Source organism: Leisingera sp. ANG-M7 (genome assembly GCF_000813965.1).
GTDB lineage: Bacteria > Pseudomonadota > Alphaproteobacteria > Rhodobacterales > Rhodobacteraceae > Leisingera.
The window spans coordinates 1-56893 of the sequence record NZ_JWLI01000002.1 but is presented as its reverse complement, the minus strand read 5'-3'; the positions used below and the strand labels follow the sequence as shown (position 1 = coordinate 56893).

The 56893-nt window shown below is 62.9% G+C and carries 50 protein-coding genes (1 of these 50 cut by a window edge); 29 read left to right on the top strand and 21 right to left on the bottom strand.

Annotated elements, in window-relative coordinates; genetic code table 11:
• From RA26_RS03880 to nqrF, 7 genes are all read left to right on the top strand, one after another.
• On the top strand, positions 1-721 hold the 3' portion of the coding sequence (locus tag RA26_RS03880) for a mandelate racemase/muconate lactonizing enzyme family protein (protein WP_039180212.1). The gene continues 404 nt to the left of window position 1, outside the view; 721 of the gene's 1125 nt are visible here — the last part of the coding sequence; the start codon falls outside the window, past its left edge; the stop codon is at positions 719-721.
• Between the two features lie 356 nt (positions 722-1077).
• Positions 1078-2421: a Na(+)-translocating NADH-quinone reductase subunit A gene (locus RA26_RS03875; RefSeq protein WP_039180209.1), complete on the top strand. Its 1344-nt coding sequence runs from the start codon at positions 1078-1080 to the stop codon at positions 2419-2421.
• 5 nt (positions 2422-2426) lie between these two features.
• A complete protein-coding gene (locus RA26_RS03870) occupies positions 2427-3635 on the top strand; it encodes an NADH:ubiquinone reductase (Na(+)-transporting) subunit B (protein WP_039180206.1) in 1209 nt (402 codons plus the stop codon).
• Positions 3628-4431: a Na(+)-translocating NADH-quinone reductase subunit C gene (locus RA26_RS03865; RefSeq protein ID WP_019296948.1), complete on the top strand. Its 804-nt coding sequence runs from the start codon at positions 3628-3630 to the stop codon at positions 4429-4431. The genes RA26_RS03870 and RA26_RS03865 overlap by 8 nt, the downstream gene beginning before the upstream one ends.
• The gene (locus RA26_RS03860; protein ID WP_039180203.1) at positions 4431-5084 is read left to right on the top strand and encodes an NADH:ubiquinone reductase (Na(+)-transporting) subunit D; all 654 of its coding nucleotides are present in this window, start codon (positions 4431-4433) and stop codon (positions 5082-5084) included. Before RA26_RS03865 ends, RA26_RS03860 begins: the two co-directional genes overlap by 1 nt.
• Entirely contained in the window at positions 5084-5692 is a 609-nt protein-coding gene (nqrE, locus tag RA26_RS03855) for an NADH:ubiquinone reductase (Na(+)-transporting) subunit E (RefSeq protein WP_019296950.1), read from the top strand. The genes RA26_RS03860 and nqrE overlap by 1 nt, the downstream gene beginning before the upstream one ends.
• A 16-nt stretch (positions 5693-5708) precedes the next feature.
• Entirely contained in the window at positions 5709-6932 is a 1224-nt protein-coding gene (nqrF, locus tag RA26_RS03850) for an NADH:ubiquinone reductase (Na(+)-transporting) subunit F (protein WP_039180200.1), read from the top strand.
• Between the two features lie 136 nt (positions 6933-7068).
• Here the strand turns inward: nqrF and RA26_RS03845 are convergent, their stop codons facing one another.
• A complete protein-coding gene (locus RA26_RS03845) occupies positions 7069-7650 on the bottom strand; it encodes a YceI family protein (protein WP_039180196.1) in 582 nt (193 codons plus the stop codon).
• A gap of 151 nt (positions 7651-7801) precedes the next feature.
• Here RA26_RS03845 and RA26_RS03840 point away from each other — a divergent pair, with 151 nt between their 5' ends.
• Positions 7802-8245 carry a MarR family winged helix-turn-helix transcriptional regulator gene (locus tag RA26_RS03840; protein WP_039180193.1) on the top strand — a complete coding sequence of 148 codons (444 nt, stop codon included), beginning with the start codon at positions 7802-7804 and terminating at the stop codon, positions 8243-8245.
• A gap of 297 nt (positions 8246-8542) precedes the next feature.
• The gene (locus RA26_RS03835; RefSeq protein ID WP_193747582.1) at positions 8543-9055 is read left to right on the top strand and encodes an invasion associated locus B family protein; all 513 of its coding nucleotides are present in this window, start codon (positions 8543-8545) and stop codon (positions 9053-9055) included.
• 262 nt (positions 9056-9317) lie between these two features.
• On the opposite strand, the gene RA26_RS03830 is transcribed toward RA26_RS03835, so the two are convergent.
• Entirely contained in the window at positions 9318-9842 is a 525-nt protein-coding gene (locus RA26_RS03830; protein ID WP_039180188.1) for a CBS domain-containing protein, read from the bottom strand.
• A gap of 112 nt (positions 9843-9954) precedes the next feature.
• Between RA26_RS03830 and RA26_RS03825 the strand changes: the two genes are divergently transcribed.
• The 3 genes from RA26_RS03825 to nqrM all read left to right on the top strand — a co-directional run bounded on the left by RA26_RS03825 (position 9955) and on the right by nqrM (position 11549).
• Positions 9955-10143: a hypothetical protein gene (locus RA26_RS03825; protein WP_019296965.1), complete on the top strand. Its 189-nt coding sequence runs from the start codon at positions 9955-9957 to the stop codon at positions 10141-10143.
• Positions 10144-10222: 79 nt separating this feature from the next.
• Positions 10223-11269 (top strand): FAD:protein FMN transferase, encoded by a 1047-nt coding sequence (locus RA26_RS03820; RefSeq protein WP_039180185.1) that lies wholly within the window; start codon positions 10223-10225, stop codon positions 11267-11269.
• Between the two features lie 34 nt (positions 11270-11303).
• Positions 11304-11549 (top strand): (Na+)-NQR maturation NqrM, encoded by a 246-nt coding sequence (nqrM, locus tag RA26_RS03815; protein ID WP_039174020.1) that lies wholly within the window; start codon positions 11304-11306, stop codon positions 11547-11549.
• A 25-nt stretch (positions 11550-11574) separates the two neighbouring features.
• Here the strand turns inward: nqrM and RA26_RS03810 are convergent, their stop codons facing one another.
• Positions 11575-12984, bottom strand: a complete 1410-nt coding sequence (locus RA26_RS03810) for an efflux transporter outer membrane subunit (protein ID WP_039180181.1) — start codon at positions 12982-12984, stop codon at positions 11575-11577.
• A gap of 309 nt (positions 12985-13293) precedes the next feature.
• On the opposite strand from RA26_RS03810, the gene RA26_RS03805 reads away from it, so the two are divergent.
• From RA26_RS03805 to RA26_RS03785, 5 genes are all read left to right on the top strand, one after another.
• Positions 13294-14715 carry an aldehyde dehydrogenase family protein gene (locus RA26_RS03805; protein WP_039180178.1) on the top strand — a complete coding sequence of 474 codons (1422 nt, stop codon included), beginning with the start codon at positions 13294-13296 and terminating at the stop codon, positions 14713-14715.
• Positions 14716-14971: 256 nt separating this feature from the next.
• Positions 14972-17074 (top strand): hydantoinase/oxoprolinase family protein, encoded by a 2103-nt coding sequence (locus RA26_RS03800; RefSeq protein ID WP_039180175.1) that lies wholly within the window; start codon positions 14972-14974, stop codon positions 17072-17074.
• Positions 17071-18732 (top strand): hydantoinase B/oxoprolinase family protein, encoded by a 1662-nt coding sequence (locus RA26_RS03795; RefSeq protein ID WP_039180173.1) that lies wholly within the window; start codon positions 17071-17073, stop codon positions 18730-18732. The genes RA26_RS03800 and RA26_RS03795 overlap by 4 nt, the downstream gene beginning before the upstream one ends.
• Entirely contained in the window at positions 18729-19796 is a 1068-nt protein-coding gene (locus tag RA26_RS03790; RefSeq protein ID WP_039180170.1) for a pyridoxal phosphate-dependent aminotransferase, read from the top strand. Before RA26_RS03795 ends, RA26_RS03790 begins: the two co-directional genes overlap by 4 nt.
• Positions 19793-20533 carry a maleate cis-trans isomerase family protein gene (locus RA26_RS03785; RefSeq protein ID WP_039180167.1) on the top strand — a complete coding sequence of 247 codons (741 nt, stop codon included), beginning with the start codon at positions 19793-19795 and terminating at the stop codon, positions 20531-20533. The genes RA26_RS03790 and RA26_RS03785 overlap by 4 nt, the downstream gene beginning before the upstream one ends.
• A gap of 71 nt (positions 20534-20604) precedes the next feature.
• Here the strand turns inward: RA26_RS03785 and RA26_RS03780 are convergent, their stop codons facing one another.
• Together RA26_RS03780 and RA26_RS03775 are read right to left on the bottom strand one after the other, a co-directional pair.
• The gene (locus RA26_RS03780) at positions 20605-22143 is read right to left on the bottom strand and encodes a trimethylamine methyltransferase family protein (protein WP_039180165.1); all 1539 of its coding nucleotides are present in this window, start codon (positions 22141-22143) and stop codon (positions 20605-20607) included.
• A gap of 29 nt (positions 22144-22172) precedes the next feature.
• The gene (locus tag RA26_RS03775; protein WP_039180162.1) at positions 22173-23525 is read right to left on the bottom strand and encodes an MmgE/PrpD family protein; all 1353 of its coding nucleotides are present in this window, start codon (positions 23523-23525) and stop codon (positions 22173-22175) included.
• 210 nt (positions 23526-23735) lie between these two features.
• Between RA26_RS03775 and RA26_RS03770 the strand changes: the two genes are divergently transcribed.
• From RA26_RS03770 to RA26_RS03760, 3 genes are all read left to right on the top strand, one after another.
• Complete coding sequence (locus RA26_RS03770; RefSeq protein WP_039180161.1) at positions 23736-24623, top strand: LysR substrate-binding domain-containing protein; 888 nt, start codon at positions 23736-23738, stop codon at positions 24621-24623.
• A gap of 83 nt (positions 24624-24706) precedes the next feature.
• Positions 24707-24931 carry an AbrB/MazE/SpoVT family DNA-binding domain-containing protein gene (locus RA26_RS03765; RefSeq protein WP_039180158.1) on the top strand — a complete coding sequence of 75 codons (225 nt, stop codon included), beginning with the start codon at positions 24707-24709 and terminating at the stop codon, positions 24929-24931.
• Complete coding sequence (locus tag RA26_RS03760) at positions 24928-25314, top strand: type II toxin-antitoxin system death-on-curing family toxin (RefSeq protein WP_039180155.1); 387 nt, start codon at positions 24928-24930, stop codon at positions 25312-25314. Before RA26_RS03765 ends, RA26_RS03760 begins: the two co-directional genes overlap by 4 nt.
• Positions 25315-25372: 58 nt before the next feature.
• Here the strand turns inward: RA26_RS03760 and RA26_RS03755 are convergent, their stop codons facing one another.
• From RA26_RS03755 to RA26_RS03730, 6 genes are all read right to left on the bottom strand, one after another.
• Positions 25373-27790, bottom strand: coding sequence for a GcvT family protein (locus RA26_RS03755; protein ID WP_039180153.1), 2418 nt, complete (start codon positions 27788-27790; stop codon positions 25373-25375).
• A 155-nt stretch (positions 27791-27945) separates the two neighbouring features.
• Entirely contained in the window at positions 27946-29199 is a 1254-nt protein-coding gene (locus RA26_RS03750; protein WP_039180150.1) for an aminotransferase class V-fold PLP-dependent enzyme, read from the bottom strand.
• Between the two features lie 119 nt (positions 29200-29318).
• Positions 29319-30047 (bottom strand): aspartate/glutamate racemase family protein, encoded by a 729-nt coding sequence (locus RA26_RS03745; RefSeq protein WP_039180147.1) that lies wholly within the window; start codon positions 30045-30047, stop codon positions 29319-29321.
• Entirely contained in the window at positions 30044-31309 is a 1266-nt protein-coding gene (locus RA26_RS03740; RefSeq protein ID WP_039180145.1) for an NAD(P)/FAD-dependent oxidoreductase, read from the bottom strand. The genes RA26_RS03745 and RA26_RS03740 overlap by 4 nt, the downstream gene beginning before the upstream one ends.
• Positions 31306-33531: a TRAP transporter permease gene (locus tag RA26_RS03735; RefSeq protein ID WP_039180142.1), complete on the bottom strand. Its 2226-nt coding sequence runs from the start codon at positions 33529-33531 to the stop codon at positions 31306-31308. Before RA26_RS03735 ends, RA26_RS03740 begins: the two co-directional genes overlap by 4 nt.
• A 118-nt stretch (positions 33532-33649) precedes the next feature.
• On the bottom strand, positions 33650-34660 hold the full coding sequence (locus RA26_RS03730) for a TAXI family TRAP transporter solute-binding subunit (protein WP_039180139.1): 1011 nt from the start codon (positions 34658-34660) through the stop codon (positions 33650-33652).
• A gap of 153 nt (positions 34661-34813) precedes the next feature.
• On the opposite strand from RA26_RS03730, the gene RA26_RS03725 reads away from it, so the two are divergent.
• The 3 genes from RA26_RS03725 (at position 34814) to RA26_RS03715 (ending at position 38838) form a co-directional block, all read left to right on the top strand.
• On the top strand, positions 34814-35737 hold the full coding sequence (locus tag RA26_RS03725) for a LysR family transcriptional regulator (RefSeq protein ID WP_039180136.1): 924 nt from the start codon (positions 34814-34816) through the stop codon (positions 35735-35737).
• Between the two features lie 177 nt (positions 35738-35914).
• Positions 35915-37606, top strand: coding sequence for a thiamine pyrophosphate-binding protein (locus RA26_RS03720; RefSeq protein ID WP_039180135.1), 1692 nt, complete (start codon positions 35915-35917; stop codon positions 37604-37606).
• Between the two features lie 116 nt (positions 37607-37722).
• On the top strand, positions 37723-38838 hold the full coding sequence (locus tag RA26_RS03715) for a cystathionine gamma-lyase (RefSeq protein ID WP_039180132.1): 1116 nt from the start codon (positions 37723-37725) through the stop codon (positions 38836-38838).
• Positions 38839-38880: 42 nt separating this feature from the next.
• Here RA26_RS03715 and RA26_RS03710 read toward each other — a convergent pair whose 3' ends face one another.
• Positions 38881-39768, bottom strand: coding sequence for a LysR substrate-binding domain-containing protein (locus RA26_RS03710; RefSeq protein ID WP_039180130.1), 888 nt, complete (start codon positions 39766-39768; stop codon positions 38881-38883).
• Between the two features lie 105 nt (positions 39769-39873).
• Between RA26_RS03710 and RA26_RS03705 the strand changes: the two genes are divergently transcribed.
• Positions 39874-41532, top strand: a complete 1659-nt coding sequence (locus RA26_RS03705; RefSeq protein ID WP_039180127.1) for a GMC family oxidoreductase — start codon at positions 39874-39876, stop codon at positions 41530-41532.
• Between the two features lie 13 nt (positions 41533-41545).
• Positions 41546-42754: a mandelate racemase/muconate lactonizing enzyme family protein gene (locus RA26_RS03700; protein WP_039180425.1), complete on the top strand. Its 1209-nt coding sequence runs from the start codon at positions 41546-41548 to the stop codon at positions 42752-42754.
• A 15-nt stretch (positions 42755-42769) separates the two neighbouring features.
• Here the strand turns inward: RA26_RS03700 and RA26_RS03695 are convergent, their stop codons facing one another.
• From RA26_RS03695 to RA26_RS03665, 7 genes are all read right to left on the bottom strand, one after another.
• Entirely contained in the window at positions 42770-44341 is a 1572-nt protein-coding gene (locus tag RA26_RS03695) for a trimethylamine methyltransferase family protein (protein ID WP_039180124.1), read from the bottom strand.
• Between the two features lie 70 nt (positions 44342-44411).
• Entirely contained in the window at positions 44412-45611 is a 1200-nt protein-coding gene (locus RA26_RS03690) for an aromatic ring-hydroxylating oxygenase subunit alpha (protein WP_039180121.1), read from the bottom strand.
• A complete protein-coding gene (locus tag RA26_RS03685) occupies positions 45611-47686 on the bottom strand; it encodes an oxidoreductase (RefSeq protein ID WP_082015750.1) in 2076 nt (691 codons plus the stop codon). The genes RA26_RS03690 and RA26_RS03685 overlap by 1 nt, the downstream gene beginning before the upstream one ends.
• 75 nt (positions 47687-47761) lie before the next feature.
• The gene (locus RA26_RS03680) at positions 47762-48820 is read right to left on the bottom strand and encodes an ABC transporter substrate-binding protein (protein ID WP_039180117.1); all 1059 of its coding nucleotides are present in this window, start codon (positions 48818-48820) and stop codon (positions 47762-47764) included.
• 19 nt (positions 48821-48839) lie between these two features.
• On the bottom strand, positions 48840-49940 hold the full coding sequence (locus RA26_RS03675; RefSeq protein ID WP_082015754.1) for an ABC transporter ATP-binding protein: 1101 nt from the start codon (positions 49938-49940) through the stop codon (positions 48840-48842).
• Positions 49941-49954: 14 nt separating this feature from the next.
• On the bottom strand, positions 49955-50770 hold the full coding sequence (locus RA26_RS03670) for an ABC transporter permease (protein ID WP_082015753.1): 816 nt from the start codon (positions 50768-50770) through the stop codon (positions 49955-49957).
• Positions 50771-50802: 32 nt separating this feature from the next.
• A complete protein-coding gene (locus RA26_RS03665) occupies positions 50803-51666 on the bottom strand; it encodes an ABC transporter permease (RefSeq protein ID WP_039180115.1) in 864 nt (287 codons plus the stop codon).
• 240 nt (positions 51667-51906) lie between these two features.
• Here RA26_RS03665 and RA26_RS03660 point away from each other — a divergent pair, with 240 nt between their 5' ends.
• On the top strand, positions 51907-52593 hold the full coding sequence (locus RA26_RS03660; protein ID WP_039180112.1) for a TetR family transcriptional regulator C-terminal domain-containing protein: 687 nt from the start codon (positions 51907-51909) through the stop codon (positions 52591-52593).
• Here RA26_RS03660 and RA26_RS03655 read toward each other — a convergent pair.
• Positions 52582-53667, bottom strand: coding sequence for an extracellular solute-binding protein (locus RA26_RS03655; RefSeq protein ID WP_039180109.1), 1086 nt, complete (start codon positions 53665-53667; stop codon positions 52582-52584). The two genes, RA26_RS03660 and RA26_RS03655, sit on opposite strands and share 12 nt — an antisense overlap.
• A gap of 25 nt (positions 53668-53692) precedes the next feature.
• Entirely contained in the window at positions 53693-54664 is a 972-nt protein-coding gene (gene speB, locus RA26_RS03650; protein ID WP_039180107.1) for an agmatinase, read from the bottom strand.
• 98 nt (positions 54665-54762) lie between these two features.
• Here speB and RA26_RS03645 point away from each other — a divergent pair, with 98 nt between their 5' ends.
• The 3 genes from RA26_RS03645 to RA26_RS03635 all read left to right on the top strand — a co-directional run.
• Positions 54763-55560, top strand: a complete 798-nt coding sequence (locus tag RA26_RS03645; RefSeq protein WP_039180106.1) for a helix-turn-helix transcriptional regulator — start codon at positions 54763-54765, stop codon at positions 55558-55560.
• 189 nt (positions 55561-55749) lie between these two features.
• Entirely contained in the window at positions 55750-56523 is a 774-nt protein-coding gene (locus tag RA26_RS03640; RefSeq protein WP_039180102.1) for an inositol monophosphatase family protein, read from the top strand.
• Between the two features lie 4 nt (positions 56524-56527).
• Positions 56528-56893 (top strand): Na/Pi symporter (locus tag RA26_RS03635; RefSeq protein WP_039180099.1); only part of this gene is annotated, 366 nt, incomplete at its 3' end.

The following is a 56893-nucleotide window of genomic DNA, read 5'->3' as shown; positions in this document are numbered from 1 at the left end:
AATCTCCTCGATCTACGCAGGCAGTCCCGAGGACATGCGCGCCCGCGTCGCGCAGCACCGCGCGATGGGCTATCTGGGTCATTCGGTGAAGATCGGTGCGCTGGACGGCGAGGGCGGCCCGGCCCTGGATGCCGAGCGCATCCGCGCGTCCTTGGCCGACCGCCAGCCGGGAGAGTTCTTTCTGGTTGATGCCAACGGCGGGCTGACGCCGGAAACCGCGCTGCGGATGCTGCGGATGCTGCCCGAGGGGCTGGATTTTGTGCTGGAGGCACCATGCAAGACCTGGCGCGAGACCATGTCGCTGCGCAAGCGCTGTACAGTACCGATCATCCTGGATGAGCTGGTCCAGCAGGATGAGGACATCGCCCTGATGCTGGCAGAGGACGTGGCGGACGGCATCGGCCTCAAGATCTCCAAGGCGGGCGGGCTGACCCATGGGCGGCGGCACCGGGACATGTGCCTGGCGTCGGGTGCCACGGTCAGCGTGCAGGATACTGTTGGATCCGTCGTGGCGTTCTCTGCCATCGCCCATCTGGGCGCCACGGTGCCGGAGAGGTCCCTGCGTTGCATTCTGGACTGCCGCGATATGGTGACGCTGAAAACGGCAGAGTTCGACGCACCGGTGCAGGACGGCGGCGTGCTGGTTCCGGATGCACCGGGGCTGGGGATCACTGTCGACCGGGACCTGATGGGCGCGCCGCTGGCCGTTTGGGAAGCCTGAATACGCAGTATTTGGTAGAATCAGTTTCAACCGCGTGTTGAGACTGAAAGGCAGACTGGCCCGCCGTGGCAGCGCCCGCGGGAATGGGTTGCCGTTTCCGCCTGTCCGCTTTGACGGTTTCTCAAGACCCGTGAGCGCCAACAGTTTGATAAAAGCGCGCAGTACACAGGAAATCGGGAAACAGGCAGGGGCACAGCCTTGCCATTCGGTGCCGAATTTGATTCGAGTGCGCCGGAAATCAGGACAGGCTGTGCGGATGTGCGGAAAACGGCGTTTTGTGCGTTTTCTTTGCCGCCGCTGCCGGAACGGGGTAAGAACCGCCACGGGATTCGGCCTTGGAGGGACGTAGCGCAAATATGAAGACATTTAACTTGAGAAAGGGGCTGGATCTGCCGGTGACAGGCGCACCGGAGCAAGTGATCCACGACGGCCCCTCCATCACCTCGGTGGCCGTGCTTGGCCCCGACTACATGGGCCTGAAACCCCGCATGCTGGTGCAGGAAGGCGAGGAGGTCCGCCGCGGCACCCCGCTGTTCTGCCACAAGGATGCCGAGGCCGCGATGATGGTGGCCCCGATGACCGGCAAGGTCGTGGCGATCAACCGCGGCGCGCGCCGGGTCTTGGAAAGCGTGGTGATTGCGATTTCCGATGCCGAGGATACCGGCATTGATTTCTCGGCCACCGGCAATGCTGACACTGCCGAGGGCCTGACCGAGAAGCTGTGCGCCGCCGGTCTCTGGACCGCCTTCCGCACCCGTCCCTATTCCAAGATGCCGCAGCCGGGGTCCAAGCCCGCCGCGATCTTTGTCACCGCGATGGACAGCGAACCGCTGGCTGGCGACGCCGCCGTGATCATCAATGATGCGGCTGAGGCGTTTGAGGCCGGCCTGAAGGCCGTGACCCTGCTGACCGACGGCACCACCTATCTGTGCCAGAAGACGGGCGACAGCATTCCGGGTGCAAACCTCGCCGGGGTTGAGGTTGCGGGTTTCTCCGGCCCGCATCCCTCGGGCCTTGCAGGCACCCACATCCACTTCCTGCATCCCGTCCGCGCGAACGATCAGGTCTGGACCGTATCCTATCAGGACGTGATTGCCATCGGCCGCTTGCTGCTGACCGGCCACCTGGACCCCTCCACCGTGGTTGCCATCTCCGGTCCCGCTGCGCGCAGCCCCCGTCTGGTCCGCACCGTTGCGGGCGCCTCCACCGATGAGCTGACCCGCGGCGAGATTGCCTCGGACGGTCCGGTGCGGGTGATCTCCGGGTCGATCCTGTCGGGCCGCCAGGCAGCTGGCCCGCTGGCCTTCCTCGGCCGTTTTGCCCGCCAGGTTGCCATTATCGAAGAAGACCGCAAGCAGATCCCGCTGGGCTGGATCCGTCCGATGGGCGGCAAATACGCGGTTCAGCCGGTGCTGGGCTCTGCCCTCAGCCGCAAGCTGTTTGCCCTCACCAGCAATTTGAACGGCGGCCGCCGGGCGATGGTGCCCACCGGCACTTTTGAACAGCTGATGCCGCAGGACTACCTGCCGACGCAATTGCTGCGCGCGCTGCTGGTGATGGACACCGACACCGCACAGGCGCTGGGTGCGCTGGAGCTGGACGAAGAGGACATGGGCCTCGTCGGCTTTGCCTGCCCGGCCAAGTACGAATACGGGCTGGCGCTGCGCGACTGCCTGACCAAGATTGAAAAGGAGGGCTGAGCCGGATGGGATTGCGCAGCTTCTTTGACAGGATCGAGCCCCATTTCGAGAAGGGGGGCAAGTACGAAAAGCTCTTCCCCGTCTACGAGATGGTGGAGTCCTTCCTTTATACCCCGAAAACCGTCACCTCGGTGGCGCCGCATGCCCGCTCATACGTCGATATGAAGCGGATCATGACCTATGTGGTGATCGCCACCATCCCCTGCATCCTGTGGGGCATGTGGAACACCGGCTATCAGGCCAACTCGGCGATTGCCGCGCTGGGGGCTGATGCGGCCACCGGCTGGCGGATCGCCATCCTGCAGATGTTCGGCATCTCGCTGGATGCGGTGAGCCCGATGGCCAACATCGCGCACGGGTTCCTGTATTTCCTGCCGATCTACATCGTGACACTGGTTGCAGGCGGCATCTTCGAAGTCATCTTTGCCACCGTGCGCGGCCATGAGGTGAACGAGGGCTTCCTTGTGACCTCGATGCTTTACACTCTGATCATGCCGGCCTCCGCGCCGCTGTGGCAGGTGGCGCTTGGCATCATCTTCGGCGTGGTGATCGGCAAGGAAGTCTTTGGCGGCACTGGCAAGAACTTCCTGAACCCGGCGCTGGTGGGCCGTGCGTTCCTGTACTTTGCCTATCCGGCGAACATGTCGGGCGACGCTGTCTGGACCCCGGTTGACGGCTTCTCCGGCGCGACCGCGCTGGGTGTGACCGCTGCTGACGGCGTGCAGGCGCTGGCCGCCAAGGGTATCGAATGGTCGGATGCGTTCTTTGGCACCATCCAAGGCAGCTTTGGTGAAACATCGACGCTGGCCTGCGCAATCGGGCTTTGCTTCCTGCTGTTCACCAAGATCGCCAACTGGCGCCTGATCGTGGGCTGCCTTGCGGGCATGATCGCCTTCTCGATGCTGCTGAACCTCATTGGCTCCGACAGCAACCCGATGTTTGCGATGCCGTGGTACTGGCACCTGGTGCTGGGCGGTTATGCATTCGGTCTGGTGTTCATGGTGACCGAACCCGTGTCCGCATCCCATACCAACGCGGGCCGCTACATCTACGGTGCCCTCATCGGCGTGATGGTGGTGCTGATCCGGGTGCTGAACCCGGCCTTCCCCGAAGGCATGATGCTGGCGATCCTGTTCGGCAACGTTTTTGCACCGCTGATCGACTACTTCGTCGTGCAGGCCAACATCAAACGGAGGGCGCGCCGCCATGGCTGATACCCAAAGCAAGGGCCTGATTGGCCGCTTCCTGGCCGCATCGCCGGATTCCGTCGGCAAGACCTTGTTCATCGCTGTTGCCGTCTGCCTGGTGGCCTCGATGATCGTGTCCACCGCCGCGGTGTCTCTGCGCCCGGTGCAGGAAGTGAACCGCAAACGCGACAAGCAGCTGAACGTTCTGCAGGTGGCCGGCCTTTATGAGCCGGGCATCAAAGTGGCTGAGGCCTTCGCCGCCTTTGAACCGCAGGTGCTGGATCTGGAAACCGGTGAATTCACCGACCAATTCGACGCTGCCAATTTCGACGATCTGGCTGCCGCGCAGGATCCTGAGCTGAGCCGCGCGCTGGACAATGATCCGGCGGGCATTGGCCGACAGTCGCGCTACAAGACCGTGTACCTGCTGCGCGAGGAAAACGGCGATCTGGACAAGGTGATCCTGCCGGTTCACGGCTACGGCCTGTGGTCGACCCTCTATGGCTTCATCGCAGTTGAGGAAAACGGCAACGACATTTTCGGCCTGCAGTTCTATCAGCACGGCGAAACCCCGGGCCTCGGCGCCGAGGTGGACAACCCGCGCTGGAAGTCCCTGTGGAGCGGCAAGAAGCTGCATGACGAAAGCGGTGAACTGCAGATCAGCGTTGCCAAGGCGCAAGGCCCGGCCGGGCCGGAGCATCACATTGATGCACTGGCCGGTGCGACGCTGACCTCTGTCGGCGTGGACAACCTGGTGAAATTCTGGATGGGCGAAGAGGGCTACGCACCCTTCCTGGCCGCCCTTAAAGCGGGAGAGCTCTGATGGCGCAGACCAAGAAAGACATGCTGGTCGACCCATTGGTCGACAACAACCCGATCACGCTGCAGGTTCTGGGCATCTGCTCGGCGCTGGCGGTGACCTCCTCTCTGCAGGTGGCCTTTGTGATGACCCTGGCGGTGACCTTCGTGACCGCGTTCTCTTCGATGTTCATCTCGATCCTCAGAAACCAGATCCCCAGCTCGATCCGGATTATCGTGCAGATGGTGATCATCGCCTCGCTGGTGATCCTGGTGGATCAGGTGCTCAAGGCCTACGCCTTTGAGATCTCCAAGACCCTGTCAGTCTTCGTCGGCCTGATCATCACCAACTGTATCGTGATGGGCCGCGCCGAGGCGTTCGCCATGAGCAACCCTCCGGTGGCCTCCTTCATCGACGGTCTGGGCAACGGCATGGGCTATGGCCTGATCCTGATGCTGGTGGGTATCATCCGCGAGCTGTTCGGCTCCGGCTCCCTGTTCGGCATCACCATCCTGGAGACCGTGAACAACGGCGGCTGGTATGTGCCAAACGGCATGCTGCTGCTGCCGCCGTCGGCGTTCTTCGTGATCGGCCTTCTGATCTGGGCGTTCCGCACCTGGAAGCCGAACCAGGTCGAAGAGCGTGAATATAAAATCCAGAACGTGGAGGCGCACTGATGGAAGGGCTGATTTCACTCGCCGTTAAGGCCATCTTTGTCGAGAACCTCGCGCTCTCCTTCTTCCTGGGCATGTGCACCTTTATCGCGGTGTCCAAGAAAATCTCCACCGCGCTGGGTCTGGGGATTTCGGTGATGCTGGTGCAGGCCATCACCGTGCCGACCAACAACCTGCTGCTGACCTACCTCTTGAAGCCGGGCGCGCTGGCCTGGGCGGGTTTCCCGGATGTGGATCTGACCTTCCTCGGCCTGATCTCCTATATCGGGGTGATCGCGGCGATGGTGCAAATTCTGGAGATGATCCTCGATAAGTATTTCCCGCCGCTCTACAACGCGCTGGGGGTCTTCCTGCCGCTGATCACGGTGAACTGTGCGATCCTCGGTGGTTCGCTGTTCATGGTGGAACGCGACTACAATTTCGCGGAAGCAACCACTTACGGCCTCTCCTCCGGCTTTGGCTGGGCGCTGGCGATCACCGCGATGGCGGGCGTGCGCGAGAAGCTGAAGTATTCCGACGTGCCGGACGGCCTGCAGGGCCTGGGCATCACCTTTATCACCGCGGGTCTGATGGCGATGGCCTTCATGTCCTTCAGCGGCGTCAAACTGTAAGGGAGCGTCTGAAGTTATGGAAACTTTCTCGCTCGGCGTTGTCCTGTTCACGTTGATCGTGCTGGCGCTGGTGGCCATCATCCTGGCTGCCCGTTCCCGCCTGGTCGCGTCCGGCAACGTCAACATCACCATCAACGGTGAGAAAACCATCTCGGTGCCTGCGGGCGGCAAACTGCTGCAAACGCTGGCGGCCGAGAAACTCTTCGTCCCCTCCGCCTGCGGCGGCGGCGGCACCTGCGCCCAGTGCCGGGTGCGTGTGCATTCCGGCGGCGGCTCCATCCTGCCGACCGAGGAAAGCCACATCACCAAGCGCGAGGCGTCTTGCGGCGACCGCCTGTCCTGTCAGGTTGCGGTCAAGCAGGACATGGAGGTCGAGGTTCCCGAAGAGGTCTTCGGCGTCAAGAAATGGCGCTGCAAGGTGCGGTCGAACGACAACGTGGCGACCTTCATCAAGGCGCTGGTGCTGGAACTGCCCGAAGGAGAGGATGTGAACTTCCGCGCCGGCGGCTACATCCAGATTGAGGCGCCCGCCCACCAGCTGGCCTACACCGACTTCGACATCCAGGAGGAGTACCGCGAGGATTGGGACCGCTTCAATCTGTGGCAGTACAAGTCTGTCGTGGATGAGCCGGTCGAGCGCGCCTATTCGATGGCGAACTACCCGGACGAGAAGGGCATCATCATGCTTAACGTCCGCGTTGCCTCGCCGCCGCCGGGCAGCAGCGACATTCCGGCAGGCAAGATGTCGTCCTACATCTTCAACCTGAAGCCGGGCGATGAAGTCACCATCTCCGGTCCGTTCGGCGAGTTCTTTGCCCGCGACACTCAGAAGGAAATGGTGTTCATCGGCGGCGGTGCCGGCATGGCGCCGATGCGCAGCCACATCTTCGACCAGCTGAAGCGGCTGGAGAACCGCGATCGCAAGATCAGCTTCTGGTACGGTGCGCGCTCGAAGAAGGAGATGTTCTTTGTCGAGGACTTCGACCAGCTGGCCGAAGAGTTCGACAACTTCGACTGGCACGTCGCGCTGTCCGACGCGCAGCCGGAGGACGACTGGAAAGGCTACACCGGCTTCATCCACAACGTTCTGTTCGAGGAATACCTCAAGAACCACCCTGCGCCGGAAGACTGCGAGTTCTACATGTGTGGACCGCCGATCATGAACCAGTCGGTGATCAACATGCTCCTGGATCTGGGCGTGGACCGCGAGGACATCATGCTGGACGACTTCGGCGGCTGAGCCGGAGAGACCCCAAAATCTAAAGAAGCCCCGGATGGGAACATCCGGGGCTTTTTCTGTTCTCATGAGCGGGCCGGGGAGGGGGGTGACATGCGTGCACCCCCTGTACACCCCCCGTGCACCGGCTCGGCAGAAATCACTCGGCCTTCAGCTCGCTGACGATATGGATGGTGATCGGTCCGGTGGAGAATCCGCCGACGCCGAACGCCTGGTGGTCGATGGTGGTGGTGGCCTCAAACGCCGCCCAGTCGCCCTGGTAGTATTCGATCGCACCGCCCAGCGGGTGCGGGCCGAGGTGGGTCATAGTGGTGTCCAGCACCACGGGCTGGGTGGTGCCGTGAATGGTCAGATCGCCGGTCACCTTGGCGGTCTTGTCGCCGGTCTTCTCAATCCCGGTGCTGACAAAGGTGATCTCAGGGTAGGTTGCGACCTCCAGGAAGTCGGCGCTGGACAGGTGGTCGTCCAGCGGCCCGAACCCGGTGGCGACGCTGTCCGCCTTGATGGTCACATTCAGAGTGGACGCTTCGGGGTTTTCCGGGTCCAGCACCAGAGTGCCCTGGGCGTCGGTAAACTCGCCGCTCTGCATCGAGACGCCGGCGTGGCTCCAGCTGAATTTGACCTCGGTATGGCCCTGGTCGGTCTTGTAGGTGGTGGCGGCAAAGGCAGCGGGGGCGGCCAGCAGCGCGGCGGCGGCGAGGGAGGCAATCCTGATCATCATGGCAGTCTTCCTGTCGGATGGGGTTGGGCCGGGAACGGCTCTTGTTACGTGAGGATGCGATTGATCCAGGATGGATGCTATGACATCTATCTGCCTGCATCCACCGGCAACGGCGGAACCTCTCTCTTGTTCACCAACTCGTGAAGACCGCATGACACCCAGCACACGCGAAACTGCAATCTGGATCCTGCTGAACCGCGCCCACCGGCAGACCCACCGCGACATGGAGGCCAAGCTGCGGGCAGCGGGGCTGCCACCGCTCAGATGGTACGACGTGCTGTGGGGGATCGAGATGGCCGGGGCGGACGGGGTGCGGGCCTATGAGCTGACCCGCAACCTGCTGTTTGAGCAGTCCAACCTGTCGCGCATTCTGGCGCAGATGGTGAAACAGGGTCTGGTGCGCGAAACCGTGTTCGAACAGGACCGCCGCGGCAAGCTGCTGCACCTGACAGAGGCCGGCGCGGCGCTGCGGCTGCAGATGTGGCAGATCTACGGTGCGGCGATCAAACAGGCGATGGAACCGTTGGACTGCGCGGAGGATCTGGAGGTGTTTCTGGAGCGTCTGCAAAAGACGGGCGGCGGGCCGTTTCCGTGACCATCCGCCGCCGGGTGGAAAAGGCTATGCGCTGTCGGCCAAGGAAGATCTGTCAGAACTCTAGAACGCTGGTCGCCAGTCAATTCTGAGGCGAAACACGCCTTCAGAACGGGACAGGCGAAAATTTGGATGCGGACAAAATAGCAATTTGCCGCAAGCAGTAAACCTATCCACCTCGTCTAAGCATCCGCTGTTGGCACCCGTAAAGCTGAAGTTGAACTGTTAGGAAGCAACCGATACTGGTTCTGTCAAAGAACGATTGAAGAGGCAGGAATGCAAAGGAATTGGATCTGGGCGATGGCACTGGTTTCTCTGATGGCGGCTTGCGTGAAACCTGAGACTGAAGACAGTAACTCTGCCGTTCGGTCGCGCCATGGCGCGTGGTCGGTCTTGTGCAGTGACGTTCATGCGAATTGCATCGCTTACCTTCCTGTCGAAGACATGCGCGGAAAGCAGATCGCCTCTATTAGTGGGTTCCTTTTTCCTGAAACCGAAAAGGCTGCTGTTGCGGGATTCACTATCGTGGTCCCCGCCAGAATGATTGCGCCAGGGCGCCCGGATCTGAACGTAAACAAGACAGCCGGGCTCGTGATGTCCGTCGATCACCGGGTCGCGCGGCGATTTTCCATTGAGAACTGCGAACCCGATTATTGCGTGGTGAAGGTGGGAGTGAAGCGTGGGTTCCTGCGTGCTCTTGAAACAGGTAAAACTGCCAAACTTACGCTTGTGTACTCAGGTTCGGAAGAAAGAACGGAAGTGTTTCGGCTTCCCTTGTCCGGTCTGGCCGAGGCGATCAAGGCAGCAGGCTGAATTATTCATCAAGCTGAAGCCTGAGCAGGACGGTCAAGAGAGCTACGGTAACCTATTTGGCTGCTCGGGGTTTGAGCCCACCCAAACGGACACTCATCTTTGATGTGCATCCAGGGAAAGCCTGGCCACTAAACAGGCGAGCGCAAATGACCGCAAAGGGCTCAACCGGTGCTCTGCTGTCTCAATCGTGAATGGCTGCAAGATACAGCAATGACTGCTGCCAGAATTGATCCGCCCGAAGGCGGACCATCTGTTATGAGCCTCAGCCGACGATCATCTGCTTCATGCGGAGGGCTTCGTATTCCAGCTCTTTCAGGCGGAAATTCACCACGTCGCCGACGGTGATCATGCCTGCAAGCTTGCCGTCTTTCAGGACCGGCAGGTGGCGGAAGCGGCCCTCGTTCATCACCTTGGCCACATCAATCAGCAGGTCGTCGGGCGCGCAGGTTTTGACCTCGCGGGTCATGATCTCCTCAACCAGCTGCGGCAGGGTGTGGCCCGGCGTGTCCGCCAGACGGCGCACGATGTCGCGTTCCGACAGGATGCCCTGCAGCGAGCCGTTCTGGTCGGTGACGACCAGCGCGCCGATGCGTTTTTCTTTCAGGGCCTCGACCGCATGGCCGACCGTGTCATTGGGGCGGATTGCAAAGATTGCGTCGCCCTTTGCTTCCAGCAGACTGGCAACTGTCGATTGGCCGTGCGACAAATTCGACTCGGCCGACTGGCTGTGGCTTTCCTGCCCGGCCTTGTCGCCCCGGGTGGGAGGCTGGTATGAGAACGGTGCCATGCGCGGGGTCTCCTCCTGTATCCTGCATCAGGTCATACCCCCATCTTAGCGGCGGATTATGATCCGGGAAGGGGCGAAATGACGCGAGCGCTAACAACAGCGGAAAAACAACATGTTCGAAAGCCTCTACCTGACCCCCGTGACCGGTGCGCTGACCGTGTTCCTGGTGGTGGTCTGCGGCCACCTGTACCGGCAGAACTGGAAGTCCGAGGCGCCAAATGCGCGGTTCCGGGCCTGGCTGTACGGGCTGCCGGCTGCGGTGGGCTTGCTGGCGCTGGCCTTTCTGCCGTTGAAGTTCTGAGGCCTGCCCCGGCGCTCCGTTTGACTCTGCCGCGGGGCAGGGGCATAGCTGCGCCAGTTTTTCCGCCGGAGGTTGCCGAATGCCCTGCCCGTTGCCCAGAAAACTCCTGACCGCCCTGACCCTGCCTGCGGTGCTGGCCATGTCCGGCTGCTGGTTCGGCAGCGACCCGGAAGAGGTGCGGCTGACGGGTGAAACCATGGGCACCACCTACAGCGTGATTGCGATTGGCGAGGATCTGGACGCCAGGGCGCTGGGATCCGCGGTGGAGGGCACCCTGGCGGCGGTCAATGCCAGGATGTCGAACTGGGATCCGGCCTCCGAGGTTTCCACCTTCTCTGCCGCGCGCAGCACCGCGCCGGTGCGGGTGTCGCCGGAATTTGCCCATGTGCTGGCGGCGGCGGGGGACGTGCACGCAAAGACCGGCGGCAAGTTCGATGTGACCCTGGGCCCGCTGATTGAGCTGTGGGGCTTTGGGCCGCGCAAGCCCGAAGATCCGGTGCCGTCGGATGCGGCCATTGCCAAGGCGCTGGAGGGCGTCGGCCAGGCGCGGCTGCTGGTGCTGGATGCAGAGGCCGGCACGCTCAGGAAATCCGCGCCGGAAACCGGTATCAACCTGTCGGCCATTGCCAAGGGCTATGGCGTGGATGCGGTGGCAGAGGCGCTGCAGGGGTTTGGCGTTGAGCACTACATGGTCGAGATCGGCGGCGATCTGGTGACCAGGGGCGAAAACGCCAAGGGCGAGGCCTGGCGCATCGGCATCGAGAAACCGGATGCGGCGGCGCAGACGGTGCAGCTGATCGTGCCGGTCAGCAATCACGGGCTGGCGACCTCGGGTGATTACCGCAATTACTTCGAGCATGAGGGCAAACGCTATTCCCATATCCTCGATCCGGTGGCCGGGCGGCCGGTCACCCATGCGACCACCTCTGTCACGGTGATCGCAGAAAACGCCATGCTGGCGGATGCCTGGGCCACTGCAATGCTGGTTCTGGGCCGCGAAAACGGGCTGAAGCTTGCTGAGGAGCATAAACTTGCCGTGTTTTTCATTGATCGGGACGTGCAAGCCGGGCCGGATGCCTATATGACAGCGGCAAGCAGCGCGTTCGAGGCGCTGACCGCAAACTAACGCCGCGCACCAAGCATCCTGCGAGGGACACCATATGAGCACCTTTCTTCTGGCCTTCATCCTGCTGCTGATCGTCACCCTGGGCATGTCGCTGGGGGTCATTCTGATGGGCAAGAAGATCAAGGGCAGCTGCGGCGGCCTGAATGCGATCTCGGGTGCCGACAAATGCGTGGTCTGCTCCAAGGATGTCGACCCCGACAGCCCGCTGCGGGACAAGCTGCAGTGCAAGCGCGCGCGCAAGATGGTCGAGCAGATGGAACGCGAGGCGCAGCAGGCCTGAGCCGGCTGCGGCGTCCCGTTTCAGCCTATTCTGAAGGTTTCACCGCCACAACGGCGCTGCCCGGATCCTGGTGCGGGACCCATCCCTTGCCCAGGGATATCTGCAGGCTGGACCAGGCTAGCGCCAGGTCGCGCCGCGCGGTGATCAGGGCCAGTTCGTTGTCGCGCAGCGCTTCTTCGGTGTTCAGAAGGTCGAACAGGGTGATTTCGCTGGCCCGGAAGGTTTCACGCGCAAGATCGGCAACCTTGGCTCCCAGATTGACCGCACGGGTCTGGGCGGCGGTGCGCTCGCGGGCGGCGCGCAGGCTGCTTTGCTGCGACTGGACCTCCTCAACCGCGGACCTGACTGCCGCGCGGTAGTCGTATTCGGTCGCCTTGGCCTCGGCGATGGCGCTTTTGTGGAAGGCACGCAGCACCGGACGGTTGAAAAGCGGCAGATTCAGACCCGGCCCGATCTGGTAGAGCGCGCCGGCGCCGCGGGTGGCGCGCACCGAGCCGGAGACTTCCAGCGACGGATAAAGCTCCGCCTCGGTGATGCCTATATCGGCGGCGGCGCCGCGCAGCTGGGCTTCGGCCAACAGCACATCAGGGCGGTTGCGCAGCAGGGTTGCGGGCACGCCCTGTTCCGGCTGGCTGGCGGGGTAAGGCTGCGCATAGCTGCCCTGCATCATCGCAAAAATCTCTGCCGCGTCGCGGTCGAGAAGCGTCGCCAGGGCAAAGACAGAGGATTCGTAACTGGCGATGAAGCCAGGCAGATCTGCCTTGGCGCTGGCGACCTGCAGCTTGGTGCGTTCCACGTCCAGGGCCAGAAGGGTGCGGGCCGCCTGCAGTTCTTCCACCGTTGCCAGGATCTGCTGTCGCAGCTGGATCGTCTTGCGGGTCACGGCGGCGCCGCGCTGGAAGAACCGCGCCTGGATATAGGTGCGGGTGATGGCGTCAATCAGCGCCAGCCGCGCGGTGGCCATCTGGTAAAACGCGGCGTCGCGGTCGGCCACCGCCCGTTCGGAGCGGCGCTGGAATTCGCCGAACAGGTCAAAGACATAGGTGGCGCCGACCTCGGCGGTGTCGGTGCTGGTAGAGCCGTTCTGGGATTCGCGGCGCGAAAAGATGGAACTGCCTTCCAGGTCGCCGTTGACCTGCTGCGGCCGGCCTGTCCCGCGGCGCAGAACCTCTGCCGAGATCAGGCGCTCCTTCGCGGCCTTGAGCTCCAGGTTCTGTTGCAGCCCTGCGGCAACCAGCCGGTTCAGGGTGGCATCGTTCAGCCCCTGCCACCAGGCTTCAGAGGCGCCTTTGGCGGTGGCATAGCTGCGGGACTGGTAATAGCTGGCAGGCACCGCGAAATCGGGGCGATGGTAGTCAATGCCGACAATGGTGCAGCCGCACAGGACTGTGCCTGCGAGCAGCACGGAACGGGCTGTCCAACGGGGTTTACTCATAACTTGCCTCAAGACGCCCTTTTTTCATGGGCTTTCACGCAGGATAGGCACGGCAGCGGCCGTCCGCGAAGCGGTTCAGGTGCTGCAGAGAGGGTTTACTTGCCACTGATGCGCCCAACCCACAGCATGGATTTGTCGAAAACGGACCCGCGAAGTGACGGTTTTGGCCTATTCTGCAGCCGAAAAGGCGGGCAGGCTGCCGGATCAAATGCGCCGTCGTGATCCTCTGGCAGTTGCTACGGCATGCTTGTGTGATGCGCCTCCGTCCAACCCTAGCCGCACTTGCGGTGCAAAAGTGAGAACAGTCTGATGGACCTGCAAAAATTCTATATCGGCGGTGCCTGGGTGACGCCGCATTCCAGCCGGGAATTTCCTGTTCTGAACCCGGCCACGGAAGAGCAGATCGGCACCATCATCCTCGGCGATGAGACGGATGTGAACGCCGCAGTTGCGGCGGCCAAGAGGGCATTTGAGAGTTTTTCCCAGACCTCCCGCGCTGAGCGGATTACGCTTTTGGAGCGGTTGCTGGAGATCAGCAGGGAACGGCGCGAGGAGCTGGCGCAGGCGATGTCTGCCGAGATGGGGGCGCCGGTTTCGATGGCGCGGGACGCCCAGGCTGATTCGGGGATCGGGCATCTGGAGGGCGTTCTGGACGCGCTGAAATCCCAGGAACTGCGTGAAACCCTGCCCAGCGGCGACATTCTGGTGCGCGAGCCGATCGGGGTTTGCGGGCTGATCACCCCATGGAACTGGCCGGTGAACCAGATCGCGCTCAAGGTGCTGCCTGCGCTGGCGACGGGCTGCACCTGCGTGCTGAAACCGTCGGAGCATACTCCCATGTCCGCCGCAGTTTATGCGCAGATGATTCATGACGCGGGCTATCCGGCGGGGGTGTTCAATCTGGTTCATGGCGACGGGCCGACGGTGGGTGCGGGTCTGTCGCGCCATCCTGATGTGGATATGATGTCCTTCACCGGTTCGACGAGGGCCGGCATTGCGGTGTCCAAGGACGCGGCCGACACCGTCAAGCGGGTGACGCTGGAACTGGGCGGCAAGTCTCCGAACCTGGTGTTTGCGGATGCTGACCTTGAGGAGAAGGTCACCGCTTCGGTGCTGGAGTGCATGTATAACACCGGCCAGAGCTGCGACGCGCCGACCCGGATGCTGGTGGAGCGGAGCTGTTACGACCGGGTGCTGGAGATTGCCAAGGCAGCCGCCGAGGGCCAGGCCGTTGGCGACCCGAGCCAGGAGGGCGATCACATCGGCCCGATGTTCGACCGCATCCAGTACGACCGGGTGCAGGAGATGATCCAGAAGGGCATCGGTGAGGGGGCGACCCTGCTGGCAGGCGGGCCGGGCCGGCCAGAAGGGCTGGACAAGGGCTGGTACGTGCGTCCCACCGTCTTTGCCGATGTGACCAATGATATGGCCATTGCGCAGCAGGAAATCTTTGGCCCGGTGCTGGTGATCATCCCCTTCGAGGATGAGGAGGACGCCATCCGCATGGCCAATGACACGCCGTACGGCCTGGCGGCCTATCTGCAGACTGGCGATCCGGAGCGGGCCGAGCGGGTTGCCGCCCGGCTGCGGGCGGGCGCGGTGCATATCAACGGCGGCGGTTTCAACTACGGCTCGCCCTTTGGCGGCTACAAGCAATCCGGCAACGGCCGCGAAGGCGGCATGCTGGGGCTGGAGGATTATCAGGAAGTCAAAACCCTGCATTTCGGCTGAGTTCCCATCCCTCCTGGCAGGAGGATGCCGGGAGGGATGCCGTTTGCGGCCTGCCAGGTGCCGCTTTCTGACCTAATACGTGTCGTAATCCGCCAAGCGTGCCGCCCGGCGGCGGCTCAGGATGGAGACATGACACAGAACTTCATTCCAAAACGCATGGACCGCCGCGCAACCGGGTGCAACCTGGTCGCTGCCTGAATTCCGTTGCCCTTTGCGGGTTCTCACGGTTTCTCAACGGCGGACATTGGAATGACACATGACAGCATCACAGGCGCTGCGCCTTGCCATTGATATTGGCGGTACCTTCACCGACACCGTGCTGGTGGCGGGCGAAGATACTATTCTGGCCTCAACCAAGACACTGACTACCCATCAGGACCCGGGTATTGGCGCGATGGAGGGCGCCGCGCGAGTGATGACGCAGGCGGGGCGGTCTTTGGGTGAAGTCACCGGCTTCATTCACGGCACAACGCTGGCGACCAACGCGCTGATTGAGCGGCGCGGGGCGCGGGTGGCGACGGTCACGACCGAGGGGTTCCGGGACATTCTGGAGATTGCCTATGAGCGGCGCTACTCCCAGTATGACATCAATCTTGAGAAGCCCGATCTGCTGGTGCCGCGGGAGCGGTCGCTGACCATCCGGGAGCGGATGTCGGCGACAGGAGAAGTGCTGATCCCCATGGAGGACAGCGCGATTGAGGCGCTGATTGCGGAGCTGGATGCCAGCGGTGCAGAGGCGGTGGCGGTCTGCCTGATGCACGCCTATGCCAACCCGGACCATGAGCGGCGGCTGCGGGACATTCTGGTGAAACGGCGGCCCCGGCTGACGGTCTCGATCTCCTCGGAGGTCAGCCCCGAGGCGCGGGAGTTTGACAGGCTCTGCACCACGGTGGCAAACGCCTATATCCAGCCGCTGATGGAGACTTATCTGGCGCGGTTTGCCGAGCGCTTTGCTGCGGAAAGCGTAACCTGCCCGATCCTGATGATGACCGCAGGCGGCGGCATGTGCACCATCCAGACCGCGGCGCGGTTTCCCATCCGGCTGGTGGAGTCGGGGCCTGCCGGCGGCGCCATCCTGGCGGCGCGGATTGCGGCGCAGGCGGGGCTGGAGCAGGTGCTGTCCTTTGATGTGGGCGGCACCACGGCCAAGCTGTGCCTTATTGACAATGCCCGCCCGCAGACCTCGCGCCAGTTTGAGATTGCCCGCGCGGCGCGGTTCATCAAGGGGTCGGGGATGCCGGTGCGGATCCCGGTGATCGAGATGATCGAGATCGGCGCCGGCGGCGGCTCCATTGCCGGTGTGGACCGGCTGGGGCGGCTGACCGTGGGGCCGAAATCGGCGGGGTCGGAGCCCGGCCCGGTGGCCTTCGGGCGTGGCGGTACGGAGCCGACCGTGACCGACAGCGACATCACGCTGGGCTATATCGTGCCGGAGACCTTTGCGGAGGGGCATATCCGGATTGACCCGGAGGCTTCTAAGGAAGCGCTGAGCCGTGTGATTGGTTCGCGGCTGGATATGGACGGGATTGGCGCCGCGGACGGCGTCAGCCGGATCGTGGACGAGAGCATGGCCAGCGCCGCCCGCATGCACGCGGTGGAGTCCGGCAAGGACCTGGGTGCGCGCACGATGATTGCTTTTGGCGGCAATGGGCCGCTGCATGCAACCCGGGTCGCGCGTTCCGCCGGGGTGGCGCGCATCGTGATCCCGCCCAATCCGGGCGTTGGATCTGCTGTGGGGTTCCTGTTTGCGCCGGTCAGCTTTGAAATCGTGCGTTCGCGCTATGCGCTGCTGGAGGACATGGATCTGGACGGTATCAACGCTTTGTTTGTCCAGATGATTGATGAGGCGCGATCGGTGGTGGCGCAGGGGGCGAGCGATGCTGAAACGCTGGTCCAGCGCACCGCATTCATGCGCTACAGCGGGCAGGGGCATGAGATCGAGATTGCCCTGCCGGACCGGAACCTGACGGGAGAGGATCTTGGCCCGCTGACGGCGGCGTTTGAGGCGGAATACGCCAAGCAGTTTTCGCGCCCCGTGCCTGGGATGAAGATCGAGATCCTGAACTGGGCGGTGCGGGTCGCGACCCCGGATGCAAAGGTGCCGCCAGTGCCGGAGGTGCCGGAGCTGCGGACCATTGCCCCGGCGGCGCACCGGCCCATCATCTGCGATGTGGATGGCCGCGAAAAGCAGGCGGCATTTGTGCCGCGGGCCAGTCTGAAACCCGGCGACCGCATCCTAGGCCCGGCGCTGATCACAGAGCCGCAGACCTCCACGCTGGTCTCGGTGGATTTCTCCGCCCATGCGGATGCCATCGGCAATCTTGTCCTGATCCAGGATCAGAAAGGAGAAAAGCAATGACCGCCTTGTCACAGGACCTGTCACCGGCTCGCCTGCAAGTGATGTGGAACCGGTTGCTGGCGGTGGTGGAGGAACAGGGGCAGACCCTGATCCGCGCGGCCTTCAGCCCGATTGTGCGCGAATGCGGCGACATATCTGCCGGGATTTTCGACGCACAGGGGCAGATGCTGGCGCAGGCGGTGACCGGCACGCCGGGCCATATCAACACCATGGCCGCGGCGGTCATGCATCTGCGCGAACGCTTCCCGGCTGACACGATGAAGCCCGGCGATATCTACATGACCAACGACCCCTGGCTGGCCTCGGGGCATCTGAACGATTTCCTGTTGATGATGCCGGTGTTCAAAGGAGGCAGGGTGGTCGGCTTCACCTCCTGCACCTCGCATCTGGTCGATCTGGGCGGGCTGGGCATGGGGCCGGAGGGCTCTGACATCTATGACGAAGGGCTGCTGATCCCGCCTTGCAAACTAGTGGAGGAAGGCGCGCCGAACGCGCTGCTGCTGGACATTGTCCGCGCCAACAGCCGCGAGCCGGTTGCCAATGAGGGTGACATTTATGCGCTGATTGCCTGCTGCGAGGCCGGGGCGGCACGGCTGGCGGGGATGATGGAGGAGTTTGGCCTGAGCGACCTGGATGCGCTGGGGGCCTATATCATCGAGACGTCCCGCCGCGGCACTTTGCAGGCCATCGCGGAAGTGCCGGAGGGCGTCTACCGCAATGTTCTGAGAATGGACGGCTACGAGAGTGAACTGGAGCTGCATGCGACGCTGACAGTCTCGAAAGGGGGCATGCATGTGGATTTCACCGGCACTTCGGGCTGCTCCAGCAAGGGCATCAACGTGCCGCTGAACTATGCCACGGCTTATACGGTGTTTGCCCTGCGCTGCATTGTCGGGCCGGACATTCCGAACAATGCGGGGAGTTTGGCGCCCTTTACCGTGGATGGCCCCAAGGGCTGCATCCTGAATGCGCAGCGCCCGGTGCCGGTGGCGATGCGGCATACGCTGGGGCAGGTGACGCCGGATCTGGTGCTGGGCTGCCTGCATCAGGCGCTGCCGGACCGGGTGCCCGCCGAGGGCGCGTCCTGCATGTTCGACCTGCCGATGCGGCACGCGCCGGAGGTGGCACGCGACGGCGGGCGGGAGTTTGCCATCGAGCCGGTCCACAACGGCGGCACCGGGGCGCGGCCCCATGCGGATGGCTTGTCGGCGACGGCCTATCCCTCGGGTGTTTATGGCAGCCAGGTGGAGATCACCGAGGCGGTGGCACCTGTCGTTATGTGGCGGCGCGAGCTGCGGCCCGACAGCGGAGGGGCGGGCAAATACCGCGGCGGGCTGGGGCAGAGGATCGAGATGACCTCCGTCAACGGCGCGCCCTTTATCGTGTTCCTGTCAGTGGAGCGGCTGAAGTTTCCGGCCTTGGGGCGCATGGGCGGCTTGCCCGGCGCGCCGGGGCGTATCCGGTTCCGCGACGGGGCGCAGGACATTCCGGGCAAGGGCGAGCTGCGGGTGGAGGCAGGGGATTATCTGATCTTTGAAACCCCCGGTGGCGGCGGTTTTGGCGATCCGGCGGAGCGCGACCCCGAGGCGCTGGCGCTGGATCTTCGGCGCGGTCTGGTGACGGAAGAAGGCGCGGGCGCCTACGGGGGCGGCAAATGATCCGCGCGGTGCCGCATGTGGCGGCGATGGCGCCTTATGCGTTGGCGGATCTGGGCGAGGCCGGGACGGTCTCGCTGGCGCAGAATGAAAGTGCGTTCCCGGCTAGCCCGGCGGCACTTGCGGCGGGCCGGGCGGTGCTGGATCAGATGCCGCTCTATCCAGACCCGGAGTGGCCGGACTTGCGCGCCGCGGTGGCGGAGGTGCATGGGCTGGACCCGGCCAAGGTGCTGTGCGGCGCTGGTTCGATGGAGCTGATGGGCTGCCTGATCCGCGCCTTCGCCGGGCCGGGGGACAGGGTGCTGGGGACGGATTATGGTTATGCCTTTGTGGCCACCGCTGCGGCGCAGGTGCAGGCGGACTACGTCAAGGCGCAGGAGCGGGACCTGACGGTATCGGTCGAGGATATTCTGGCCGCCGTGACGCCTGAGGTGCGGATTGTGTTTGTCTGCAATCCGGGCAATCCGACCGGTACGCTGATCCCGAACGCGGACCTCCTGCGCCTGCGCGCGGGGCTGCCTGCGGATGTGCTGCTGGTGGCCGATCAGGCCTATGCGGAGTTTGCCGATGCGGAAAACGATCCCGGCGAAATCTTCGTGCTGGCAGAGCGCGGCGATACCGTGGTGCTGCGGACGCTCTCCAAGGCCTATGGGCTGGCAGGGGCGCGGGCCGGCTGGGGGTACTTCCCGCCGGAGATTGCCGGGGAAGTGCGCAAGCTGCTTAATCCAAACAATATCTCCATCCCGTCCCAGGCAATGGCGGCGGCGGCCATGCGCGATCAGGCGCATATGCGGGATGTGGTGTCCCAAACCGTTGCCATCCGGGACCGCTTTGCCAAAGACTGCCGCGCGCTGGGGCTGGAGGTGCCGCAGAGCCATACCAATTTCGTGCTGATCCGCTTTGCCTCGGTGGAGCAGGCCCAAGCGGCAGACAGGGCGCTGCGGGGGCAGAACCTGCTGATGCGTGGAATGGGCGGGTACGGGCTGGGCGATTGCCTGCGCGCCACCATCTGCGGGCAAGACGTGATGGACCGCGCGCTGGACGTGCTGAAGGGAGTGCTCACATGACCTATGAAACCCGCACCCGCGCGAAAATCGGCGTGCTGGTGCCCTTTACCAACACCAACCTGGAAGCCGACATGATGCTGATGCGCTGTCCGGACACCACTGTGCATTTCCAGCGCATGGGCGGCTATGATGTGGAGGAGATCCCCGGCGCCGATCAAATGGCGGGACTGGGGGCGTCTGATATCAGCCATGACCTTCGGATGATTGCAGGCGTTCGGCCTGATGTTGTGCTTTATGGCTGCACCTCGGCGACGCTGACCCACGGGCCGGGGTTCGACGCGGATCTGGCGGCGCGGATCAAGGCGGGGTCGGGTGCCGTCTCGCTGACCGCGGCGGGGTCGCTGGTGGCAGGGATTCAAGCGCTGGGGGCGGTGAAGATCGGTTTTTCTTCACCCTATCTGGGTGAGATCAATTCTCAGGCGATGGCGTTCCTGGCGGCAAACGGGATCGAGACGGTCAAATGCGCGGACATCGGGCGCGAGCTGGGCAACTACGGGCAGGGCGAGCTGACCCCAGATGAGGTGTTTGATCTGGCCTGTCAGGCCGATCACCCGGCGGCGCAGGCCATTGTGCTCAGCTGCACCGACATGCGCGCGGTTGAGGCTGTGGAGCGGATCGAGGCACGCTTGGGCAAGCCGGTTGTCACCTCCAACCAGGCGATGATGTTCTGCCTGATGCGGGCGCTTGGCCTGCCGCGGCATGGCGGGCTGCCGGGGCGGCTGTTTGATCAGCTCTAAACAGGCGTCTGTTTCATCTTTGCAAAAATACTCCGGGGAGCGCGAGGGGCTGGCCCCTCGCGCCCGTCCCATCACGGCTCACCGGACCCGATTTCTTGCTTCCGCCTGGCGACATAGGCGTCCAATTCCTCGCGGATGGCTGGGTCCATCACCGGTTCCTCATAGTCCCGCAGCGCCTGCTGCCAGAGGCCGGTGGCACGTTGCAGCGCGTCCTTGGCACCAGCCGCTTCCCAGTTCTCGTAGTTCTGCCAATCCGACAGCATCGGGTGGTAAAACGCGGTCTCGTACCGTGCCATCGTGTGTTCGGCGCCGAAGAAATGGCCGCCGGTCGGGACCGACTGGATGGCGTCAAAGCCCAGCTCATCGGTGTCGAATTTCATCGGCTTCAGGAACTCGATCATGTTCTGGATGATCTCCACATCCAGGATGAACTTCTCATAAGACGCGGTCAGGCCGCCCTCCAGCCAGCCGGCCGCGTGGTAGATGATATTGGCGCCGCCCAGTACTGCACCCCAGGTGGACATCATGGTCTCATAAGCCGCCTGCAGGTCCACCGTGTTGGAGGCATTGGCGTTGGAGGTCCGGTAGGGGATGCCATAGCGCCGCGCCAGCTGGCCGCCCACGATGTTGGCCTTGGCGTTTTCCGGCGTGCCAAAGGCAGGCGCGCCGCTGCGCATGTCGACATTGGAGGTGAAGGAGCCGTACATGACGGGTGTGCCGGGGTTGACCAGCTGTGTCAGCACCACACCGAACAGCGCCTCAGCGTTCTGCTGGGCAAGGGCTGCGGGCAGGGTCACCGGGGTCATTGCGCCCATCAGGGTAAAGGGCGTCACCGTTACCGGCTGGCCGTATTCGGCCATCGCGATCAGCCCGTCGCCCATCGCGTCGTCAAACAGCCGCGGCGAGTTGACCGAGATGATGGTGATCACACCGGGATCATCCTTCATCTCCTCAGGCGTCTGACCGCGGGAGATCGCCATCATGTTTATCCCGTCCAGCGCCCGGCCGCGGCCGATGGCGGAGCAATGGAACGAGAGATCTGCATAGGTGATATTGGCTAGATAGGTATCCAGATGCCTGTTGTTGGCGGGCAGCTCCAGCGGCGCGGTCACTTGGTTGCCGATCAGGTGGATGGCGTTGAAGTGATGTGCCAGCCTGATGAAGTTCTGATAGTCGGTGAGGTTGCCGGACCGCCGCCCGTTGATGCAATCATGCACGTTGGGCGGGCCTGCCACCAGGCTGAAGGTCACGTTGTTGCCGCCGAGCGTGATCCGCTTGTCCCGGTTTCGGCCGGTCAGGGTGAACTCCGCCGGGACTGTCTTCAACGCTTCAGTGACGATGCTTTCGTCGATGCGGATGGTTTTGGTGTCGCGGTCGACGATGGCGCCCGCGGCCTCGAAAATGCCCATCACGTTCTCGCCCATCACCCGGATGCCGGCCTCTGACAGGATCCGCATTGAGGTGGCGTGCAGCTGGTCCATCTGCTCCGGGTTCAGGAGCTCAAACGCCGGGTAAGTGTTTTTTACCTGGCTCCAGGGGAGCTGGTCGATACTGCCGCCGGAGCGGGAGGATTTTCCGCGGCGCCCGCCGCCGCGTCTGTCGCGTGCCATGTGTCTGTCTTTCTGGTCAGGTTGGTGGCTTAGTTTTCGGGCGCGTCATAGATGAGACGGCCAAGATCGGAGAATTTGCTGCCTTCAGTGGTGAAGCCCAGCACTGCATCGCGGATGGCGCTGGCGCGGGCCTCGCCCAGCGAAGGCGCGGCAAATTCCATGAATTTCCGCTCGATGTCCTCTTGCGAAAACGGCGCTTCGGGGCCGCCGCGGGCGTGGACGTCGCCGGTCTCGAACACCCGCCCGTCGGTCAGCGTCACCACCACATCGGCGACCCGGCAGGCCGGGAAGCGGGCTGAATGGCGCGCGGCCTCTGCCACGGTGATGCGGTCATGGATCGAGGCCACCAGCGGATCGGCAAGGGCGGGGCCGGAGATATGCTCCACCCCTATCCGCCCGTATGCGGCCTGGATGGCAACGGCAAAGCCCAGCGAATACTGTGCTTGGCTGGTGGTAGAGGGGATGCCCGGATAGAGGCAGGCGCTTTCGTGGAAAGTGTTGATGTGGATCTGGGCGATCTGTTCGTGGCTCAGCCCGTGTTCCAGCATCACCTGCCGCACGGCGTCGATCGGCGCATGGGCCCAGCGGCAGATCGGGTAGGGCTTCACATACTGATGCTCCATCTGCCAAAAGCTGCCGAGGTCGTCCCAGTGTTCCGCCACCCTGTCTTCCTCGATGGTGATTGCGGGCGCGCCGGTGAAGCCCTTTTCTGCCAGAACAGCTGCTGACATGCCTGCCATTGCGCCCCAGCCGGATCCGTCGTGCAGCATCGTGGGGTTGGCGATCTCGCGCATCATCTGGCTGCGGGGGCCGTGGAATTCGGCGATCCCCAGCGCCTGGCGCAGCTGATCCCGGCTGAGACCGCGCATCCGGGCTGCAATCGCCGCCACCCCCAGCGCGTTCCAGGCACCGGAGGTGTGGTAGTCGCTGACTGTTGCATGCAGCGACAGCGCCGCGCGGCCCGCCAGCTCATAGCCCAGCGTGGTGATCGCCAGCGCCTCTGGCCCGGAGAAATCCGGCACCGTTTCCGCCAAAGCCGCGATTGCAGGGATCACCACCACGCCGATGTGGCCCTTGGTCGGGTAGTAGCCGTCGTGGCCATCCAGATTGTCGGTGGCGGTGGCGGCGGCATAGGCGGCACCCGCGACGCTGACCCGGCGGCCGTCGAACATCATCCGGGCGCCGTAACCTTCTTCACAGGAGCCATAAAGCGCTGCGGCGGTGTCGCGGGCGATGCGGCCCGCCTCCATCGGGGTGGCGCCGATGGTGATGCCCAGCGTGTCCAGGAACATCAGCGCCGCAGCTTTGCGGGTGGTTTCAGGCAGATCGCCGGGGGTCAGGCCAAAGGTGAAATCGGCGGCGCGGTCAAATGTGGCTGTCATGTCAGGCGGTCCATATAGGTGCGTTGGCCAAAGCCTAGGGGCCGCCGCCGCAGGTGACCCGCAAATAAACCGGGGTCATAGGGCTGCATTATTTCGCGAAGGGTGCGCTAGACGTCGTTTTCTGACCCGTTCGGGGCGTGATCCCTTTGGAATTGCAGCCCAATCCATTGCATGGGAACATGGCCCCGAAACCGCCAGCGGACCCGTTTGATGAAGAACCTGCCCCACCTGACATTCCTGCGCTCTTTTGAGGCCGCGGCGCGCTATCTCAGCTTCACTTCGGCGGCGGATGAGCTGAACTGCACCCAGTCGGCGGTGTCTAACCATGTGCGCAGCCTGGAGGAGTTCATCGGCCGCCCGCTGTTCGTGCGCCATCCGAGGTCCCTGTCGCTGACCGACGTGGGCGAGGCCTATTTGCCCTCGGTCCGCCATGCGCTGCAGGAGATTGATTCAGCGACGCAGCTCTTAATCTCGCAAAGCCACAAGCGGGAGGTCGTGATTTCCTGCCCGGTTAGCCTAGCGGAGCGCTGGCTGCTGGGAGTCATCGAGGAGTTCTCAGCAGCGCATCCGGATATCGACCTGACGATTCACAGCACGATCTGGGTGGATGTGGAGACAAATGTCTCGGACATTTCGATCACCATCAACCACGTGGATGATGTGATGGGGCCGGCGGTCAAGCTTTGGGATGAAAAGCTGGCGCTGGTCTGTGCGCCCGGTTTCAAGGTTGCGGGCGAGGCGCTGACCCGGCCGGAACAGCTGGTGCAGGCGAAACTGATCCACATCCTGGGTCGGCCGATCTACTGGGAGAAGATCGCCAAACATTACGGGCTTACCGGGATCGAGCTGAAGGGCGGCTTGCAGACCAATTCCTCCAACATGGGATTGGAGTTTGCCGCCAATGGAATGGGCTGTGCGGTTCTGCCCAAAACACTGGTCCGGTCCCATGTGGCAGACGGGCGGCTGGTGGAGCCGTTTGATTTCGACCTCGATTGTCCCTGGACCTATTTCGCCACTTTCAAGGACAAGGCGGCAACGCCCTCGGTCAAGCATTTCAAGAGCTGGCTGCTGAAGGCGGCAGCGGAGATGGAGCTGTAGAGGCCATCAGGGCGGGCCGCAGGCAGCATTGAATTCTGGCAGCGCTTCGCGTATATACGAGTATATATACATGAGGCCTGCCGATGATTGAGACCAAGATCAGAAAAGTTGGAAACTCTGCCGTCATCACCCTGACGACGGAGATGCTGACGATGCTGGACGCCAAGGAAGGCGACACGTTGTTCGTGGTGCGCGGCGATGACGGCAGCCTGCGGGTGATGGCGCATGATCCCACGGTGGCTGAGGCGCTGGCTGCGGCTGAAATCGTGATGGACGAGAACCGCGACCTGCTTCAGGCGCTGGCGTGAGCAAATACACATGGGTGCCGCTGGCGGCGGTGACCATTTTCCATGACCGGCAGATTTCGCGCCATGGCGGCGCGGCGGGGATGCGTGACAAGGCGCTTCTGGAAATGGGATGCGCGCGGGCAATGAATCTGGCTGCCTATTCCGATGCAGGCGTGGCGGAGGTTGCCGCGGCTTACGCATTTGGCATCGCCAAGGCGCATGCTTTTGTTGACGGCAATAAGCGGACGGCCTTTGTGACGGCTGTGACCTTTCTGCGCCTCAACGGCTACCAGTTCCGCCCGGACCCGGTGGAGGGTGTGCGGATGATGGAGGATCTGGCCACCGGCGATGTGGATGAGGCTGCCTTTGCGGAATGGCTGAAGGCTGGGATGCTGCCTGTCTGACCCTCAGCCCCTGCTGCCAAAGAAAAGCCGCCCTTCGGGGCGGCTTTTCTGTTTCCGGTCAGGCCCGCAGCCGTGCGCCTGAGGGGTCGAAGGCTGCGGCTTCCAGAATGCGCGCCTTGTGCGGTTTGCCGAGAATATAGACCTCGACCTCATCCCCCGGCTTGGCAACTTCGGGGTTGGCATATCCCAGCGCCAGCGATTTACCGACCGAGTAGCCGTAAGCGCCCGAGGTGACGCGGCCCACCGGTGTGCTGTCGGGTGTGAAAATCGGCTCCCCGCCGGAGGCGTCGGCATCGTTCACCGCGTCGATCTCAAAGGCCGAGAGCATTTCGCGCGGGGCGTTGTCCTTGATCTTGAGATAGGCGTCCTTGTTGAGGAACTCCTTGTCCAGCTTGATGAGACCGGCCAGGCCAACCTCCTGCGGCCAGTATTCCTGGCTGTACTCGCGGCCCCAGGAGCCGTAGCCCTTCTCGATCCGCAAGGAACCAAGCGCACGGCCGCCGACCGGACCGCCGTCGAACTCTGCGGCAGCTGCCAGCAGGGCCGAGTACAGTTTGACCTGATCGCTTTCGGCACAATGCAGTTCCCAGCCCAGATCGCCGGTGAAGGAGACGCGGATTGCCAGGCATTCCACACCTGCCACGTCGATGGTGCGGGAACGCATGAAGCGGAAGGCCTCGTTCGACAAATCCGCATTGGTCAGGCGCTGCAGCATATCGCGTGATTTCGGGCCTGCGACGTTGAAGCCCGCAATGCGGTTGGTGGCGACCTCGAAGGTGGTGCCTTCCGGCAGCTCCACCATGTTGAAGAAGCGCTGGTGATAGCGTTCCGCCATGCCGGAGCCGACCATCATGTATTCGTCATCCGCCACCTTGGTGATGGTGAAATCGCCAGCCACGCCGCCGCGGACCGAGATCAGCGGAGTCAGGCAGGAGCGGCCAACTTCGGTTGGCACCTTGTTGGCGATCAGCTTATCCAGCCACTCAAACGCGCCGGGGCCTTTGATTACGTAGTTGGCGAAGTTCGAAATATCGATCACGCCGACGTTCTCACGCAGCATGTTCACTTCGCGGCCAACCGGCTCCCACCAGTTCTGGCGGGTGAAGCTGTTTGTGTCGGTGGTGCCGGGCACACCCGAGAACCACAACGGGTGCTCCCAGCCGCAGTTGAGGCCGAATACGCAGCCCATTTCCTTTTGCATCTCATACGCGGGGCGCACGCGGGCCGGGCGGCCGGCGCTGCGTTCCTCGTTCGGGAAATGGATGGCGAAGCGGTGCGCGTACTGGTCTTCGACGCGGGCCTTGGTGAATGCCTTGTCGGCCCAGTCGCCAAAGCGCGCGAGATCCCAGGCGAACATGTCGTATTGCGGCTCGCCCTCGATCATCCATTGGGCTGCCAGCAGACCAAGACCGCCAGACTGGGAGAAGCCGGGGATGATGCCGGTGCAGCAGAAATAGTTTTTCAGCTCCGGAACCGGGCCCCAGATTGCATTGGAATCCGGCGACCAGATCATCGGGCCGTTGATGACGCGTTTGACGCCTGCGGTTTCGGCGCAGGGGACACGCTCGGTGGCGCGGATCACGTTTTCCATGATCCGGTCCAGATCGTCGGGGAACAGTTCATGGGCAAAGTCAAGCGGGGTGCCGTCCTCGGCCCAGAAGCGCATGTCCTTTTCATAGGCGCCGATCAGGAAGCCGTTGCCCTCCTGCCGGAAGTAGTATTCGCCGTCGCGGTCGGCGATCGAGGGCAGGCGGCGGCCGAGATTGGCGACCTCGTCTATAGACTCCGTCACGAAATACTGATGCTCGGTCGGCTGCAAGGGCAGGGTGAGGCCCGCCATCGCGGCCACTTCGCGGCCCCAGAGGCCGCCAGCGTTCACCACCCACTGGGTATGGATGTCGCCCTTTTCGGTCTTCACGATCCAGCTGCCGTCGGGCTGCTGCTCGGTGCCGATCACCGGGCAGAAGCGTTCGATCTGCGCGCCCATGGCGCGGGCGCCGGCGGCGTAGGCCATGGTCACGCCCGAAGGGTCAACGTTGCCGCCATCAGGTTCGAACATGATGCAGCGGATGTCGTCGAACTGAGCCAGCGGGTGCAGTTCCTTGGCCTGCTCGCGGCTGACCTCATGGAAGTTCAGGCCGTAGTATTTCGCCTTGGCCTCCTGCAGACGCAGCTGGTGCTCGCGCTCTTCGGTCTTGGCCAGATACAGGGAGCCCGGCTGGAACACGCCGCAACCCTGGCCGGTTTCCTTCTCCAGCTCCTTGTAGAGGTTCATGGTGTAGTGCTGGATGCGGGTCACGTTGTTATTGTCGTGCAGCCCGTGGATGTTGGCCGCCGCATGCCAGGTGGAGCCTGCGGTCAGTTCATCGCGTTCCAGCAGAACAACGTCGGTCCAGCCGAGTTTCGCCAGGTGGTAGAGGATAGAGCAGCCGACCAGCCCGCCGCCGATGACAACTGCCTGTGCATGGGTTTTCATGCGTCATGTTCCCTTGCCTGCGTGCCTGAAACAGCGCGCCCTGCAGGCCGGGGCGGGCCGCCAATTCCTTCCGGGTGAACCTAGCGGCGGCGGGGCTGGATGACCCGTGAAGAATTCAGACCCAATGGCCCCGGATTCGATGGGTCATCCGGCAATCACCCGGTAATCTCTTTCATCACGCCCAGGAACTTCGCCACTTCGCCGATGCTGTTGTAGTGGCACATCGAGACGCGCACGCAGCTGTCCATGTCCAAGGGAGTCAGGATATTGCCGGAATAATGATCCGCTTTGCGCAGATGGGTGCGGATGCCCTGTTCGTTCAGCCGTTTGACCACTTCAACGGACGGCACGCCGTCCACGGTCAGCGAAACCAGCCCCTCGCGGGCCGGGTTGTCCGGGCCGCCCAGGATGGTGACGCCTTCCATCTCTGCCAATCCGGGCAGGTTGCCGGTGCCAAATATCATCGCGTCGGTCAGGGCTTTTTCGTGGGCATGGATTGCTTCGCCCGCGGCCACGAATTTTGCGCGGCGGTCCGTTGCATCGCTGACTTCGCCGCCGAGCCATTCGAGGTAATTTACCACGTCGGACAGCGTCGCATAGCTGCCGGTATCGCGGGTGCCCATTTCCCAGTTGTCCGCAGGCCCGTCAATCAGGCTGTTGTGCGGCAGTTTCGTCAGCCGGTCCGAGATCCAGGCAAGGCCGTAGCCGTGGCGCGAGAACATCTTGTAAGGTGAGATCACATAGCCATCGACGCTGTATGCCGTCAGGTCGATGCGCCCATGGGCTGCGTGCTGGATACCGTCCACAATAATGAAACACTCCGGTGCCACTTCACGGATGGCGGCAGCGCAGGCGGCGACATCCACGCCCATGCCTGTGACAGGAGACGTGTGGACGATTGTGGCCACGACGGTGTCCGGCGAAACCGCCCTGGCATAGGCATCGGCCATGATCGTCCCGGTGGTGTCATTATGCGGGATCAGCACGTGTTTCTGACGTGCAACCCCGGCCCAGCGGGCGCTGGCGGAGCGGGTGGCGGGATGCTCCAGCGTCGAGCCCAGCACGGTACCGCCCTCCGCGGTGCCGAGGCAGGCGTTCATGATCAGGCGGAACAAGAGCTCTGTGCCGCTTTCGCCCGCAAAAAACTGGCCGCCGGGTGCGTTCATGAAGACGCGCATATCGTCCTTGGCCTTGTTGATCACCCGCACCAGCTCGTGGCTGCCGGGGTTGTCGCGGCCCTGGTTGTCGGGGATCGCAGCATAGCGTGCGGATGTTTCCACCACCGAATTGAGCGTCAGTGCGCCGCCTGCGTTTTCAAAGAAGATACGGCTGCCCTGTTCGGGGCAGTTGTCCACCTGGGCAAAACGGGCGCGGATCTGGTCCAGCAGGGCGTCGGAAATATGGGGCATGGCAAATCCAGCAGCAAAGGTTTGTTCTGCGCCACAGTAGGGGGATTGCCCCGGCCGGAGATACAAAAAAATCCGGGGCTGAGGGCTGGAATTCTCTGTGCCAGCCCTCAGCGCATTTTTCAGGTGATGAAACCGTGGAAAGGGGCGCGCAGCGCAGCCCTGTGTACCATCTCAGACAGCGTGATGATGTCGAAGACGGGCCGGTTCAGCGCCGCTTGCAGGGCGTGGGCATAGGGTGGCAGATCGGTGCATTCCAGCACGATCGGGCCTATTTCCGGATTGCGCGCGATCATGCCCATGGCGGCGGCCAGCAGTTCGGCCTCAACCTTCGCCAGATCCATTGCAGTGCGTTCATTGCGCAGGATCACGGTGGAGAACTCTTCCGCGTCATCCAGCCCCTGGACAACCACGGGCGTGTTTTCTGCACCGACGCCGCGCAAATGCGCCTCGGTCAGGCTGGCGGCAGAGGCAGTGATCACCCCAACGGTGCGGCCTGTCATCTGATGCGCCAGCGGCACCTGGATCAGCGAGGAGACGAACACCGGCACATTCACCGCGGTTGCGATCTCCTTCTGAAAGATGGCGAGGAAGCCGCAGGAGCCGGTAATGGCCCGCACGCCCTTGGCTTCCAGCCGCCGGGCGGCCTCGATCAGCCGGCCCTTCATTTCACCTGTCGGGTTGGCCAGCAGTTTCGGCACAGTGATCCCGTCCAGCATTTCATAGAGCGTCGTGAAGGGCAGGCTGGAAGGGTTCTTGATATGGCCGGGCGGCTTGGGGAAGTAGCTTTCCAAAGCCAGCACGCCGATGGAGACGCCGCAGATGTTTTGACCGCCAGGATGGATGGTCATGCTTTGATCCTTTCGTAGCGCCGTGTGCGGAACGGCGAGAGGTCTTCGTTCACGGGTGTTCCGCTGACGATATCCGCCACCAGCCGCCCGGTTTTCGGGGCCATCATCAGGCCGTAATGGCTGTGGCCGAAAGCAGCGATCAGGTCCGGGAACCCTTCAACCTCGCCAATGCAGGGCAGGCTGTCGGGCAGGCTGGGGCGCTGGCCGGACCAGGTTTCCATCTCGTCTGCGCGCAAGTCAGGCAGCAGGGCTTTGGCAAGCTCCACAAGCCCGTCGAGCCTTTTCTGATTGAGCGGCTGATCAAGACCCGCAAACTCGGCGGTGCCTGCCACCCGCAGCCCTTCCTCCATTGAGGAGGCCACGAATTTCATGTCCATATCCATGATCGAGTTGTTCAACGCGACGCCGGGGTTCTGGAACGAAACGTGGTAGCCGCGTTCGGATTCCATCGGGATTTTGATCCCCAGTGGCTTCAGCAATTCGCCGGACCAGACACCCATCGCCAGCACCAGCTTGGGGGTCCAGTCCTGGCCCGCATCGGTGGTGTAAGTCCAGCCGCCGGTTTCAGACGGCAGGATACCCCGCACGGTTCGGGCCTGGATCTCGCCGCCCATGAATTGAAATTTTTCTGCAAGAACGGCTCCGATCCTGCCGGGAGAGAGCGCCCGTGCCTGGCCCTTAATCAGGATTGCAGCCTGAAACTCCGGCGTCAGCGCCGGCTCAAGATCCCGCAGGTCAGCGGCACCGATCCGCTCCATCTCCGCGCCCTGGGCGGCCCGCAGCCGGTTGCCGAGACTGTTCAGGTCAGCTTCCTCCGGGTTGCGCGAGGCATGGACGTAATAGCTGTCCTTGACGAGATCTTCGTGCCCGGTGCCGGCCAGATGCAGCCGGAAGCCTTCGACGCAATTTCGGCAGAGAAAACCCATGGCGTCAGAAATCCGTTGAATCCGGCCCTCGCGTCCTTCAGCCAGGAACCGCATCCCCCAGGGGGCGACCTTGGGCAGGTATCCGGGCTTGACCGTGACAGGCCCTAGCGGATCCAGCAGCCAGCCGGGCACTTTCTTCCACAGGCCCGGCATCGACTGCGGCACCACTGACCAGGGGGAGATAATGCCGGCATTGCCGTAAGACGTCGCCTGGCCGGGTGCATCCCTGTCGATGAGCCGGACCTTGAGGCCCCGCTCGGCCAGGGACAGGGCCGAGCAGATACCGACGATCCCGGCACCCAGGACCGTCACATCGGGGGTAGCGGATGCGCTCATTGCACCGCCTTTGCCTGCAGCTTGCGCTGCTGGTCCAGCTGCTGGATCAGCACCGGCGCCATCACAACAAGAGCCGCAATGTCAGAGCCGCCGGAGGGCGCCACCAGCAGCAGGCCGCCGATGGCCATCAGCAGCCGCCAGACACCGCTGAGCGGGGCCAGGAAATAGGCCGAGACAGCGGTGGCGATGGCAAAGACCCCAAGCGCGCAGGTGCCTGTCACTTGGATGAACCCGGTCCAGGTAAAGTACTCCGGCAAGACGATCAGCATTACCGGTGCATAGACAAACACCATCGGCACCATCAGCTTGCCCAGACCCAGGGTGAAGGCGTTGAGCCCGGTTCGAAACGGGTTGGAGCCCGCAATCCCTGCCGCGGCATAGGCCGAGGCGCAAACCGGCGGAGTGATCTCGGAAATCACACCGTAGTAGAGCACGAACATATGGGTCGCGAGCGGCGGCACGCCCAACTGGCTGAGGGCAGGCGTCGCAACCGCCACCAGCATGATGTAGAGCGCGGTGGTCGGCAGGCCGGCGCCCATCAGGATGCAGGCCATGGCGATCAGCACTAGCGACAGGAATTGTTGGATCGACGGCTGGCTGAACGCCTCGATGGAGGTCCAGTCCAGGAAGGGCGCAATCGCTGCCGCCATATCCGCCGCACCGCCGGTGACCATGAAGCCAAGACGGAAGCCGACGCCGGTGGTGTTGATCACACCTACCACGATGCCCACCGCGGCCGAAGCTGCGCCCACGGCCAGCGCGTATTGCACACCGACGTGGAAGCTGTCGAACAGGTCGCGGAAGTTCTGACGCTCGTTCCGGTGCAGGCAGCCGATGATGGTGAGCGCCGCCAGCATCCCCGCCATCACCGGAGTGTACCCTTCGCCGGAGTAGGGCGAGGCCTTCCACAAGATAAAGCCGAGCAGGGCAAAGGGGATCAGCAGTGTGGCCGGTTTGTCAAAGGCGCAGAAGCCGACAACGATACACAGGCTGAGACCGATAAAGGCCGCCATGTTGGGCGAGTACCCGGAGAACAGCACCAAGAGGAGCGCGATCAGCGGAATGATCGTGTACCAGCCATCCTTCCAGACCTGCAGGAACTTGGGCAGCTGGTCCTTGGGATAGGCGGTCAGGCCCAGTTTCTTGGCGGTGAAATGCACAATCGAGATCACCCCGATATAATGCATCAGTGCCGGCACGATCGCGGCAATCACGATGGTGGTGTAAGGCACTTCCAGATACTCGGCCATCAGGAAGGATGCCGCCCCCATGATCGGCGGAGTGATCTGCCCGCCGGCCGAGGCCGCCGCCTCAACCCCGCCTGCGAAATGTCCGGGGTAGCCCAGTTTCTTCATGTTGGGGATGGTCAGTGAGCCGGTAGAAACCGTGTTGGCAATCGACGAGCCGGAAATGGTGCCGAAGAAGGCGGATGAGACCACGGAAACCTTGGCCGGCCCGCCGGTGTATCGGCCAGCGAGCAGCATGGCGTTATCGACAAAGAACTGCCCTAGCCCCATCCGCTGCGCCACCACGCCGAACAGCACAAAATGGAACACCACGGTGGAAACCACCCAGAGCGTCACGCCAAAAATGCCTTCGGACGGGAAGTACATGTTGTTGACGAACTGCTGCCAATTGACGCCCGGATGCTTGAGGATTTGCGCGGGCATGTAAGGCCCGAACAGCGCATAGATCATGAACACAAGGATGATCAGCGGCAGCACAAAGCCGATGGTGCGGCGCGCGATCTCCAGCACCGTCAGGATCAGCACCGAGCCGAAGAACACGTCCAGGCTGGACGGGTTGCCCTGCCGCAGCGCCTGTTCGGCGATGTCGAAACCGAACATGTCAAAGCCGCGCCAGCTGACCCAAAGGAACAGCGCCGCCGCCATGCTGAGCCCGGTCAGCGCCCAGTCATAAAGCGGCACATTACCTGGGCGCAGCGGATTGGGGCCGCGCCACTCCAGGCTGCGGGCTGACTTGATCAGCGGAAAGCCCACAAAAATAAACAGGAACAGGCCCGCCAGGTGAATACCCATATGCACATGGTCCACCGGGGTGCCGAAACCAGCCGTCCACAGATGGTAGAGGGCAAAGGCGATGCTAGCCCAATAGATGACGCCAGTCAGCCTGGGTCCGTTGTCGCGCGTGTTCAGAGCAGAGTCATACTGCTTCTCCAGCTCCTCTAGCGCCTTGTTGTCGAGATGGGTGTCCATGGACATCGGGGTCTCCAGTCCGGGGGCCGTGCCGGCGCGCGCCATTCACCCGCATTGCGGACAGGGGCGCCGGGAAACAAAAACGGCAGCAAGGCGCACCCTGCTGCCGCAGTTCAGGGGAGGTTTACTTGAGCATGCCGATTTCGCGGTAGAAACGCTCAGCGCCCGGATGCAGCGGCACACCGATGCCCTCGACGCCGTCCAGCGCAGTTTCCAGGGTGATCGCTTTGCCCTTGGGGTGGCCGTTGTCCAGCAATTTGCGTGCGGTGTCGGACCACATCGCCTTGGTGATCTCATAGATCAGATCTTCCGACATGTTGGCATTGGTGACCAGCATGCCGGAGACCGCCACGGTGTTTACATCATAGCCCACACCCGGGTAGGTGCCTGCCGGAATGGTTGAGGGGATATAGTAAGGCACGGTGGTATTGGCCTGCTTAATCTCTTCCTCGGACCAGTTGTGCAGCTCCATGCCCTTGGTGTTGTCGAGCTGGATCATCGCCGCGACAGGCGTGCCGGCGGCGTAGAAATATGCGTCCAGCTGGCCGTCGGCGATACGCTCGGCGGACTGGGCGTTGTTCAGCTCCGCCTCGTCGATGTTGTCGCGGTTGACGCCGTGGTCATTCAGGATCAGCTCCACTGCGATCTGGGTGCCGGACCCGGCCTGGGCGATGCCGACGCGCTTGCCCTTCAGATCGGCGAGCCCGCCCAGCGAATGGCCCTTAGGCAGCACCAAATGCAGGTCCTCCGGGAACAGGTTGGCGATCACCCGCAGATCGGGCTTGGCGTTGCCCTCGAACTTGCCCTTGCCGTGATAGGCGAAATGCAGGGTTGCGGCACCGGACAGGCCTGCTTCCATCTGGCCCGCCTGGATGGCGTTCACGTTGTGCGCGGAGGCATTGGTCGACTGCGCCATCGCGACAAGGCCTGGCACGCCGCAGTTGCCACCCTCGTCACAGGCGCGCGAGCCCGGCGGGTTGGAAATCGCGTTGGCGATAATGCCGCCGATCGGGAAATAGGTGCCGCCTGCACCGCCGGTACCGATGCGGAAAAAGGTCATGTCCTGCGCCACAGCGGCGCCGGTCAGCATGGTGCAGGCCAATGCCGCCCCGGTCAGTTTCTTGAAAAACCCCATAATTTCCTCCCTGGAGTATTGGCTGCGTCTCCTCGCGCGCAGCGCTCACCTGTGATCTTTGCATCATGAGTAAGGTAAAACATAAGTTCAAATTTAAAATTGTACTGTATATATAGATTGAATTTATGTTAGCTTCACGCCTGAGGGCAGATCATGAACTCCCACCAACTTGCGGTTTTCCGCGAAGTCATGAAGACCGGCTCTGTCAGCCAGGCGGCCCGCAACCTGCACCGCACTCAGCCGGCCATCAGCGCTGCCATCAAGACTCTGGAAGAGGAACTGCGCCTTACCCTGTTTTTGCGCGAAGGCCGCCGTCTGGTTCCGGTGCCCGAAGCGCAGTACCTGATGGAAGAGGCAACGGAGATTCTGGCGCGGATGGAAACCGCGCAGCAGAACCTGGCCAACATGCGCGACCGGGTGCAGGGTTCGATCCGGATCGTGGCGATGCCAGGCCCGTCGACCTTTCTGCTGCCGGATTTCATCAGCCGTTTTGTTGCTGGCAAACCCGAGGTGCGGGTGACGCTGGCGACGCGCTCTTCGCCGCAGGTGCGCAGTTTGGTGGCGGCCGGGAGCTTTGACATCGGTTTTTGCGACATGACCCGGTTCCGCGGCGACCGCAAGTTGTATACGGCGGAAGAGCTGCCCAGCAACTGTCTCTGCGCAGTGCCCGCCAGCCATCCGCTGGCTGGCCGCCGTGTGATCACCGCCACCGATCTGAACGGCCAGCCGATGGGGGCACTGCAACCGGACCACAACACTTACCAAGCCACCTCACAGGCCTTTCTTGCTGCCGGCTCCGAGTTCAACTTGCGCTATGACGCGCAGTATTTCCTACCGCTGTTCCACTTCATCGCCGCGGGGCAGGCCTGCGCCGTTGTCGACGTGCTAAGCGCCGAAAGCTACCGGCGCAGCAATGCGGGAGAGCCGCGGATCCGGTTTCTGCCGTTCGACCCTGCGATTCCCTTTGGCTATTCGATCCTGACCCCCAGCGAGCGCCCCCTGTCACAGCTTGCCGCCAGTTTTGCCGATGCCTGGCGGGGATACGTGGCAGACATGCTGGAGCCAGCGTCAGATTAGCTGTTGTTTTTAGAAGAAAATTTTCACACCAGGAATTCTGCTCTGTGAACCGCAGAGTGAAACGAAGGCCTGCGAGTATTTTGCCTTCACAATAGCCTACATTATTGTATACAGTTTGGAGTGCAGAAGCCCGGGCTCCCCCCGGGGCAGCATCTTTGCAGGCTTTGGGAGGTCCCGATGAAGAACACGATGAATGGCGCAGAGGCGATGGTGCGTGCGCTTGAGGCGCATGGGGTTACCCATATCTTCGGCCTGTGCGGCGACACCACGCTGCCCTTCTACGATGCCATGAACCGGCTGGAGCACGGGATCACCCATGTCCTGACCCGCGATGAGCGCAGCGCGGCTTACATGGCCGACGGGTTTTCCCGCGTGACCGGCCGGGTGGGGGTCTGCGAGGGTCCGTCCGGCGGCGGTGCCACATATATCCTGCCGGGGCTGATCGAGGCCAACGAAAGCTCCTATGCGGTGCTGGCGATCACCACCGACATTTCCGTGGGCTCCTACGGAAAATACCCGCTGACCGAGGTCAACCAGGAGGTCCTGATGGGGCCGTTGACCAAGTTCAACACGGTGATCAAGCGCGCCGACCATATCCCGCGCATGGTGCGCCAGGCATTCCGGGCGATGACCACCGGCCGCTCCGGCTCAGCGCATCTGGGGCTGCCTTATGACATCCAGTATGACGATGTTCCGGCGGATGATATCTGGGGCGACCCCAAGCATCAGAGTTACCCGTCCTACCGCGCGGCACCGGAACCGGGCGTGGCAGAGGCCGCGGTGGAGGCCATACTGTCCGCAAAATCGCCGCTGATCGTCTGCGGCGGCGGCGTGGTGATCTCTGGCGCGATGGAGGAGCTGGGCAGGCTTGCCTCCCGCCTCGACATCGCCGTGGGCACCTCGATCTCCGGCAAAGGCTCGCTCGCCGACACCCATCCGCAATCGCTGGGGGTTGTCGGCTCCAACGGCGGCACCGATGAAACCTGGGAGATGATGGAGGGCGCCGATCTGGTTGTCTTTATGGGCTGCCGCGCCGGGTCCACCACCACTTCGCGCTGGGAAGCGCCAAAACCCGGCCAGCGCATCGTGCATTTCGACAATGATCCGATGGTGATAGGTGCCAACTACCTGACCGAGGTCGGTGTGGTGGCAGACCTGAAGCTCAGCTTGCAGGCGGTGAACGCCTATCTGGATGGCCGCGAGGGCAACCTGCCGGGTTTCGGTGCTGCTTCGAAAATCGCCGACATCAAACAGCGCAAGTTTGCCAAGTTCGAGGAGCTGGCACACAGCAAGACCGACCAGGTGCTGCCGGAGCAGATCATTTATGCGCTGAACCAGAACCTGCCCGAGGATGCCATCGTGGTGTCCGACCCTGGCACCAGCTGCCCCTATTACAACGCCTATTCACAGCAAAAGCACCCGGGCCGCCAGTACATCACCAACCGCGCGCATGGCGCGCTGGGGTATTCGCTGTCGGCGTCACTGGGCGCCTGGTTCGGGCGGCCCGGAGCCAAGGTCGTGGGGATGATGGGCGACGGCTCCTTCAACTTTACCTGCGGCGAGCTGGAAACCGTGGTGCGCTGCAACGCGCCGATCACCTATGTGGTGTTCTCCAATGCCAACTTTGGCTGGATCAAAGCCAGCCAGCGCGACGACTGCGGCAAGCGGTACTACAATGTGGACTTCAACCGCACCAACCACGCGGCAGTGGCTGAAGCGTTCGGGGTTAAGACCTGGTGGGTAGAGCGACCGGAAGATCTGGACAGCGCCATCAAGGAAGCCTTTGCCCATGATGGCCCGACCCTGATCGACGTAGTCTGCCAGGCGCTGGAAGAGTCCGCCGCGCCGGTCCGGCGCTGGATGGGGTGAGGGCGAACAAAACGGAAAGTATCACAGGCCGGGACCAGTGCGTTTCCGGTCTTGTCTCTTTTGCGGCGTGCCCGCTATGAATTTGCGGAACCACCAGTCACGAAAGGCGCAGCCGCATGGACACTCCCACCGCTCCCAAACCCGGCGCCATGCTGCATTTGCGTGGCAACACGCTGTCTGAGGGCGATCCGGTGGCGCTGCCTTTGACGCAAAGCTCCATGTACCACCTGCCGGGCGACTGGGCCGGCGGCCCCAGTTATGGCCGGGTGGATAATGCGACCTGGGAGCATCTGGAGCATGTGCTGGGCTACCTGGAGGACGCGCCAACGCTGGCCTTTCCGTCGGGCATGGCCGCAATCTCGGCCTCGCTGTTTGCGACGGTCAAGGCTGGCTCGCGCATTCTTATCCCGTCGGACGGATATTACGTCACCCGGCGCCTCAGTGAGAGGTTTTTGCAGAAGCTCGGTGTTGACGTGCACCAGCGCCCCACCACCGCATTTGCCCTGGGCGATTTTGAAGGCTTTGACGTTGTTTTTGCGGAAACACCTTCGAACCCTGGACTGGACCTCTGCGACTTGCGTGCGATTGCGGAAGCGGTGCACGCTGCGGGCGGGCTGCTGATCGTCGACAACACCACCATGACACCGCTGGGCCAGCGCCCGCTGGAGCTGGGCGCGGATGTGGTTGTGGCATCCGACACTAAGGCACCGGGCGGGCATTCGGATGTGCTGATGGGGCATCTGGCCACCCGTAACGCGGATCTGCTGCAGGCCGCGCGCGAATGGCGCCAGTTCGGCGGCGGCATTCCCGGCCCGCAGGAGGCCTGGCTGGCGCACCGGGGCCTGGAAACACTGGACGTCCGATTTGACCGGATGTGCAGCACCGCTGAGGTGCTGGCCGGACGGCTGGCCGCGCATCCGCTGGTGCAGGCGATCCGCTTTCCGGGGCTGAAATCCGATCCCTCGCATGAGCTGGCGAAACAGCAGATGGCGCGGTTCGGCTTTCTGATTTCCATCACCCTGGACAGCGCCGAACAGGCCGATGCCTTCATCAACACCTGCCCGCTGATCCGCTCCGCAACGTCGTTTGGCGGGGTGCATACCTCGGCTGAGCGCCGCGCCCGCTGGGGTGATGCGGTGGCGCCGGGGTTTATCCGCATTTCGGTTGGCACTGAACCGGCAGAGGAATTGTGGAACGCTATGGCCGCGTCTCTGGACGCTCTGCTGGAATAGCAAAGCCTCAACCGCCGCAGCGAAAATGGGTCGAAAACCGCTTCAGACCAGCGCGTGATACAACGCCATGAGCCAATTGCAGAAGGATTTGACCTCCTCCCGCTGGCCCGCCCTGTCGTTGATCACGATGTAATGCGAGCGCCGTTTCGGCAGTTTGTAGGCCGTCGGAACCACCACCAGCCCCTGCTCAATGTACTGCCGGGCAAAGCTTTCCAGCACCATCGTCACCCCGTGGCCTGCCGCGATGGTCTGCAGCGCCAGCAGGGAGGAATCCGCCTTGAGCCAGTCCGACGGTGTCTGCAGGTTCAGCCCGTGCAGCTCTGACAGGCGGCCCCAGTCGGTTTCCGAGCCGAAGATCTGCACCACATCGGACCCGGCCAGATCATGGATGGACGGGCTGCCGCCCAGATCGTGCAGGTAGGCGGGGCTGCAGACCGGTACCGCGTTCTCGTGGCCCAGGTGCAAAACGTCGCTCTCCTGCCAGTCGCCGCCATAGCGGATGTCGATGTCCAGCCCTTCCTCATCGAACCGGTTGGCCCAGATCGATGTGGTCAGCTGCACCAGAATATCCGGGTGGGCCGCTTGAAAGCGGCCAAGCTGGGGCGCAATGACAAGGGCCGCGCAGGAAATCGAGGCCCGCACTCTGACAACCCGCTTGCGTTTCTTGCCGAACAACCCGGCAGTGGCCTGCTGCATGTCGATGAAGGATTTACGGATCGGCTGGGCATAGGCCTGGCCGGTGTCAGTGAGCGCCACCCCGCGCGGCAGCCGTTTGAACAGCTGGGTGTTCAGGTGCTTCTCCAGCAGGCGGATCTGCTGGCTGATGGCAGCGGGCGTAAGACCCAGCTCCTCCGCCGCGGCGGAGAAACTGTTCAGCCGTGCCGCGGCCTCGAAGGCCTTGAGCCAAGTTACGTGGGGCAGGTCGGTCATGGCACAAGCTTTAAGCACAGTTAAGTCATAGGGGCAAAACACATTGTTTGATTTATATCTAAGGCGCTGCGCAATCTGAAGGGAGACAAACGGACCGGGCATGCCATGGCGCAGACATTCGACTTCATCATCGTGGGCGCCGGTTCGGCCGGCTGTGTGCTGGCCGACCGGCTGACCGCCAATGGCCGCTACAAGGTGCTGCTGATCGAGGCTGGCGGCAGCGACCGGCGGTTCTGGATCAAGATCCCGGTTGGCTATGGCTTCACCTTCTCGGATCCGAAGGTGAACTGGCGCTACTCCGCCGCGGCGGACCCGGGGCTGAACGGGCGTGCCGCCTATTGGCCGCGAGGCAAGGTGCTGGGCGGCTCCAGCTCCATCAACGCGATGGCCCATGTGCGCGGGCTGCCGCATGATTTCGACGACTGGGAGGCCGCAGGCGCCACCGGCTGGGGCTGGGACAACGTGCGCCGCAGCTATGAGGCGCTGGAAACAAACGATGAATGGCACCAGGGCCGCCGCCGCTTGCGCGGGACGGGGCCGGTGCGCGTTACCGACCTCAGCGAGCGGATGCACCCCTTTGCCGGAAACTTTCTGGCCGCTGGGCAGGACATGGGCTGGCCGTTTCTGCCGGACATGAACGCCGCGGCGGAGGATGGCGCCAATACGCTGCCCGGCGAGGGCATGGGGTATGTCCGCAGCACGGTGAAGGACGGGCGGCGCTGGTCCTCGGCGGATGCCTTCCTGCGGCCCGCGATGAAGCGCGGCAACCTGACGGTGATCAGCGGTGCGCTGGTGGAGAAGGTGCTGACCAGCGGCGGGCGCGCCACCGGCGTGGCCTTCCGGGTGAAGGGCCAGCCGCAAACCGCCCTGGCGGCGCGCGAAGTGATCCTGAGCGCGGGCGCGGTGAACTCTCCGCAGCTTTTGCAACTCTCTGGCATTGGTCCTGCGGCGCTGCTGCACCGCCATGGTATCCAGGTGGCGCATGACCTGCCGCAGGTGGGGCAGGGGCTGCAGGACCACCTGGCGGTCTCGCATTTCTACTGGGCCAATACTGCGACGCTGAACGACCGGCTGGGCAGTTTTGCCAAGCAGGTGAAGGCCGGTCTGCAGTATGTGCTGACCCGCAAGGGACCGCTGAGCGTGCCGGTCAATCAGTGCAGCGGCTTTGTCCGCACGGCGGGCGCAGCACTGCCGGATGTGCAGGTTTATTGCAACCCGGCGTCTTACTCGACGCAGGCAAATGGCAAGCCGCAGATCGACAGGGACAACGGCTTCCTGCTGTGCGTGCAGCCGAGCCGCCCGGTCAGCCGCGGACAGATCACTATCCAGTCTGCGGATCCTGCGCAGGCACCCATGATTGAGCCGAACTCATTGTCGGCGGCGGAAGACAAGGCAACCGCAATCCGTGCCAGCCATCTGCTGCAGGCGCTGGCCGCCACCCCGGCGATGAAACGGGTCACGCGAGAGCGGCGGGTGCCGGATATCGCCGGAATGGATGACACGGCGCTGCTGGAGAACTTCCGCGAGCGCGCAGGCAGCGTGTTTCATGCAAGCTGCACGTGCCGGATGGGGCATACTGCAACCGACTCGGTGCTGGATGCGCGGCTCAGGGTGCATGGGATGGCGGGTTTGCGGGTGATCGACGCCTCATCGTTTCCCAATGTGACCTCCGGCAACACCAATGCGCCCACCATGATGCTGGCAGCCCGCGGGGCGGAAATGGTTCTGGAAGATAATGAAAACTGGCCCTTGGCGGCTGAATGACAGGGAATTTCAGATGAAGCTCGATAAGATCGAAACCTTTGTGTTCGGCAACCCGCCGCCGCGCCATGGCGGGCGCTATTTCATCTTTGTGCGCCTGACCACCGCTTGCGGTATCACCGGGGTGGGCGAGATTTATAACGCCACCTTCGGCCCGGATCTGTGCTGTGCCATGGCAGAGGAGATGTTTGCCCGCCAATTCGTGGGCTGCGACCCGCACCATATCGAGAAGCTTTGGCGCAAATCCTATGGCGCGGGCTATTCGATGCGGCCGGATGTGACGGTGATGGGAGTGCTGAGCGGTCTGGAAATGGCCTGCTGGGACATCATCGGCAAGGCCGCGGGCAAGCCGGTGTATGAGCTGATGGGCGGCCAGGTGCATGAGCGGCTGCGCAGCTATACCTACCTGTACCCGCCGGAAGGCGACGTCTACCCGGACCCGGACACGCCCAATGTCTACAACGACCCGGATATGGCGGCGGAAGTTGCACTGCAGCGGGTGGAGCAGGGCTTTACCGCAGTGAAATTCGACCCGGCCGGGCCGTATACGATCTATGACGGGCATCAGCCGCGGCTGGAGGACCTGGAGCGCAGCGAAATGTTCGTGAAGCGCATCCGTGAGGCGGTCGGCACCCGTGCGGACCTGCTGTTCGGCACCCACGGACAGTTCACCGTATCGGGCGCAAAACGGATGGCGCGGCGGCTGGAACCCTATGAGCCCTTGTGGTTCGAGGAACCGGTGCCGCCGGAAAATCCCGCCGATATGGCAGAGGTCGCGCGGTTTACCTCCGTGCCAATCTCCACCGGTGAGCGGCTCTGCACCAAACATGAATTCGCCCGCGTGCTGGAGGCGGGAGCGGCCTCGATCCTGCAAATGGACTTGGGGCGGGTTGGCGGCCTCTTGGAGGCCAAGAAGATCGCCTCCATGGCCGAAACCCGGCAGGCCCTGATCGCGCCGCATCTTTACTGCGGGCCGGTGGTGGCGGCAGCGAATATTCAGATTGCCACGTGCAGCCCGAACTTTCTGATCTTGGAAAGCATCGGCACTTTCGAAGGCCCCTATATGTCCTGTCTCAAGTCCGCGATCACCTGGGAGGACGGCTATGTGATCCCCTCCAAGGAGCCGGGCCTGGGGGTGGAGCTGGACGATGCAGCCATCGCCGCCAGCCCCTATACCGGCAGCAAACTGCATCTGGAGTTGGCGCAGGAGCCAGTGGTTCAGTGAACACGGCCCCCGGCATCATCTGCCGGGGCGCATCGCCTCCGGCGGCAGTTTGACCGGGAACTTGGCGCGGACCTCTGCGTCGAGCTTGCTGCCGAGGTAATTCGGATAATGCTCGCCCAGGATCCTGTCCGACACCTCGCGGGCGCGGTCGAACATGGTCTGTTTGCCGGCCTTTTCCCAGGTGTCGGTCAGTTCCCGGTCCATCAGGTCGGGGTAGACGTATTCCGTCTCCATATACTGCAGCGTCTGGGTGTTGCCGAGGAAATGGCCCGGTCCAGTAGCGCAGTCGTGGATCACATCAACCGAGAGGGTGTCGTCGCTGACCTCGATCCCTCGCAGGGTGCGGGAGATCATGCCGGCGGCCTCATCGTCGATCACCATCGACTCGAACGAACAGCCCATCAGCGAGCCGACCATGCCGCCGAATTCACACAGGCGGTTGGCGCCGGCGTGGGCCGCTAGGCTGAAGGTCAGCGCCTTTTCCAGACCGTATTGCGCGTCCGGGATCTTGGAATCCGTCATGCCGCAGCCGACGGAGGTGGGCAGGTTGTAGAAATTGCCCATCTGGATCGCGGCAGCGCCGATCAGCGCCTGCTCGCCCGATCCGCCGGTGAACGAGCCTGTGCGCAGATCGGTGATGAAGGGCCAGGCGGCAAAGACGACCGGCGTGCCGGGGTTGATCAGGTTGACGATGGCGACGCAGGACAGGGTTTCGGCCACCGCTTGCGCCAGGGTGCCGGCCAGCGGGGCAGGGGAGGTCGCCCCGGCCTGCGGCGGCACTGCCAGATCGCAGGTCAGGCCCAATTTGGCGGTGTCGATCATGATCTCCAGGTTCTCGCGCCCCAGCCGCAGCGGCGAAACGATCGGGCAGCCTCCGAAGATCACCGAGGGTTTTTGCAGGAATTTCCCCTCTCCGCCGGAGGCGATGTCGAACATTTCGATCGCCGGCTTGATGTGGGAACGGTCGCGGAAGGTGAGGCAGGACGGTTTCTCGCTGCCCGCCAGAATGGAATAGAGCATCGACATGTCATGCTCGAAATCCTGCGGCACATCGGTTCCCAGCACGGTGTCGCCGGTCATGTGGATGTTGTCGAGCCGGTCCACCAGCCGGGTGAAGTCATAGACGTCGCGGATAGTGGAAGGGCGGTAGCTGCGGCTGGCGGCGTCAAAGGTTGTCACCGCGGTTCCGGAGTTGGCGTAATAGACCTTGTCCTTGGTACAGTGCATGTCGTCCTTGCCTGCACGGCTGCCGCGGGCGTGGACGTAAAACTCATTGGCCGCACCGGCCAGAAGATCCTCCATCAGCGCCCGTGGAAAGCAGAGGCGGCCGTGTTCGCTGAGGATGGCGCCCTTGGGCAGCACCAGATCCAGCAGCTCCTCTGTCGGATCCCCGATGCCGGTGCGCTCAAGGATGGTCAGCGCGGCGTTGTGGATCTTCTGCATGCCGGCATCCGACAAGGGCCGATAGCGGCCGCCGGAGATGCCGGGCCAGATCGCCTGGCTGGCGGTGGACTGGCTGCGGGCCGCGGCGCGGGCATCGCGGCCGCCGCTGCGGCGCCGGGTTCGGGTCTTGGTGACGTCAACCATATATCGGTCTCCGGAAAGGTCTGGGCAGGCCGTGCGGGCGGCCTGCGGTAGAGTTTAGGGCTATGGCTGTTCAGATCATGCTGAAATAGCTGCGGTAGAAGCCGGGCAGGCTCCATTCCATCTCTGACAGCGGACCGGGCGCAAAACGGTACGAGTTCACGCCCTCCTGATTGTGGCGGATGATGCGCTCATCATCGAGTGAGGTGACATGCCACAACCAAGTCAGGGCTTCCTTGGTATAATCGCGTCCCTCTTCGGCATCGCCGCGTACGTACCAAGCGATCTGGATGTCGGTTTCCTGCAGGCCGCGAGGCACAAACCGGTAACCCACCAGATGGTCGGCATAGATCAGGAAGTAGTTCAGCGTGCCAATGGCCAGATCGGTGGCCCCGCCGTCGTGGCCGCTGAGGCTGCCCAGCGGGGGCGCCAACGGCTCGCCGTCCCTGCTGCCGGTCTGGTAGCCGGGGAAAAGAGGGTAACGGCGCCAGTAGACGTCCGAGCCCGGCGCCTGTGCGTTGGGACCGGTCAGGTCCAGCTCTTCTACCGGCAGGCCGATGGAAGCGGAGCGTTCGCGCAAGTCCGCGCCGTATTTCGCCACATCCGCCGGATCCTTGAGCGAGTGGCTGCGGGAATACTCCTGATGCGATGGGGCGCAGTGGTAGCATTCCAGGTAGTTTTCCAGCGCCAGCTTCCAGTTGGCAGGCACCGGATAGGAGGCCTCATGCGCCAGTTTCAGGTTCTCCAGCTCCATCGGAGCTGACAGCGGTGCCAGGCGGTCCAGGCTTTTCGCCAGCGGCGGCGGGTTTTCATCGGCGCAGATGAAGATGAGCCCCTGGAAAATCTGCACCTGTACCGGGAAAAGCCCGTAGTCGGACGGGTCGAAATCCGGCCCCATGGCGCGGCCGCCGCGCAGTTTCCCATCCAGCCCGAAGGTCCAGGCGTGATAGGGGCAGGAGAACACCCGCGCCGTGCCCTGTTTTTCCAAACACACGCGGGAGCCGCGGTGGCGGCAGACATTCAGATGGGCGCGCACTTCGCCTTCGCGGTCGCGCACGACGATCACCGACTCCGGGCCGTAGTCAAACAGGAAATAGTCGCCGGGTTCCGCAATCTGGCTGACGTGGCCCACCCAGATCCAGTTGCGGTTCCAAAACATCTTGATGTCGTGGTCATAGACCGCTTCCGAGGTGTAGAAATGCCGTTCCAGCGCAAATCCCTCGCGGTGGCTCTCCATCAGCTCACGCATCACTTGCAAGTCGTCTTTGGGCATCATGCGCCTCCCATGTCTTCGAGGGAAATCAGTTCGCGGCGGAACCAATCGGCATCTGCCGCCGCCGGGTCGCGTTCGAAATTGCGGGCCGCCAGATGGCCGGCAAAGACCGCATCGGCAATCAGGCCGGGGGAGGCCGCGTCGCCGATCAGCTCCAGCGTGGTGAAACTGTCCGCGTGATCTGCTTTCAGCTCATCATAAAGCGCGGTGTCGCGCTGGCGGGAGGTGACCAGCAGCAGGCTCGCACAGTCCACACGGCGGGTGCGGCTGGTATATATGCAGGCCAGTTCCGCGCCGTCGCCATCCGCGGATTGGAGGGAATGCAGCGGGATGATTTCCACACCTGCCTCCAGCAGTTCCGCCTGCACCCGGTGCTGTTCAAGCGTCAGATCCGTGAAGGCCGAGGCAATGGCACCCGGCGTCACCAGCACCACCTTGCGGCCTGCGGCGGCCAGATGGCTGGCCAGCACGCCGCCGATGTAGCCCTGATCGTCGTCATAAAGCAGCACAGGACCATTGTCCGGCGGCAGGGTGCCTTCCATCACGTCGTCGGGAGTGAAGACGGGTATGTCCTTGATCTCCAACGGCAGCGGAGAGGTGCGGCCGCGCCCGTCGCGGTGCCAGGTGCTGCCGGTGGCCAGAAAGACATTGGGGATGCCGAGTTCTGCAACCTCAGCGGCGCCAAGTTTGCTGCCGGTGAACATCTGAACATTTCCGCGCTGCTGCAGGTCCCACAGGCGGTTGTCGGCGACCCGTTTCCAGGCGGACAGGCCCTTCAGCCTGCTTTCCTTCAGCACCCGGCCGCCGAATTCCTCTGCCGCTTCGGCCAGCGTCACCTGATAGCCGCGCTTGGCCAGTTGCATCGCGCATTCCAGACCGGCAGGGCCTGAGCCGACCACCAGCGCGGCCTCTTCCTGCTGTTTCGGAGCGACCTGCTCAGGATGCCACTTGCGCCGCCATTCCTCGCCCATCGTGGGGTTCTGGGTGCAGCGGATCGGGACGCCGAGATTGTCGGCAGAAACACAGATGTTGCAGCCGATGCATTCGCGGATTTCCTCGATCCGGCTTTCCTCAATCTTATTCGGAAGGAACGGATCAGCGATAGAGGGGCGGGCGGCGCCAATGAGGTCCAGCACGCCCTTGGAGACCAGCGAGGCCATCAGGTCAGGCGAGGTGAAACGGCCGACGCCTACCACCGGCTTGTTCGTCACCTGCTTCACGAAATCGGTGTAGGGGATCTGATAGCCATCTTCAGGCTGAAACCGGGTGGTCTGGCTATCGTTGCTCCAGTCGGCGACATTCACATCCCAGAGATCGGGCAGATCCGCCAGCATCTCGACTACCGCACGGCCCTCTTCGCTGGCTTGCATTCCGTCTGCGCCCATCATCTGGTCAACGGCAAAGCGGAAGGCGACAGCGCAGTGGCCGTCCAGCACCTCGCGGGTGTCTTCAAGCAGTTCACGGGTCAGCCGGACGCGGTTTTCCAGCGAGCCGCCGTATTCATCACTGCGGGTATTGTACTGCGGCAGCAGGAAATGATGCGGCAGTGTCATCTGGTGGCCTGCGTAGACATAGACGATGTCAAAGCCTGCCTCCTTTGCCCGCAGTGCCGCGTCGCGGTGCCAGCGGCGCAGGTCGCGGATGTCCTGCTTGTCCATGGCGCGGGCCTGTTTCGGGTAGACCGCATCAATCGGGCGGTCGCTGACCCCCAGCGCCGGAGCGCGGGTCAGGTGGTTGGTGGCGTGGTGACCGTTATGGGCCAGCTGGATCGCCGCCAGCGACCCCTTGGCGTGGACCTGGTCCGTCATCAGCCGCAGCGCCGGGATGTCGTGCTTGTCCCACAGCCGATGCTCGGCGTAGGGGCCAAGATCAGAGGTCGGATGGATCTCCGTCTCCTGGGTTGAGACCACGGACCAGCCACCCTCCGCCTTCATCGCGCGCACCGCGGCCTCGGCCTGCGGGCGGACGTGGCCCAGACCGGTGCAATGCGGCACCTGGAAAAAGCGGTTGCGGGTGGTGACGGGACCGATCTTCACCGGCTCGAACAGAATGGAATACCCATTTGCGCCTGGCATGCTGGCACATCCTTTTACGTTTTGGTTTTTGGTCTGGGCGGGACGGCGGGCGTCAGGGCCCGCCGCTTGCGGGGATCAGAAGCCGGCCTTGATGCGCTCGAACTCCTTCAGCATCCGGCCCTCCAGCTCAGGGTTGACCGCATCGAAAAACAGGCTGCCCTCGAAGAACTTGTCGACATCGGCAAAACCGTAGGTCTCGATCAGGCTCTGATCGGCGGATTTGAAGGCATCGGCATTGGCATGGGCATAGCCCCAGTTTTCGATGATGTACTTGCCGCTGGGCTCAGAACTCAGCGCATTCAGCATGTCATAAACTTGCTCGTCGCTCTGGGTCGAGGAGTTCAGATGCACATAGCCGCAGACCCAGGTCGCAATACCTTTGTCTACGTCGCGCATCATCTTGGCCGGTGTTTCGTTCCAGATCAGGTTCAGCTCCGACTGGTTCCAGCCCCAGCCCATCAGCACCTCTCCGCTGGCGATGGCCTGATCCAGCTGGCCCGCATCGGACCAGTAGAACCGCACATTCGGGTGGATCTGGCGCAGAAAATCAGACGCTTTCTGGAATTCCTCGTCCGACATGTCGGTATAGCTGGAGGCGCCGGTCGCCAGCGCCGCCATTGCATAGGCCGAGGAGGCTGCATCAGGAATGGCGATCTTGCCCTGATAGGCGGGGTCGGCCATCAGCTGCAGAGAGACAGCACTCTCATCAATCTGGTCGGTGCGATAGATCAGCCCGGTGTTGCCCCACTCAAACGGCACCATATAGGTCTGGCCGTCAATGGTGACGCCGTCCACATCCTTGATCTGCGGCAGAAGGCTGTCCCAGTTGCTGATTTTCGAGGTGTCGATCGGCTTCAAGAGCCCCGCCGCCACCCATTTGCGCAGGCCGTCGGTGCAGGGGTGGGCGAGGTCGGCGGCAAAACCCGATTGCAGCTTGGTGAAAGCCTCCTCGACACTGCCGAAATAGGTGTAGCTGGGCGCGCCGCCGTATTTGGCAACGTAATCGCCGTAGAACCCCTGATCCTCGTAGCCGGACCAGTCAAAGACCGACAGACTGGCGGCGTCGGCGGATGCGATGCCTGCCGAGGCGGTTAAGGCCGTAGCCGCGGCCAGTACCGTTGTGAAGTGTTTCATTGTCTTCCTCCCTTTATTCTCATGCCTCGCGGGCGCCGAGGTCGATTACAGAGGCGTTCTGCACGCCCAGCCAGACCGGATCGCCCTGCTTGTGATCAACCGTGTGGAAGTAGTTCGGCACCGATACCGCGATGGGCTGCGACAGGCCGTCGGTGGTAACGTGGTAATGCACGTTCTCGCCGTAAAAGGCGGCATTGGTGACAGTGCCCTGCAGATAGCCGTCGTAGCCGTCGGGCTTCTGCGCCGATATTTCCAGCTGTTCTGGACGGATGCCTGCCAGCAGCTGCGGCCCGCGCCGCGCCACATTCGGGTTCACGTCGATGGACAGCGGCCCGAAGCCCTGCAAGTCAGCGTGCAGTTTGCCGTTTACTTCTCCGGTGACAGCCGCATCCAGGAAGTTCATGCCGCCGATGAAGGCCGCGACTTCCTGGCTGCAAGGGCGGGCATAGAGCACTTCGGGCTTGTCGACCTGCTTGAGCTGGCCTTTGAACATCACGCCGATGCGGTCGGACATGGTCATTGCCTCGTACTGGTCGTGGGTGACCATGACAAAGGTGATCCCCAGCTTCTGCTGCAGGCGGCGCATTTCGAACTGCATCGCCTCGCGCAGGTTCTTGTCGAGCGCTGATAGCGGCTCATCCAGCAACAGCACCTTGGGGCGCATCACCAGCGCCCGGGCCAGCGCCACCCGCTGGCGCTGGCCGCCGGACAGCTCTGTTGCCTTGCGCGACTGCAACCCGCCCAGCTCCACCATCTCCAGCGCCTCGGCGACGCGCTCTTCGGTCTCGGCCTTGCCCAGCTTCAGCTTACGCAGGCCAAAAGCAACATTGTCGCCAACGTTCAGATGCGGGAAGATCGCATAGGACTGGAACACCATATTGGTCGGCCGCTTGTTGGCGGGGATATGCTCCATGTCCTGGCCGCCGATGCGGATGCTGCCGGCGTCGTGGTCCTGGAAGCCCGCGATCATTCTGAGCGCGGTGGTCTTGCCGCAGCCGGAGGGTCCGAGCAGGGAAAAGAACTCGCCCTCCTTCAGCGTCAGGTTCAGGTCGCGCACCGCGGTGAAGGTGCCGAACCGTTTCTCAACCCCGGAGATTTCGATGATGTTCTGAGTGGTCATCTGGCTATCCTTCATCAGGCGGACTTGGCGGAGCGGCGGCGGAAGTATTCGGCGGTCAGCAACAGCAGCACCGAGGCGAGCAACAGGAGCGAGCCAAGCGCGAGCGTGTTCGGCAGCTTGGCCGGGAAGCGAATCTGGCTCCAGATATAGACCGGCAAGGTGGGCTGGTTGCCGGACAGGAAGAAGGCCAGCACGAATTCGTCGAACGAGACGGTGAAGGTGACCAGCAGGCTGGCAACAATCCCCGGCGCCACAATCGGCAGAGTCACCCGGCGGAAGGTGCCGATGACACTTTCGCCCAGGTCGAAGGCTGCTTCCTCCAGCGACTGGTCGAAGTCGTCAAAGGCGGATTTCATGATCGAGACCGCAAAGGGCAGGGCTACAAATACATGGCCCAGGATCACCGTCGTCAGCGACGGCTTCAGCCCCAGCGAGATGAACAGCACCAGCATGGAGGAGGCCACGATGATACCCGGAATGACCAGCGGCAGCATCACCAGCCCCTCCGACAGTTCGCGCCCTTTGAAGCGGTAGCGGACATAGGCGCGGGCCGCGAACAGTCCCAGCGAGGTGGCCACTAGCGCAGTGACCGCGCCGACGATCAGCGAGTTCACCATGGCCTGCAAGAGTGTGTCCTGCTCGCCCAGCTGGGCGTACCATTTCAGCGTGAACCCCTTCATCGGAAAGGCGACGATGGTGCCGTCATTGAAGGAGAACAGCGGCAGCAGCAGCACCGGCAGATACAGGAAGATCAGGTATCCGATAGCATAAACCAGCAGCCAGGGGAAACGGATGGGTCTGCGCCGCGGCTTGCTGACAGCAGCGCTCAGCTGCTTGTTCAGGGGTTCGCTAACCGGAGTGCTCAACGGATCCTCCTCCCCAAAGCGGTGGCCAGGATGACGAACAGGATGGCGACAAAGCCGACCGAGGCCATCGCCACCAGCGACAAAGTTGCGCCCAGCGGCCAGTTGTTTGCCGGGCCGAACTGCACTTGAATGAGGTTCGCCACCATCTTGCCCTGCGAGCCGCCGACCAGCGACGGAGTCACATAATCGCCGACGGTAGGGATGAAGATGATCAGGCTGGCGGCGATGATGCCGGGCACAGTCAGGGGCAGGGTAACGCGGATGAAGCGTTCCAGCTTGGTGAGGCCCAGGTCGGTGGCCGCCTCCAGCAGCGAGCGGTCGATCTTCTGCAGCGATACATAGATCGGCAGGATCGCAAAGGGCGCCCAGGCGTGCGCCAAGGTCAGCACCACGGCGAATTCGTTATATAGCAGGAAGGTCAACGGCTCGGTGATGATCCCCAAGGAGATCAGCGCCGAGTTCATCACCCCGTTGAAGCCCAGGATCAGTTTCCAGCTGAACACCCGCAGCAGGTAGCTGGACCAGAACGGGATGGTGATCAGCAGCAGCCACAGGGTTTTCTTATGTGTGCGGAAAGCAATGAAATAGGCGATCGGATAGGCCAGCGCCACGGTTGCCGCGGTCACCGCCCCGGCAATCAGGATCGAACGCAGCAACAGATGCCGCACCAGCGGATCGGTGGCGGCTTCCAAGTAATTGGCCCAGGTCAGCGTTTTGTCGATCTCGACATAGGTCTGGGTCCAGAAGCTGTAGGCGACCAGAATACCCAGCGGTGCGGCCACCAGAAGCCCCACATAAAGCGAGGCGGGAGCGCTAAGCGCCAGGCCTTTTCCAGCCTCGGTTCTGAGAAATCCGGCCATGTGTCTCCGTAGCTTGCAAGGTGTGCGGGCAGAGCGCTGCCATTAAAAATGGACAATCGTCCATCAAAACCTGACGGCTGGCAGGGGGTTCTGTCAACAGGATTCTGTAAAAAATGTACAAACGTCCATTTTTACTGGAGAAACCGTTTGGCCTGTGTCTAAACTGGACAGGCGGTACTGCTTGCCGCACAGGATTGATCCGCGTAACAGCAGTGGAAACGACCAGGACCCAAGGAAAAGATGGCCGGAAAACGGGAACAGAATCGCGAGCAGAACCGCCTCGCCCTGATCGGAGCGGTTCTGGATTCGGTAGCAGAGAAGGGGATCTCCGAAACCTCCGTCAGCGAGATCATCCAGCGCGCAGGGCTGTCACGCGGCATGATCCACCTGCATTTCGGCGGCAAGGAAAACCTGGTTCAGGCAGCGGCGCACCATTCCTCGGAAGAGTATTACGACGGGCTGGAAGCGCTTTTGCAGACCGCTGGCGACAGCCCGCAGGAGCGGATCGAGATGATCGTGCGCGGCGACCTCAGTGAGCGGGTGCTGAACCGGCGCAATGTCAACATCTGGTACGCGTTCCGCGGCGAGTCCCGCAACCGCACCGCCATTGCCGAGCATTCAGACACCCGCGACGGACGCCTGCGCGGCATGATCCACAATGCCTTTTCCCGGATCGTGCGCGAGGCAGAAACCCCGGATGCCTCCGGCGCGGCGCGCGACGCCACCCATGGCACCCTGGCGCTGCTTGAGGGCATGTGGACCGACTTCCTGCTGCACCCTGACCGGTTCGACCGGGAGGAGGCGGCGCGGATCATCTTCCGCTTCCTTGCGGCAATGTTCCCGGCGCATTTCGCGCTCTCGGGAGCGATCCGGCCCCAGCAGGAGAAGGGGGCCGCACCCGCAGCCCCCGAGGCGTCAGATTCCTGACTTCACCTTGGTCCAGGCCCGGGTGCGCTGGCGCAGCGCTTTGGCGCCCAGGCTCTTGTCCGGGAACAGGCGCGCAAGGGTGGCCGCATCCGGATAGATCCCCGGATCAGACAGCACCTCCGGCAGCACATGGGCATCCGCCGCCGCATTTGCATTGGCAAAGAACACGGCATTGGAGACCCCGGCAATCACCTCCGGCCGCAGCATGTAGTCGATAAAGGCATAAGCCGCATCCACATTGGGCGCGTCTTCCGGGATCGCCATCAGGTCGATCCACATCAGGGTGCCTTCCTTGGGAATGGAATAGAGGATTTCGACGCCGTTATCCGCATCCATGGCCCGGGCCTGGGCGATGCCTGCATCACCGGAATACATCACCGCCAGGCAGACATTGCCCGCGGGCAGGTCGGTCGAAGATTTTTGATTGTTGAAATAGCTGACATTCTCCGCTGCCGCGGCCAGCAGATCCTGCGCCTTGGCGACTTCCGCCTTGTCTTCGGAATAGGGATCGGCGCCCAGGTAATTCAGGGCCACCGACAGCAATTCCACCGGCGAATCCAGCACCCCGATGCCGCAGTCCTTCAATTTGGCGGCTTTGGCCGGGTCGAACAGCAGGTCCCAGCTGTCAACGGGGATGTCCCCCAGCCGCTCAGCCACCAGTGCCGGGTTGTAGGCAATGCCAATGGTGCCCCAGGTATAGGGCACGCCCAGCTGCCGCCCGCCCGGCACTTGGTCGAGCGAAGCCAGGATTTCAGGGCGCAGGTTGCCGTAGTTTTTCAGCCGCGCGGTATCGACCGGATGCAGCGCGCCCGCCTGCAGTTGCCGTTCGGCGTTGGAGGCAGCGGGAAACACCACGTCATAGCCGGAGCCGCCCGCCAGCATCTTGGTTTCCAGCACCTCGTTGCTGTCGAAGTAATCCAGCGTGACCCTGGTGCCGGTTGCCTCCTCGTAACCGGAAATGGTTGTTTCGCCGAAATAGTCCGCCCAGTTGTAGATCGCCAGATCACCGGCAGAGGCTGGCGCCGCCAGGGCGGCGGCCAGCAAGATTGCAGTCATGATATTGTTTTTGATCATTGTTTCCTCCCTGTTTTGCGCCGCCTCAGCGCTGACCGGAAGGTCCGGCAGCGTAGAGGCAGAGCAGATCGTTAGCGATGGTGGCCGCCGCGATGGCAGTGATTTCGGAGATGTCATAGGCCGGGGCGACCTCGACCACGTCCATGCCCACCACATCGGTGCCCGCCAGCCCGCGGATGATCTCCTGCGCCTGGTAGGGCGAAAGGCCGCCAATCACAGGCGTGCCTGTGCCGGGGGCAGAGGCTGGTTCCAGCGCGTCGATGTCGAAAGTCACATAGGTCTTATGATCGCCTACGATGCCGCGGATCTTTTCCGCAACCGCTTCGGGCCCGGTCTTCTGCACCTCGATGGCGTCGATGATATTCATACCCAGCGGGTCGGGGTTGTGGGTGCGGATGCCGACCTGAACTGACCGGGCCGGGTCCACCAGCCCTTCGCGGATCGCGTGCCACAGCATAGTCCCGTGGTCGATGCGGCCTTCCTCATCTGCCCAGGTGTCGGAATGGGCATCGAATTGGATCAGGCTCAGCGGCCCGTGTTTCTCCACATGCGCGTGCAGCAGCGGATAGGTGATGAAATGGTCACCGCCGATCGACAGCAGCGCCGTGTCTGAGGCCAGAATATCCCGCGCCGCCTGGGCGATTTCGCCCGGCACCTTGTGCGGATAGCCATAGTCGAACTCGCAATCGCCGAAGTCGACCACCCGCAGCACTTCGTAGGGATCAACCTTCCACGGCCAGGGCGCCGACCAGGCGATATGACTGGAGCCTGAGCGCACAGCCCGCGGCCCCAGCCGGGTGCCGGAACGGCTGGACACAGACAGGTCGAACGGCACCCCCATCACTGCCACATCCGCACAGCTGAGATCGCGGGAGTAACGCCGCCGCATGAAGCTGAGCGCGCCGGCATAGCTGGCCTCCGCCACCACGCCGCGGTCGCTTTCGCGGGTAAAGGCCAAGTCGCCCTGCACGGGGTTCACGCTGGAGGAATCAGTCATTTGGGTCTCCGTCATGTTGAAAATTCGCTTGGACCCAGTTTGACTTTTGCGCTTATGCCGGCAAACTTGGCCAAAGGCATATATCTTTAGGTATAGTGATGGACGATCCAATCTTCCCGCTGCTGCCCGATGGCTGGGCCAAGGCGATGACGGCGATGGCGGGATTCATCGCAACGGAGCGCTTTCCCGGCGCGCTGCGGCAGATCCTGTCGCAATGCTGCAGCTTTGATTCGATGGTCGTCTCGCACTATGCGGGCGCGCAGCCGCCGGTGCCGCTGTATCAGGATCTGGATGAGCTGCAGGCGGCGATCACAGTGGAGTTCTACGCCAGCGGCCCCTACCTTCTGGACCCGCTGTATCAGGCCTGCCGCAACGGCTGCGCTCCCGGCGCCTACCGGCTGATGGATCTAGCACCGGAGGCATTCTACCGCTCGGAATACTACCGCGCCTTTTACCGCAAAATCAGCATCAGCGACGAGATCGGCATCCTGGTGCAGGACGGGGCAGAACGCTGGTTTATCGTGTCGCTGGCCCGGTTTGCCCGCCAGCAGCGGTTTGAAGCGGCCGACACGGAACGGCTGAATGCCGTATTCACACTGATTGATGCAGCCGTCCGGCGCCAATGGGGACAGACGGAAGACAGCGCGGCGGCCCACCAGCCTGCGGACTGGGAGGACCGCATGCAGACCTTCGGCACTGGTGTCCTCAGCCCGAGGGAACGGGAGGTGGTGCAGCTGATCCTGCAAGGCCATTCCACCCCCTCCGCTGCCGCCTATCTCGGCATTGCCGAAGGCACCGTGAAGGTCCATCGCCACCACGCCTATTCCAAGCTGGGCATCGCTTCGCAGGCGGAATTGTTTTCAATGGCCACCCGGTACCTGGCGGGCGCTGGATAGCCTGGCCCAGGCCCATCAAAGGCGCAAATTCCCGAAATTTGCGCCATAAACGCAATTATTCGGGCGGAATTTTGGTTTTCCGGTCATTTGACGGGCTTTTTTGTTGACGAAATCCACATTTTTACAAATTCTACCAGCCAATCCGGTCGGATGACACCCTCTCCGACCTCTGGAATGAAGGCCACAACGATGCCCACAACAAAAACCCAAGCCGACCACGCCATGCAGATCGCCGGGATCGCCGCAAAGGCCGCGCGCGGCTACTTCCGCGGCCGCCTGGGGATCGAGTTCAAGGCAGACGAAAGTCCTGTCACCCAAGCCGACAAAGCGGTCGAGAGCGAGGTGCGCGCCTATCTGGAGCAGCACTTCCCGGACCACGGCATCTTTGGCGAGGAACATGGTTTTGCCGGGGCAGACCGTGCAGAGGTCTGGATAATCGATCCGATTGACGGAACCCGCTCCTTCCTGTCCGGGCACCCGCTCTTCGGCTTCCTGCTGGGGTACCTGCGCGATGGTATCCCGCAACTGGGTGTAATCGGAATGCCCGCGCTGGACGAGACCTTTCTCGGGGTGCGCGGACAGGGGGCCACATTGAACGGGCAACGCATCCAAGTTTCGGACCGGACCCGGCTGGATCAGGCGGTTCTCTATGTGAATGAGGGCGACAAGATCCACCGGGACTATCCGGAGCTGTTCGCCCGGCTGATGCAGGCAGGCCAGACCCGCCGCTTCGCTTATGATTGCTACCCCCATGCGCTGCTGGCGGCGGGCCACGTCGATGCGGTGATCGACTATGACCTGCAGCCTTATGACTACCTGCCGGTTTCTGCAGTGATCGAGGCCGCGGGAGGGGTGATCACCGATTGGCAGGGCAACCCGCTGGGGCTGGGCTCGGATGGCCGGGTAATTGCCGCTTCAACACCGCAGCTGCACGCGGAAATGCTAGCGCTGATCGAAGGATAAACCTATGGCCATTTTAACCTTTCTGATCAGCCTTGCGGGAGCCACGATGCTGCTTTTGTATGCGGTTCGGATGGTGCGGACCGGGATTGAGCGCAGTTACGGGGCCTCGTTCCAGCGGCTGCTGACCGCACGCCAAAGCCACTTGCAGGCGGGGCTGATGGGGCTGGTCCTGGCGATCGTGCTGCAAAGCTCGGCGGCGGTGGCGCTGCTCACATCGGGCTTTGCCGCCAGCGGTTATCTGGCCTTTCCCACCGGGCTGGCGATCGTGCTGGGCGGCGATCTCGGCTCGGCGCTGATCATCCAGATCCTGTCGTTCAAGCTCGACTGGCTGGTGCCGGTGCTCCTGGCGGCGGGCGGCTACCTGTTCGTC

Bases quoted from the DNA above. Each gene is read 5' to 3' on its own strand.
- RA26_RS03775 (WP_039180162.1), bottom strand. From the start codon at position 23,525: ATGACAGCCACATTTGACCGCGCCGCCGATTTCACCTTTGGCCTGACC.
- RA26_RS03690 (WP_039180121.1), bottom strand. From the start codon at position 45,611: ATGCCCAAAGACGACTTGCAAGTGATGCGTGAGCTGATGGAGAGCCAC.
- RA26_RS03870 (WP_039180206.1), top strand. From the start codon at position 2,427: ATGGGATTGCGCAGCTTCTTTGACAGGATCGAGCCCCATTTCGAGAAG.
- RA26_RS03795 (WP_039180173.1), top strand. From the start codon at position 17,071: ATGACCGCCTTGTCACAGGACCTGTCACCGGCTCGCCTGCAAGTGATG.
- RA26_RS03860 (WP_039180203.1), top strand. From the start codon at position 4,431: ATGGCGCAGACCAAGAAAGACATGCTGGTCGACCCATTGGTCGACAAC.
- RA26_RS03780 (WP_039180165.1), bottom strand. From the start codon at position 22,143: ATGGCACGCGACAGACGCGGCGGCGGGCGCCGCGGAAAATCCTCCCGC.
- RA26_RS03645 (WP_039180106.1), top strand. From the start codon at position 54,763: ATGGACGATCCAATCTTCCCGCTGCTGCCCGATGGCTGGGCCAAGGCG.
- RA26_RS03765 (WP_039180158.1), top strand. From the start codon at position 24,707: ATGATTGAGACCAAGATCAGAAAAGTTGGAAACTCTGCCGTCATCACC.
- RA26_RS03680 (WP_039180117.1), bottom strand. From the start codon at position 48,820: ATGAAACACTTCACAACGGTACTGGCCGCGGCTACGGCCTTAACCGCC.
- RA26_RS03805 (WP_039180178.1), top strand. From the start codon at position 13,294: ATGGACCTGCAAAAATTCTATATCGGCGGTGCCTGGGTGACGCCGCAT.
- RA26_RS03730 (WP_039180139.1), bottom strand. From the start codon at position 34,660: ATGGGGTTTTTCAAGAAACTGACCGGGGCGGCATTGGCCTGCACCATG.
- RA26_RS03640 (WP_039180102.1), top strand. From the start codon at position 55,750: ATGCCCACAACAAAAACCCAAGCCGACCACGCCATGCAGATCGCCGGG.
- RA26_RS03865 (WP_019296948.1), top strand. From the start codon at position 3,628: ATGGCTGATACCCAAAGCAAGGGCCTGATTGGCCGCTTCCTGGCCGCA.
- speB (WP_039180107.1), bottom strand. From the start codon at position 54,664: ATGACTGATTCCTCCAGCGTGAACCCCGTGCAGGGCGACTTGGCCTTT.
- nqrM (WP_039174020.1), top strand. From the start codon at position 11,304: ATGAGCACCTTTCTTCTGGCCTTCATCCTGCTGCTGATCGTCACCCTG.
- RA26_RS03685 (WP_082015750.1), bottom strand. From the start codon at position 47,686: ATGCCAGGCGCAAATGGGTATTCCATTCTGTTCGAGCCGGTGAAGATC.
- RA26_RS03830 (WP_039180188.1), bottom strand. From the start codon at position 9,842: ATGGCACCGTTCTCATACCAGCCTCCCACCCGGGGCGACAAGGCCGGG.
- nqrE (WP_019296950.1), top strand. From the start codon at position 5,084: ATGGAAGGGCTGATTTCACTCGCCGTTAAGGCCATCTTTGTCGAGAAC.
- RA26_RS03725 (WP_039180136.1), top strand. From the start codon at position 34,814: ATGAACTCCCACCAACTTGCGGTTTTCCGCGAAGTCATGAAGACCGGC.
- RA26_RS03655 (WP_039180109.1), bottom strand. From the start codon at position 53,667: ATGATCAAAAACAATATCATGACTGCAATCTTGCTGGCCGCCGCCCTG.
- RA26_RS03665 (WP_039180115.1), bottom strand. From the start codon at position 51,666: ATGGCCGGATTTCTCAGAACCGAGGCTGGAAAAGGCCTGGCGCTTAGC.
- RA26_RS03790 (WP_039180170.1), top strand. From the start codon at position 18,729: ATGATCCGCGCGGTGCCGCATGTGGCGGCGATGGCGCCTTATGCGTTG.
- RA26_RS03700 (WP_039180425.1), top strand. From the start codon at position 41,546: ATGAAGCTCGATAAGATCGAAACCTTTGTGTTCGGCAACCCGCCGCCG.
- RA26_RS03785 (WP_039180167.1), top strand. From the start codon at position 19,793: ATGACCTATGAAACCCGCACCCGCGCGAAAATCGGCGTGCTGGTGCCC.
- RA26_RS03710 (WP_039180130.1), bottom strand. From the start codon at position 39,768: ATGACCGACCTGCCCCACGTAACTTGGCTCAAGGCCTTCGAGGCCGCG.
- RA26_RS03840 (WP_039180193.1), top strand. From the start codon at position 7,802: ATGACACCCAGCACACGCGAAACTGCAATCTGGATCCTGCTGAACCGC.
- RA26_RS03720 (WP_039180135.1), top strand. From the start codon at position 35,915: ATGAAGAACACGATGAATGGCGCAGAGGCGATGGTGCGTGCGCTTGAG.
- RA26_RS03735 (WP_039180142.1), bottom strand. From the start codon at position 33,531: ATGTCCATGGACACCCATCTCGACAACAAGGCGCTAGAGGAGCTGGAG.
- nqrF (WP_039180200.1), top strand. From the start codon at position 5,709: ATGGAAACTTTCTCGCTCGGCGTTGTCCTGTTCACGTTGATCGTGCTG.
- RA26_RS03835 (WP_193747582.1), top strand. From the start codon at position 8,543: ATGGCACTGGTTTCTCTGATGGCGGCTTGCGTGAAACCTGAGACTGAA.
- RA26_RS03820 (WP_039180185.1), top strand. From the start codon at position 10,223: ATGCCCTGCCCGTTGCCCAGAAAACTCCTGACCGCCCTGACCCTGCCT.
- RA26_RS03875 (WP_039180209.1), top strand. From the start codon at position 1,078: ATGAAGACATTTAACTTGAGAAAGGGGCTGGATCTGCCGGTGACAGGC.
- RA26_RS03755 (WP_039180153.1), bottom strand. From the start codon at position 27,790: ATGAAAACCCATGCACAGGCAGTTGTCATCGGCGGCGGGCTGGTCGGC.
- RA26_RS03825 (WP_019296965.1), top strand. From the start codon at position 9,955: ATGTTCGAAAGCCTCTACCTGACCCCCGTGACCGGTGCGCTGACCGTG.
- RA26_RS03695 (WP_039180124.1), bottom strand. From the start codon at position 44,341: ATGGTTGACGTCACCAAGACCCGAACCCGGCGCCGCAGCGGCGGCCGC.
- RA26_RS03810 (WP_039180181.1), bottom strand. From the start codon at position 12,984: ATGAGTAAACCCCGTTGGACAGCCCGTTCCGTGCTGCTCGCAGGCACA.
- RA26_RS03660 (WP_039180112.1), top strand. From the start codon at position 51,907: ATGGCCGGAAAACGGGAACAGAATCGCGAGCAGAACCGCCTCGCCCTG.
- RA26_RS03715 (WP_039180132.1), top strand. From the start codon at position 37,723: ATGGACACTCCCACCGCTCCCAAACCCGGCGCCATGCTGCATTTGCGT.
- RA26_RS03750 (WP_039180150.1), bottom strand. From the start codon at position 29,199: ATGCCCCATATTTCCGACGCCCTGCTGGACCAGATCCGCGCCCGTTTT.
- RA26_RS03845 (WP_039180196.1), bottom strand. From the start codon at position 7,650: ATGATGATCAGGATTGCCTCCCTCGCCGCCGCCGCGCTGCTGGCCGCC.
- RA26_RS03705 (WP_039180127.1), top strand. From the start codon at position 39,874: ATGGCGCAGACATTCGACTTCATCATCGTGGGCGCCGGTTCGGCCGGC.
- RA26_RS03745 (WP_039180147.1), bottom strand. From the start codon at position 30,047: ATGACCATCCATCCTGGCGGTCAAAACATCTGCGGCGTCTCCATCGGC.
- RA26_RS03800 (WP_039180175.1), top strand. From the start codon at position 14,972: ATGACAGCATCACAGGCGCTGCGCCTTGCCATTGATATTGGCGGTACC.
- RA26_RS03740 (WP_039180145.1), bottom strand. From the start codon at position 31,309: ATGAGCGCATCCGCTACCCCCGATGTGACGGTCCTGGGTGCCGGGATC.
- RA26_RS03675 (WP_082015754.1), bottom strand. From the start codon at position 49,940: ATGACCACTCAGAACATCATCGAAATCTCCGGGGTTGAGAAACGGTTC.
- RA26_RS03770 (WP_039180161.1), top strand. From the start codon at position 23,736: ATGAAGAACCTGCCCCACCTGACATTCCTGCGCTCTTTTGAGGCCGCG.